Origin of the sequence: Hymenobacter sp. PAMC 26628 (genome assembly GCF_001562275.1) — a bacterium.
Lineage (GTDB): Bacteria > Bacteroidota > Bacteroidia > Cytophagales > Hymenobacteraceae > Hymenobacter.
Genome location: NZ_CP014304.1, coordinates 625702 through 683372, shown reverse-complemented (window position 1 = coordinate 683372; position 57671 = coordinate 625702). Strand labels below are relative to the sequence as shown.

Sequence of the window (57671 nt, the reverse complement as noted above, 5' to 3'; positions counted from 1 at the left end):
ATGCCCCAATAGTTTTGAACTATTCAAGCAAAAAGTTAATCCTACCACTACTTCATCACCGTTTTATGAAACAATACTGCTACTCCTGCCTATTCCTGTTGTTGGCCATCATAGCTGGAGTTAGCCCCGCCCAGGCCCAAACCAAGCAGCCCCAAGCCAAACCGCATCACGCCCGGCTGCTGGCCGCCAACGTGTCGCGGGTGAACCCGGCGGCGCTAGCTGCCGCTGCGCCTCCCCCGCCCGTGGCGGCCCCGGTGGTACTGGCCGGCCGCGTCGAAACCCTGGCCGGGGCCCTACCTGGGGCCGTGGTGCGCTTGTCGCGCCTCGACCAAGTGTGCGTGACCGATGCACAAGGCAACTTTAGCTTCACGGTGCCCGCGGGTATGGGGCCCGAGGCGGCGGTGGCGTCATACGCCGGCTTTGCCGACGTGGCGGCTGCCCTCCAGCCCGGCACCACGCTAGCCGTGGTGCAGCTGCTCACGCCGGTCAACATTTCGCTCCCTAAGCAGCAGCAGCTCAAGGCCTACCTGAAAACTGCCCGCCAAGAGGTACGCTACGACCTGCGCCAAATCAAGTAGGGCCCCGGGGCCCTAACCGCCCTGCTTGCTGCCGCCGCTCTTGGTGTCGTCGTTGTTGATGCTTTTGCGCTGGCGGCCCTGCTGCGCCTGCCCGAAGCGGTAGCTAAAGCTCAGGCGGAAAGACCGTTGGTAGGCGCGGTACTCGTTGCGCTCCGTGAAGAAGGCCGTGGTAGTGGTGCTGCGGTATGCCCAGTAGTCGTTGAACGGGTTGGCCACGTTCAGAGTCAGGTCGGCCTTTTTCTCAAACAGGTCCTTCTTCACCCCGAACGAATAGTACAGGCTGGCGGGGCCCCGGCCCTGGATTTCGACTGTAGCCAGCGACCCGTTCACGAACGACTGCACCGTCAAGCCCTTGTCGAACTTATAGGCCGTGTTCATGTTGAAGCCGGCCGTGAAGCCGCGGCGCTCGGTATTCAGGGCCGGGCTGCGGCGCACGGTGTATTGCACGTCGGGGCCCCCGCTCAGTTCCCACTTCGGCAGGGGCTTGGCCGAGCCATAGAGGTTGAACTGGTAGAACGTGTTGGCGGCCACGTTGGCGAAGGTTTGCACCGTCACGCTGGCATCGGGCGCCACGCCGGCGGGCAGCGGCGCGGTGGGGTTTAGGGTGGAGAAGCGCACCGACTCGATGGCGTTGCCCGTGTGCCGCACCGAGGCCGAGGCGTTGAGCGTCACCGTTTTCACGGTGGTATTATAGCTCAACTCGTACGAGTCGGTCAGCTCGGGGTCGAGGGCGGGGTTGCCGTAGGAAATATTTTTGGCGTCGGAGCGGTCCACGAACGGGTTGAGGTAATCGATGAACGGCCGGGTGATGCGGCGGCTGTAGGCCAAGCGCAGGCTGTTTGCCTCGCTGAAGGCGTAGCGGGCGTTGCCGTTGGGCAGCAGCGTATTATAGCTACGTTCGAAGCCCGAGCTGCTGGTCCGGAAGTCGGCCGCCAGGGCCGTGCGCTCTACCCGGCTGCCAAGGCTGGCCGTAAGCTTGGGCCCCAGCCCAAACGAGTAGATGCCGTAGGCCGACTGCACATTCTGGGCGTAGCTGAAGTCGGTGGCGCGGCGCGGCGACTGGAAGAAATCGGTTGCGCGGGCCGGAAACAGCGTGTCGACGGTGGCCACCGAACCCGTGCGCCGGAAAATGGCCTTCAGGCCCACTTCCAGCGTTTTCTTGTCGCCAAACGGCTGGGTGAAATCGGTTTGGGCCGTGAACTCGTGGCCCGGCGTGCGGCCCCGGTTCCGCTCGCGGTAGTCGGCGCGGCTGCCGTCCAGCACCACGTCTGAGTTGGTGAACTGGTCGAAATCGTAGCCAAACGTGCCGGGGTTGTAGGCGTACTGGGCCAGCACGCTCCATTCCTTGCGGGCCTGGGCGAAGGTGCGGGTGTAGGTGCCGGTGCCCTCGACATTCAACCCACTGAACACGTTTTTGGTGGCGCGGGTGAAGAGCTGGTTCTGGCCGGCGTCAGGCGCGGTGTAGCGGTTCACCAGGTCGTGGGTGGTGTAGCCAGCGTAGCCGTTCACCGAGCCGGCCAGCGAAAAGCTGTGGTGCTCGGCGGGGTCGTAGTCGAGGCCCACCGTGCCGTACACCCAGCCGCCGCGGTTGCGGTTGGCGCTGCTTTGGCGCAGCGTATCGGGGGCCCCGGCGCCCGCGTAGCCCAGCCGCTCGGTGCTCAACTGGCCGGGGCTGTACCAGGCCCCCAAGTTGGCCGTGGAGGAAAACCCGATTTTGCCCTTCTTGAAGTTCAGCGCCGAATTGAAGTTGGTGTTGCGGTTGCCGCTGCTTAGGCCCACGCGGCCGTTCAAGCCCTGCTCCACCCCTTTTTTCAGCACAATGTTGATGGTGCCGGCCGTGCCCTCACCGTCGTACTTGGCCGGCGGCGTGGTGATGATTTCGACGCTCTTGATTTGGTCGGCGGGAATGCTTTTCAGCGCTTCGGCCAGGTTGCGGGCCAGCGTGGGCGAGGGCTTATTGTTCACCAGCACTTTAAAATTGCCCGAGCCACGCATTTTCACGTTGCCTTCGCCGTCCACGGCCAGCAAAGGGGCCTTGCGCAGCACGTCGGCCGCGGTGCCGCCGGCGTTGCTCACGTCCTGGTCGGCGTTGTATACGAGGCGGTCAGGGCGCACCTCCACCACCGGCTTCGAGCCGATGATGACGGCCTCGCCCAACGCCTGGGCCGCGGCCCGCAGGCGCAAGGGCCCCACGTCGGTCGGGCCCGCGCCCACTACCACGGCGCGGGTGCGGGGGCCGTAGCCCACGTAGCTGGCCCGCAGCCGGAAGGCCCCCGCCGCCAGCCTGGTTAGGCTAAACTTGCCCTGGTCGTCGGCCGCCACGCCGGTAATGGGCCTGTCATTGGGCGCCGGCGGCAGCAGCACCACCGTGGCGTAGGCCACCGGCTGGCGGCTGGCTGAGTCGAGCACCGTGCCGGTGAGCACGCCGGTACCGGCTACGGGGCCCTGGGCTGCGGCCGGCAAGGCAGTGGCCACCGCCACGAGCAGGCTCAGTAGCCCGCCCGTTGCGCAACGAGTAGAAAGTCTCATACGCAGTGAGTAGAAGGAAAGAGAACCGCCAGCACAGATGCCGATGAAGTCCGGATGGTTGCTTGCCGCGCCACCAACGGTGGGCTGCACAGCGGCTACCGGGGCCCCGAACCAAACGTTACCGCGGTTCTCAAAAAGTGTGTGGCCGGCGGGGCCAGGCACGGGGGCCAGTGGGCAGGTTGCAACGTTTTTCACGGCCGAAGCGGGGTTGGTGAGGACGAAGGCAAAAGTCCTCTCCCGCCCCACGGCCGGCGCTCCAGGCCATGGTTTGGCCCGCCCCAACTTATGATTTGGGCCGGGCTACTTCGCTGGGGGCCTGGTCCAGCAGCTTCTTGAACACGCGGTTAAACGTTGATTTTGAGTTGAATCCACTCTCCAGCGCCACGCCTACCAACGAGTAGTGCCCGAAGCGCGGGTCAGCCAGCTTGCGCCGCGCCTCCTCCACCCGGTAGGTGTTCACAAAGTCGTTGAAGTTTTGCCCACAGCCCGCGTTGATGACTTTGGAAAGCAGCGCCGGGTGCGTGCGCAGGCGGTGGGCCAGCTCGGTAAGCGTCAGCTCGGGCTCCAGCCAGGGCTGCTCGTCGGCCATCAAGGCCAGCAGTTTGTCGCGCCAGGGCCCCAGCTCGGGCGGCAGCGGCGCGGCGGGCGGCAGGAGCCCCGCGGCGGCGGCCGGGCGGGCGGCCGCCACCGGGGCCCCCAGCGCTGTTGGTTCAAAACCAGCGCCGCTACCGGGCAGTGGCGTGGCTTCGGCCACTCCCAGCACCGCTGGGGCCCCGAAGCGCAACGGGCTGGTAGCAGCTGCGTAGTTCGCCTGGATGCCCACCACAATCAGCCCGTATATAAGGATGCCGCGCAAGGCAAAGAAATTCCAGGCCGCGTCGTAGCTAAATTCGAACGCCGTATTCAGGGCCGTATACAGCAGGCCCACCGTCAGGACCAGCAGTTGCAGCAGAAGCAACTGCCGCAGCCCAGCAAAGCGCAGGCGCTCGGGGTCCGAGAAGTTGTCGTCGAGGTAGCGACGGTAGCGGCGGTACTCCGCCCACATGCGCAGCCCGTATCCCAGCAGTAGCCCGTGGCTGAGCAGCGCCAGCGGCAGAGCCAGCCCGTCGAGGGCCGTGGCTGCTGCGCCCTTCGTACCGAAAAAATCGGGCAGCGGCCGGCCCTGCATCCCGCGCCACCACACCAGGTCGTAAGCCGCCGCCGCCGCAAACAGGCCCAGCTCCAGCAGCGCCGGCAGCAGGTGCACCGCCAGCGGCCGCCAGCGAAATTCCTGGTTGGTAAGGCTGCGGAAATACAGGTAGTAGCCCGCGCCCAGCGCCGTGCCCAGGTGCCAGGGCACGTAAAACATCACCGTCGAGTGCCCATCGTGGCTGTCGAACCAGCCCGCGTAGCCCAGCATCCACTGCGTCACGCTGATAGTGGGCAGCACGATGAGCAGCGCCAGCAGCGCATCGGCGGGGGCCCCGCGCCGCAGGGCCCGACCCAGCAGCCACAGGGCGGCCGCCGCTCCCGGCACTACGAAGGGCAATAGCAACGCGCTGCGGGGGCCAAACTGGAAGAACATAGCGGTAAAAATACACCGCCAGGGCCCCTGTTTCTGCTGGCAATGCGGCCTAGCTTGGGGTGGTCCCGGCTATTATGTAGCATCTGTTTGATTTAGCTAAAAAGTGTTCCCAACCGTCATGCCCATCTGCGGCCAGGCCCTGGCCGCCCATGCCCAACGGAGCCGGCCACAAGCCCCGGGACTTCCCCGACTTGCTCGACAATAGGAACCAGTAGAAGTTTGGTGACTATAAAGGCACCATCCCGCTGCCCCTACTAGCGGGCGTGTTCGGTATTCCCACGCCCAAAGACGACATCAACGGCTTGCAAGTCGGCCACACCCACTGGGTGGGAAAAGACTTGAGCCGCATCGTCAAGTATTGCCAGAAACCTGTTGAAACAACGGCCCGCTTTTTCCTGCACTACACCCACCGGCAGGCCCTGTTGGATACCGTGCAGCTCACCCACTTGCCTTGGGGCCCCGCCGCGGGGCCCTCTCTCACGGCTTAGCCAACCCCAACACCTTATATAATAATAGCCAGACCAGGGCAGCCCAACGGGCTGCCCTTTTTCATAACCATTCCCAGAGCACCCAATAGCACCCACAAGTCTCCAGCTTTAGTTAATACCATTTGCACATTTATTATTTTTTATTGAAATATGATTTTATCTAATGTTTAATAAATCGTTTTTCTTTATTAAGTACAATAATATTTTATTTTTTATCTCATAAAACGAGAAATAAGTCTATGATTTGATTTTTAGTCCTATATTTGTCTATCGCAAAACAGCTGGCCAGCGAGTTGCACCTAAATTATAAGACGTTGTTTATTATTAGAATATTTATACTCTACAGCTTATTATTTTATTTTAGCAATTTCCCTATTTGGTTCCACCCTCTACTAGCTTCTATATGAATTTGCGCTTCTTAGCCCTTGCGGTAGGCCTGGCGTCCGGGCTGTTTAGCCACAGCACTTCGGCACAGGTAGTGGCCCCTAGCACAGGTGGCAGCGTAAGCCCTGTTCGCGTGACTACTACTACCGTGGATCTAGTTTTCGGTGATTCCGGCACAGGCCAAGGCCGGGTAGTAACGATGGCGGCTTCTCCTGGGGGCATGCCCGTACCGCTGGCTCCAGCCGACAGCACTTTTTACACTGCTAATACGATATACGGACAAGGCACAGCACTGGGCAAAGGTTTTGTAGTATACAATGGCACGGGGCGTAGCGCCACGATCACGGGGTTGCAACCCAATACCTATTATTATATAACTAACGCCGAATACAATACCGATGGGACTAGCATTGCATACAACAACCGTAGTAGCAGCATGGCTATATCCACCCGAGCTGTGCCCGTATCTCCGGCTCCCCTTGCAGTTGAGTTGACAGCGTTTGCTGGTACCATCGACGCCAACAGTATGGCCTTGTTACAGTGGTCTACAGCTACTGAACGCAATACATCTTACTTCGCTGTCGAGCGCTCATCTGATGGCGTTTATTTCTCTGAAGCCAACCGGATGGCGGCGGCTGGTACCAGTTCCCAGTCGCTTGCATACCATTGGCCGGATTCGAAACGCTTAACGCAACCAACTTACTACCGCTTGCGCCAAGTTGACCTTGACGGTACAGTGCACTATAGCAGCTCAATTGTTCTAAGCCCCGTGCCCCTCCTGGCTCGCAGAGTAGAAATATACCCAAACCCTAGCGTAGGCAAACCTGTGCAACTATTGCTTCAGGGCTTTGCTGGAGAAACTCTTACGCTGCAAATCGCTGATGCACTAGGCCGTCCTATCTCGATTCAAACTCTTGCTCCAATGACAGCTCAATCAACTACCCCCTTGCCCTTGCCTACTAGCTTAGCTGCGGGCACTTATTTCATCACGCTGGCCAGCAGCGACGGCCCCGTACAGAAACGCCTTATTGTTTCTAATTAAAGTGTTTTATAAGTCAGTCACAACAAGATAAGTAACTTTATATCAAAATGATACATTATGAATTAAAAATTACTATCACTATGGCGACTATCGCCCATATTCCATTTCCTTGATTATTACACCGCTTGATTTAGTGTCCTATCCTGTGCCAGCCACGCTATTATATTAGGCTGGTTATTCATTATGATTATTAGACAAAGAAGGCCCCTTCATTAGGAGGGGCCTTCTTTTTTTGCCGTTACGACTGTTTATCGTGACTAAAAAATCTCTGAAAAAGCTACATAGCGTTGCGATGCACGCCTTTGGCTAAGATTTGCTTTGGCACATTCACAGTAATATATTGGATCCATTGGGGTATGAGCAATAGTATTTTTGCACAAAATGCAGATACACAATATTTTCTTGCATAAAACCATCCTTGCGTTGAGATTCACGTATATTTGCGTGTCCCTTTTCTCATGTTATTTATTGGCATCATGCAACAACCTTTAAACACTAATTCATTCGCGCCTTATATACTATTGCAGCGAATCTGCTCTAGCAAAGCAAGCGCAATCGCCTTGCTAATCATCTTATTTGCAGGGTTTGCTAACTCAGCAACTGCTACTGAGTTTACTAAAAACTTTGTTGTCATCAACAAAAGCAACACGGGTAATGCTTATTACCAAGCATTAGGCAATGGTGCAACTCCAATCCAAGGCCAAAACTTTGGCACTTTCGACCGCGGAAACGGAAGTTTAATACTAGGCGGCGAAGCCAACACAAAGACGACTAATGGCGATGGGGTAATAGCTCCGATACTTTACTATAAAGTATATCTGACCGGCTCCACCACCACTGGTGATTTCATACCGTTAAACTTAACTAACAGACGGGATAACCTTGACGGGCCCAATACTCAGCGCTGGGATAACTTAAACGGGCCAAACCTTATTTCTAACACCGATGGTCCAGGTGTAGGTGTAACAGCTAATTACACGCTAGAAATATATTTTCAGGGCACTGGCACTTATGGGAATCCTACTACTACATTCCCGTTTTATGATAATAACAACAGCCCAGGCGTTAACTATAGAGCTACTTTTTCAGTAACTGGAAACACTCCTGTGCAGTGGACAGGCATCGCTGGAGAGGATCCTAATGGAACAGATTGGTTTAATCCGGGTAACTGGTCCCCTAATCGTGTACCTGATGCTAATACGGACGCTACGATTCCTGCCGGGGCAAGATATATTCCCAAAATATTTAACGGTAATCGTGGCGCAGCCAAAGTTCGTTCTTTACGTATTAGCAGCAACGGGATACCAAACGCCCGGCTATTCACTCTTGGCGGGGTGAATGGTTCGCCTGGAGAATTGCAGATATTTGGAGATTTTTCTACCCCCTTTGGAGGGTTTGGCCAAGATCCAAATTCAACCTTCGTCTTGGCTGGTAAAGACCAAACCTTCGACGGTGCCACGTTCAACAACGTTCGTATTGAGGGTGGCGGGACTAAGTCTTTAACAACCCGAATGGACATCAAGGGTACTTTGACCTTTGTAGATGGAGTACTTAAAACGCTGGATAAAGATGCCAGTACAAACAGTGTTGATCTAGTTTACGACCCAAGTAACATTGGAAACGAACCCCAAATTATCGGCGAGACAGAAACAAGTTATGTACTGGGCTTTCTGCGTAGTCTCAGCCGGCAAATTGATGCGGACAAAGCCAACGTGTTTAATAACATTGGGCTTGAGTTAATCCCTAACGGTAGCTCTCCAGGAGTTGTATCTGTCACGCGGCTTACCGGCTTCTCGTACAAAGGGGTGAACATAAGTCAAAGTATCAAGCGCAGCTTCACGTTGTCAGCTACTGGTAGCACTAGCACCCCGAGCTTTGCACTTCGTTTCCACTACTTGGATTCTGAATTGAACGGAATTTCTGAGAATAACCTTTTGCTTTTCCGCACACAAAACGGCACCGTTCCTTTCCGCCCTCTAACGAAAACTTCTATTGACCTTGCTAACAATGTCTTAGTACGTTCTAACATTGAGGGCGTGACGTTTGACGGAGTAAATACTCTATTAGGCATATTTACCCTCGGCGACTATACCAACGCACTGCCGGTGACGTTGACGAGCTTTGCGGCCGTGGCCCAGGGCCCCGACGCGCTGCTGACCTGGACCACCGCCCAGGAGTTGAACAACGCGGGCTTCGAGGTGCAGGTGTCGACCGACGGCACAACCTTCCGCGCGCTGGGCTTCGTGGCCGCCGCTTCGCCGAATAGCTCGGAAGCCCGCGCCTACCAGTACCGCGACGCGACGGCGGGCAAGCAGGGCACCCGCTACTACCGCTTGCGCCAGTTGGATGTGGACGGCAAGGAAAGCTTGTTCGCCCCGCAGTCCCTCACGTTTGGCGGGGCCCTGGCCACGTCAGTGCAGGGCTACCCCAACCCGTTCGCCTCGGAAATCAACTTGGCGCTGCAAACGGTGGCCGCCGGCCAAGCCACGGTGAGCGTACTCGACGGCGTGGGCCGCCAGGTGCGCCGCTGGCAGCCCACGCTGGCCGCCGGGGCCTCCAACCTGGTGCTCTCGGACCTGGCCAGCCTGCCCCACGGCCTCTACGTGGTGCAGGTGCGCTACCCGGACGGCCAGACCCAGCGCCTCAAGCTGGTGAAAGAATAGCTTTTCACTCAGCCCATAAAAAAAGCCTTGCGCGCCGCGCAGGGCTTTTTTTGTGGGCGAAACGGCAGTATTGGAATTTACAATAGCTGATTCTAAAGGGCTACGAAGGATCCATGAATACTACAGAGTTCTTTCACTAGAAAGCTGTACACTGATGTGGTAGGGCCATTGCACCAAACGTACAGTTAGCTTGTCGGGGCAGTTTCCTCTAGCGGTAGCTGGGCCAGCAACTGGAGCAGGTATTTATCGTCGCGGGCGGCTTTTTTACGCTTTCGTTTCAGGCTCACGACCAGCGGGGAGCACCGGAGCAGCGTCAAGGCCAGCTTGCGCATAGTCGAGAAATTGCGTGGGGCATGGCCGCGTCGGCACTGGCTGGCATCTTCGGCAAAGGTCACGTCCAGGTGCCAATGCTGCTGATTTTCAATGCCCCAATGCCCGCGCACCTACCCCCCTAGCGTGGCCGCGCTCGCCCCGGCCAGCGAGGAGAGAAAATAGCGCGTGGCCTGCTGCGCCTTCCCCGCCACCCAGCGCGTGGTCTGCTGGCAAACCAGCGTCTGCAAGCCCGGCCAGTCCGCGCCCGCATCCACCAGGCCCCCGTGCTGACTGACCCAGACTTGGCGCAGTTCCCCGCGTCCATGTCCCTTGTCGCGCTGCTGGTGGGCGGCGGGCTGGGCGCGCAAGGGAGCAAAGTGGGCGGCCACCAGCCGGTGTAACTCCCCCTGGTTTTGCTTGAGGGCCAGCACGTAATCAGCCCCTTTCTCCACCAGCTTCGCCGCCACCGACCGCTGGCAGCCCATGGCATCGAGCGTGACCACACGGCCTTTTACCTCCACCAGGTCGAGCACCTGCGGGATGGCCACCCATTCATTACGCTTGGTTTCCACTGCCGTCTGCGCCAGGCACAGGCGCTGCTCGGCCGCCCAGACGCTCACGAGCTGGACCGGGGCCTGGCGCTGGCCGGCGGGCGTGGTGCCGCGCAGCTGCTTGCCGTCGATAAGCAGGTGCCGACCGGCCAGCAACGCCACGATAGCCTGTCCCCACTGGCTCAGGCAACGCTCCAATTCGGTAGGCGCGAGGTGGCGAAAGACGCGGTTGAGCGTGTCATGGGACGGGCTGCCGGCCGGCAAGGCCATGAACTCGCGTAGCGTAGCCTCTTTGTCACAGGCATAATCGTAAATATCCTCAAATGTCTCGCAATCAGCTAATAAACCACAGAGCACGAGTAGCAAAATGTCGCTTAATTCATGTAAACAGCGGCCTTGCACCCGGTAATCCGTTATTTCCTCAAAAAATTCAGCATAGTCCATTCCCCAAAATTCGCTAACTACGCGTTTGGTGCAATGGCCCTACTGATGTGGAGGCGATTCCATATTGTACAAAATACCTGTAAGTATGATTATTTGTATTAATATTATTTTTAGCAGCATTTTTTGTATATTTGATAACTAGTTTTATACCTAATCAAGCGCCATTATGAAGCAACCATTATTCAAGATCCAACCTGCGCTACAAATAGCGTTACGGCACATATTCATTAATGGCAAACTTGGAATATTAATTGGGTTAATCATACTTGGTACAGGACTAGGAAGCCCGGCAGTTGCTACTGATTTTTATAAGAATATAGTTACGCTGACCAGTTACGGCAACACCGTTAGCTATTACACAAATAGTGGTGGCAGCACGGGATTTAGCCCTTATCAGGGCCAGAATTTCGGTTCTTTTGACCGAGACGGCCGTTTACAGATTGGTGGCGAAGCTAACCTAACTGATGACGGCGGTGGCAATGTGCAGCCCCCTCAACTATTTTATCGGGTTTACCGCGACAATTCTAGTCCAGGAGTTTTTGTGCCGCTAAGATTAAATTTTAAAGGACTAGATAGCGACCAACCAAGTGGCCAAAAATGGAGCAATCCTTCGGCTAATGTTAATCTAATAAGCGCGGCTAACGCTGGAAATGGCCATTACATATTAGAGGTATATTTTACTTTCAATATTATTCCTAACACGGGTAATCCGAATGCTATAAACAGAGCTGATGGCAGCGAGTCAAATCCTTATACTGCCTCTTTCGACGTAACGGGCATTTCTCCTACTCAATGGACGGGACAAAACAGTTCAGATTGGACCGATGCCGGCAACTGGTCGCCCACAGTACTCCCCGATTTTAGCACGAACGTTATTATTCCATTTATCTCAAGTGGTAATAAGCCCATCATTACCAATGGCAACGTAGCTAAGGTCCACACTTTACTTATTGCTGGTGATACTGGGGCCCCCACCAATTACCGCGGCTTAAGCATGACCGGCGGAGAACTACAATTAGTTGGTGATTTTCAAGACCCACGAGGGAGCTTCGACCAAACGGGTGGCGTTATCGCATTAGTTGGCAGTGTGGCTCAAACTTTTGATGGGGGCATTTTTTTTAATCTTCGCATTGACGGAGGAAGCACGAAAACGCTCAGTAGCCAGGCGAGTATCATTAATGATTTAATTTTTGCCCAAAGTGGCGGCATCTTACAAACAAGAACCGATAGCCCTCAGGATTATAGTATTAACCTAGGAACTACCGGACAGATAATTAATGAATCAGAGGTCGGCTATGTATTAGGCGTAGTGCGCGCTAATGATCGGATGATTGATCAGGACCAAAACACCTTCGGTAATATCGGGCTTGATTTAACAGTAAATAATTCGGCGCCTATCAAGGTTTCGGTAACTCGCGTTACTAGTTTTACTTACAGGGGAATTAATACAAGCAAAAGCATCCGTCGCAACTTCTCATTTCAGGCCGATAACCCAGACAACCTCAATTTTAACCTTACTTTTCATTATTTAAATGCTGAATTAAATAGCATCCAAAAATTTAATTTACTGCCTTTTCGTTCGCAAAACGGCGGCAATCCATTTCAACCTTTAGATAAAACCAGTGCCGATCCTAATACCAATACGCTAACGAGTAACGGTATTACTGGTACCATCGCGGCTACGTTTACCCTCGGCGACTATACCAACGCACTGCCGGTGACGTTGACGAGCTTTGCGGCCGTGGCCCAGGGCCCCGACGCGCTGCTGACCTGGACCACCGCCCAGGAGTTGAACAACGCGGGCTTCGAGGTGCAGGTGTCGACCGACGGCACAACCTTCCGCGCGCTGGGCTTCGTGGCCGCCGCTTCGCCGAATAGCTCGGAAGCCCGCGCCTACCAGTACCGCGACGCGACGGCGGGCAAGCAGGGCACCCGCTACTACCGCTTGCGCCAGTTGGATGTGGACGGCAAGGAAAGCTTGTTCGCCCCGCAGTCCCTCACGTTTGGCGGGGCCCTGGCCACGTCAGTGCAGGGCTACCCCAACCCGTTCGCCTCGGAAATCAACTTGGCGCTGCAAACGGTGGCCGCCGGCCAAGCCACGGTGAGCGTACTCGACGGCGTGGGCCGCCAGGTGCGCCGCTGGCAGCCCACGCTGGCCGCCGGGGCCTCCAACCTGGTGCTCTCGGACCTGGCCAGCCTGCCCCACGGCCTCTACGTGGTGCAGGTGCGCTACCCGGACGGCCAGACCCAGCGCCTCAAGCTGGTGAAAGAATAGCTTTTCACTCAGCCCATAAAAAAGCCCTGCGCGTTGCGCAGGGTTTTTTTATGGGCGAAACGGCGGCGTCCTGGTTCGCACCCCTAATTTCGTAAGGCAAACCAACGGCTTTGGCGGTGGCGTGCTTAATTTTCGAATCCCATCCGGCCTTTTTGCTTTTTCATGTTCTTTTGTTTCGCGTTTCGCCGTATCCTGCTGCTGGGGTTGGTGGCGTTGTTGCTGGGGGCCCTGCCCAGTGCCGCGCAGCCCCGCGCTTACGGTTCGAAATTTGTGCGCGACAGCTTGGCCACTTATGTAGAGCGCGGCCTGCGGCTGTGGGACATTCCGGGCCTAGCCGTGGTGGTGGTGAAGGGCGGGCAGGTGGTGGCCGCCGAGGGCTTTGGCGTGCGGGTTGTGAGCGAGCCGGAACCGGTTGACGCCAATACCTTGTTCATGATTGCTTCCAACACAAAGCTGTTCACGGGAACGGCCTTGGCGCAGTTGGAGGAAGAAAAGCGGCTGAATTTGAACGACCCGGTGCGCCGGTATTTGCCCGCGTATCGATTGTACGACTCGACCAGTACCAAACTGGTGAGCATCCGCGACTTGCTGGGGCACCACTTGGGCACCCGGACGTTCCAGGGCGATTTCACGTTTTGGAACTCCGACCTGAGCCGGGCCGAAATCGTGGATAAGATGCGTAACCTGCGGCCCGTCAACCCGTTCCGCCAAACCTATGGCTACTGCAATTCGGGCTTCCTGGCGGCGGGCGAAATCATTCCCCAGGTGCTGGACGGCAAGCGGTGGGAAGATTGGGTGCAGCAGCGCTTACTCACGCCGCTGGGCATGGCCCGTACCTACCCGCTCACGGCTGGGTATGGGCAGCGGACCAACATTGCCCGGCCGTATTCCGATGCGTTTGGGCCCCTTATTCCGCTACCGCTCGACCACATCGATAATTTAGCCCCGGCTGCCGGCCTCGTGTCGTGCGCCAACGACTTGGCACACTGGCTTAATTTCCAGCTCGACAGCGGGCGCTACGCCGGGCGGCAGGTGCTGCCCTGGGCCACGCTGCGCCGCACCCGGGCCGTTAACACGCTGGTGTCGGACGTTAAATCGCCAATTCTGCCCAGCCATTTTTCTATGTATGGGCTGGGCGTATTCATCGGCGACTACGCCGGGCGGCAGGTGTTCTGGCACACGGGCGGGGCCAATGGGTTCGTGACCAACGTGTGCTTCGTGCCCGAGGAAGGCTTGGGCATTGCCGTGCTCACCAACCAAGACAACCAGAGCTTTTTTGAGGCTTTGCGCTACCAATTGCTCGATGCCTACCTGGCCGTGCCCTACGTGGACCGCAGCCGCCAGCTGTACACGCTGGCCCGGCCCGGCCGCGAGGAAGCCCAGCGCAACATTGCTGAACTGGCCACCCGCGTGCAGCGCAAAAATCGCCCCACCCGCGACTTGCGCACCTACGCCGGCGTGTACCGCAACCCAGTGTACGGCACCGTAACGGTGGAAGCCCAGGGGCGGCAGCTGCAAGTGCACTTTTCCAACCACCCCGGTTTGGTGGCGACGCTTGATTACATGGACGGCGAGCAGTTCCGCACCACGTACTCCAACCCCGCCTACGGCATTTTTCCGGCATTATTCCGGGCCGAAGGAGCGCGCGTGCGCACCATGGAATTACGCGTCAACCCTTTTCTGGAACAGGATTCTTACGTGTTCAGCAAGCAGCAAGCCGGGGCCCTAAAAGTACCTTGAACGACAATAAAACGGCCGGCCTCCCTCGCGGAAAGCCGGCCGTTTTGCATGGGCCCCGGGGCCCTAAAACCAGTTAGTTCAACGAGGCTACGTCGATGACGAAGCGGTACTTCACGTCGCCTTTCAGCATGCGCTCGTAGGCTTCGTTGATGTGCTGGATGTCAATCATCTCGATGTCGGACATGATGTTGTGCTCGGCGCAGAAGTCCAGCATTTCCTGGGTTTCGGCGATGCCGCCGATGAGCGAGCCGGCCACGCGGCGGCGCTTGGCAATGAGGTTGAAGGCGTGCAACTGCGGCGCTTCGGTGGGCACGCCCAGCAGAATCATCGTGCCGTCGAGGCGGAGCAAGTTTACGTAAGCGCCCAGGTCAATCTGGGCCGATATCGTGTTGATGACGAAGTCGAAGTAGTTGCTCACCGACTTGAACTGCTCCTTGTCCTTGGTCACAATGAACTTGTGGGCCCCCAGGGCTTTGGCATCGGCCTCTTTGTTGGCCGAGGTGCTGAGCACGGTTACTTCGGCGCCGAGGGCAGCGGCAAATTTCACGGCCATGTGGCCGAGGCCGCCCAGGCCCATTACGGCTACGCGGTGGCCGGCGCCCACTTTCCACTGGCGCAGGGGCGAGTAGGTGGTGATGCCGGCGCACAGCAGCGGGGCCACGCGGGCCAAGTCGAGCTTCTCGCTCACTTTGAGGATGTACTTTTCGTCGACCACGATTTGCTGCGAGTAGCCGCCGTAGGTGGGGGCCCCGGTGGCAATTTCGCGGCTGTTATAGGTGCCGATCATGCCGGTGGTTTCGCAGTACTGCTCCAGGCCTTCTTTGCACGACGAGCACTCGCGGCACGAGTCGACCATGCAGCCCACGCCGGCCAAGTCGCCCACTTTAAAGTTCTTCACGTGGTCGCCCACGGCGGCCACGCGGCCCACGATTTCGTGGCCGGGCACCATTGGGAAGATGGAGCCGCCCCACTCGTCGCGGATTTGGTGCAAATCGGAGTGGCACACGCCGCAAAACAGGATGTCAATCTGCACGTCGTGGGGCCCCGGGGTGCGGCGCTCCAGCGTGAAGGGCTCGAGGGGAATGCTGGCGGCGGGGGCCGCGTAAGCTTTGGTGATACTCATCAAAGTTGGTTTTGGAGAAAGAGTCAGATTAATTGCGCACAACCGATTTTAGTTATGCACACGGCTCCCTTAACCAGCCGGGGCCCCCAAAGGTTGCGGGCGCGCCAAGGCTTCGGCTACCAACTTGTGCATCCGCGCCAGCGACTCATGCCCAAACCGGCGTTGCAGTATCCGGCCAAATAGCTTGAACCCCAGCCAGTAGAATGGGTTGCGGATGTGCCCCGACTGCGACACGGCGCTAATTCGAAAATCTACTGCGCCGGTGCGCAGGTTTTTGCGTACCGAGAAATTTATTTGCCCTTTCTCGAAATGGCCTTCGAGGGTGCGGTAGCCGTAGCCCCACACCCGCTCCGGACCGCCGGGACTGTCTTGACGGGCCGCGTCCACCACGTCGGTCACCCGTACGCCAAAGTAAAAATTAAAAATGAGGAAGTGCGCTCGCAGCACCATAACGCGCTTTTCGAGCGGCTGGCTGGGGTCGAAGTAGCCCGTGATGAGGTCGGGCGGCGGGAAGGCGTAGCGCCGCATCACGTCCTGCGCCGCCGCAAACGAGCCCGTTTCCGTGGGGGCCCCGGGGGCCTCAGCCGGCAAATCGGTCGTGTAGTCGTCGAGCCGCCAGCCGGTGGCCGAGGTGTACTCGGCTTGGTTCTCGTAGTCGTAGTTGACGCGGGTATTGACGTAGGCGGCGAGGCGGGCGCGGTATTGCTCCCAAGCGGCTGGGGCAGTGGGGCTAAGCATGGGAAACGGTGTATTCAGCGGTGCCGTCGTTGGCGTGGCGGGTGGTTTCGACCGTGACGGGCCCCAGCGCCTGGCCGCCGCTGGCCTGGGCCACGCGCTGGCAAAAATCGACCCACGTGGCCTGCTGCATCAATTTGCCGCCGCCAATGGTATCGTAAGCGAAGGCCACCAAGCCGTCGCGCGAGCGGGCTACGGAGTGGATTTCGAACCGCAGCGCGTCGGGCCGGCCGTCGAGGGCGTGGGTTTCGAAGCGAATACGCCCGGCCTCGGGATGGCCTTCGAGGGTCACAAACTCGAAGAACGTGGCGCCCACTTCGGTCACGCGCACGCTGCCGTTCCAGGGCCCCAATATTTTGATGTGAAATTCGTCGCCCGTTTTTAGGGCCCCGGCTTCGCCGCGCGTCTGTTCAAAATCGGCCAGCAGGCTGGGCGAGAACCGGGGCAAATCGGCCTGCACCGCAGCCATTAGCGGCACGGGCCCCAGAAGCGGCCGCACCACGTCGATGTAGTAGCGCCGGTCCAGTTGGGGCCCCGAGCCTTGGGCGGCGGGCTGCTCGGATTTGGGCATTTTGAATTAAAAATTAGGAATTAAAAATTAAAAATGTGTTTGCGATAATGGGCAGGCCATTTACGCACTGCGTATACGCCCAACACCCCTGCCAGGTACCGCACTGCCTGCCAATTTTTGGTGATGGTCTAAAACAGGGTGGTCCGGCGACTTTTTCCGTCGCCGAACCACCCTTACTACGGCCCGGAGATACTGTTCAATCGTCAGAGTGGCCCGACGAAGCCCTTCGGGCAATTCGCCGGACCACCCCGTTTTAGACCACCGCCCAATTTCTAATTCATCATTTTTAATTCCTAATTTCCTCAGTGGCCTATTTCCGCCCCCCGGGGCCCCCGCCCGACCCCGCGCTGGTGCGTAGCCTCACCGCCCAGCAGCACGAGATGCGCCAGCGCGTGCGCGCCGAGCCCCTGGCCCACGAGCCCCGCTTGATTGCGGGCTGCGACTCGTCGTTTCCCACGCCCGAAACCATCCTCTCGGTGTTCGTGGTGCTGAAATTCCCGTCGCTGGAGCTGGTCGAAAAAGTGTACAGCTACGGACCCGTGACCATGCCCTACGTACCCGGCTTCCTCTCCTTCCGCGAGGCCGGCAACGTGGTGCAAGCCTTCGCCAAGCTCACGCACCGGCCCGATGTGATTATGGTGGACGGCCACGGCATTGCGCACCCGCGCCGCGTGGGCATTGCCGCGCACCTGGGCGTGCTGCTCGATGTGCCCACTTTCGGCGTAGCCAAGCAGAAACTGACCGGCACCTTCGCCGAGCCAGGGCCCGAAAAAGGCAGCATCACGCCCCTCACCGACACCAAAACCGGCGAGCTAATCGGCGAAGTCATCCGCAGTAAAGACAAGGTGCTGCCGCTGTTCGTGAGCCCCGGCCACCGCTGCGACCAGGCCACCGCCACCCGCCTCACCCTGGCCTGCCTGCGCGGCTACAAGCTGCCCGAGCCCACCCGCCTGGCCGATTATTGGGCCGAGGAATTCAAGAAAGAAGTGCGCTGAGCAACTTGTCCGGGGCCCTAAAGCGGCAGCGCAGCCCGCAGGCTCTCCAGCGATTCGCCCGCTTCAGGCGGCAGCTTCAGCAGCCGCGCCACGGCGCTGAACACGGCGCGCCGCTCTTGCCCTAGCACGCCGGTGGCCAGGGCCCCCTGCTGCGATTTGGAAAGCTTTTGGCCCGCCGCGTCCACCAGCAAATCATGGTGATAAAACTGGATGCACTGGGCGTTGAAAGCGGCCGTTTCAGAAAGCTGGGCAGCGAGCCACAGCTGGGCGGCGGTGCTTGGCTGCAAGTCCAGCCCGCGCACCACGAGCGTGGTGCCGAGCCGCAAATCATCGACTACTGACGCTACTTGGTAGGCAGCCACACCGTCTTTCTTGCGAATCACAAAATCCGGCATCGCCTCATCTAAAAGCACTTGCGTGGGGCCCTGGCGGGCATCGGGCCAGTGCACGGCCGTGGCGGGCGGCGGCTGCACCCGCCAGGCCGCGCCGGGCATATCCAGCCGCACGAGAGCTTCTGGGGCCCCAGTGCGGCTGCGGTAACTGGCTTGCACCAGCCCGGGCTGCTGGGCTAGGCGGCGCAACACGGCGTTATATTCGGGCAGGTGCAGCAGCTGCGAATAGTGGCGCAGGAAATTGTCGGGCCCGTGGGGGCCCTGGTCGTAGTCGATGCCCAGCCAATCGATAACCCGGAAAATATTGTCCAGGTACGACCGGCGCAGGCGGGCCCGGTCGAGGTCATCGATGCGCAAGTGCAGTACGCCACCGGCCCGGCGCGTGAGCAGCCAAGTCAGCACGAAATTAACCGCGTTGCCCAGGTGCAGGCAGCCGCTGGGCGTGGGAGCCAGGCGCGCCACCACCGGCGTGGGGGCCCTTACTGCACCACAATCCACGGCTCGCCGGCGCGGTGCGCCACCAATTCGCCGAAGCTTTCCAGGGCTAGGCCGTACTGCTGGAAGATGGCCTGAGCGGCGGCTTCCCCTTCGGGCGTGACGCATACGAGCAGGCCGCCTGAGGTTTGCGGGTCGCAGAGCCACTGCTGTTGCTCGTCGGTGAGGGGCCCGATTTTGTGGCCGTAGCTAGCGTAGTTGCGGGCGGTGCCGCCGGGTACGGCGCCCTGGCGGCGGTAGGTTTCGGCGGCGGCCAGGCGCGGTACTTTGGCAAAATCGAGTACGGCCTGCACGCCGCTGCCTTCGCACACTTCGGCCAGGTGGCCGAGCAGGCCGAAGCCCGTGACGTCGGTGAGGGCCTGCACCTGGGGCAGCGGGCTGAGGTCGGCGCCTATTTTGTTGAGCTGGCGCATTTGGGCGGGGGCCACGTCGGCGTCTTCGGGGCGCAGGATGCCTTGCTTCTGGGCCGTCGTCAGCATGCCCACGCCCAGCGGCTTGGTGAGGTAGAGGCGGCAGCCCACCTGGGCGGTGTCGTTGCGCTTGAGGTTTTTCTCGGCCACCAGGCCCGTCACGGCCAGCCCAAAAATGGGCTCCGGCGCGTCGATGCTGTGGCCCCCGGCCAGCGGAATACCGGCCTCGGCGCAAATGGCCCGGGCCCCTTCCGTCACGCGCGCGGCCACTTCGGGCGCCAGCTTGCCGATGGGCCAGCCCAGCACGGCAATGGCCAAAATCGGCCGCCCACCCATGGCGTACACGTCGGAAATGGCGTTGGCCGAGGCAATGCGCCCGAAATCGTAGGCGTCGTCAACAATGGGCATGAAAAAATCAGTGGTACTGATGACGCACTGGCCGTCCTGGCCCGGCAGGCGGAATACGGCGGCGTCGTCGCGGCTGCCGTTGCCCACCAGCAGGTCGGGGTAATTGGGCTGGGGCAGGCTGCTGTGCAGGATTTGGTCGAGCACGGCCGGCGCAATTTTGCAGCCGCAGCCCGCCCCGTGGCTGTACTGGGTGAGGCGGATGGGCTCGGTTTCGGGGTGGGTGGAGACGGACATGATCAGCAAGGCTTGGTTATCAACCAGTGTTAACAACGCAATGTGAATAACTATTAATTACAGGGCCCAAGCGGCTTGCTGCAACACCACGTGGTAGCCGTCGGGATCGGCAAAAGTGCGGCCGTGCGCATCCCAATACGGGTTGTGGGCCGGCACAGCGGCGTAGCCGGCCGCTTCGAGCCGGGCCACGGCCACCTGCCACGCCGCGGCGTCGGGGAAATAAAACACCAGCAAGTGCTCGGCCGTGGGCGCGGGCGCCACCAGTTGCCCGTCCTCGCGGGTGAACTCCAGGTGGTACGGGGCCCCGGGGTGGCCCAGCATCACGCCGTCGAAGCCGTGGTGCGCGGTGAAGTCGGCCAGGCGTTCGAGGCCCAGGCCTTCGCAGTAAAAATGCACCAGCGCGGCCAGGTCGTTGGTGGGCCGGGCCACACGTAGCTTGGGAGCCAGCATACTTACAAGACCGTTTGGGGGAGCGTAGCGGCGGCAGCCAGCACCAGTGCTGCGTTGGCTACGCCGTCGGTGTCCACCGCCGGCACGGGCACGGTGAGGCGACCGGTAGGGGCGCTGGCCATGGTGTGGGCGTAAGTTTTGTCGTAGTAAGTCAGCACGAGGTCCACCATTGTGTTCATGTCGTTGTCGGCGATGGCGGCCAGGGCCTCCTTGGTCACGAGGCCGCCGAGGCGCTTGCGTAGGCGCAGGATGGCGCTGGCCAGGGCCCCGGCGTCGTGGCGGCCGTACTCCAGGGCCAGCTTGGGCACGCGGGCGGCGCGGGGCACGTCGAGGGCCAGCAGCGGCGCCGCCTGCATCTGGTCGAAGAGCGGCGTGGGGATGTGCAGGCTGCCAATGGAGCGGCTTTCGTCCTCCACCCACACCGGCTGATCGGCGGGCAGGGCCCCCAGGGCGGCGGCCAGGTTATTTTCAAACTGCTCCTGCGTGGGCTGGGCCGGCTGCCCCAGGCTGCCGAACGACGAGCCTTTGTGGTGGGCCAGGCCCTCCAGGTCGAGCACCGGCTGGCCCTGGGCGGCCAGCGCGTGCAGCACCTCGGTTTTGCCACTGCCGGTGTAGCCGCCCACGATGTACAAGGGCCGCAGCCGAGCAAACTCGGCCCCCGCCCAGCGGCGGTAGTCCTTGTAGCCGTGGTCGAGCAGGTTCACCTGGAAACCGGCCAACTCCAGCAGCCACTGCACAGCGCCGCTGCGCATGCCGCCACGCCAGCAGTGCAGGCGCACGGCCTGGCTGGGGGCCAGCTGCTTGGCCTGCTCCACCAAGGTGCGCAACTTGGGCCCAAAAAAATCGAGGCCCAGCAGCACGGCCTTGTCGGGGTTCACTTGCTTATACGTAGTGCCGATGCGGGCGCGCTCGTCGTTGGAGAACAGCGGCAGGCTCAGGGCCCCCGGGATGTGGCCTTGGGCGTACTCGGCCGGGGCCCGCACGTCGAGGATGGGCACGGTGGCCGGGGCCGTCAAAAAATCGGCAATGGGGCTGCGGGCCATACGGGTTCGGGCAAAGGGCCCCGCCAACGAGCGGGGCCAGTGGGGCGAAATTACTCCCGCCCCCGCACAAAGTTGGCCGCTCAAAGTTTGGAGGTGTGCGCTCTTATCTGGCAATGCGTAAGTTTGCACGCAATTCGCGGCCCGGTTTGGGAGCCGCCGCTGCCCTTCTGCCCTGCCAATGCTGACTGCTGTACTGCTTTTTCTCCCCCTGGCCGCCGCGCTGCTGCTCCACTTCACCAAAGGGGCCACCGCCCGGGCCCTGGCCCTGGGAGCTGCCTTGGTCGAATTTGCCCTGGCCGCCTTTGTAGCCGTCGATTTCACCCGCCACGGCTCTTCCGCCTACAACCTCGATTACGCCTGGGTGCAGTCAACTGGCATTAATTTTCATATCGGGCTCGACGGCCTCAGCCTGCTGCTGGTGCTGCTCACCACCTTCCTGGTGCCCCTCATTTTGCTAGCCGCATTTCGGCACAACTACGAAAACCCCTCGGCTTTCTACGCCCTGGTGCTGTTCATGCAAACCGGGCTGCTCGGCGTGTTTATGTCGCTGGATGCCTTTCTGTTCTACTTCTTTTGGGAAGTGGCGCTCATCCCGATTTATTTCCTGGCCGGGGCCTGGGGAGGCGAGCGGCGCATCGCCGTTACGCTCAAGTTTTTCCTCTACACCGTCGTCGGCTCGCTGCTGATGCTGGCCGGCTTCGTGTACTTGTACCTGCAAACCGGCCCCGCCGCCGGCAGCCTCGCCGCTCATTCCTCCGAGCTGTCGGCGTTCTACAAGCTGAAGCTGAGCGCCGGCGAGCAGTCGTGGTTGTTCTGGCTGATTTTCGCGGCCTTCGCCGTGAAAATGCCCATCTTCCCCTTCCACACCTGGCAGCCCGATACTTACACCGAGGCCCCCGCCCCGGCCACCATGCTGCTCTCGGGCATCATGTTGAAAATGGGCATCTACGGCACGCTGCGCTGGCTGCTGCCGGTGGTACCGCTCGGCGTCAGCCAGTGGCAGAAGCCAGTCATCATCTTAGCCGTCATCGGGGTTATCTACGGGGCCCTCATCGCCATTCGGCAGCGCGACATGAAACGCCTCATTGCCTATTCGTCGCTCTCGCACGTGGGCCTGATGGCGGCCGGCGTGTTCTCGCTCACCCAAATCGGCCTGCAAGGCGCCGTGGTGCAAATGCTGGCCCACGGCGTGAACGTGGTGGGCATGTTCTTCGTGGCCGACGCCATTGAGCGCCGCACCGGCACCCGCCTGCTGCCCGACCTCGGGGGCCTCACCCGCCGCACGCCATTGCTATCGGTCTGCTTTCTAGTGATGCTGCTCAGCACCGTGGCCCTGCCCCTCACGGGCGGCTTCGTGGGCGAGTTCCTGCTGCTGGCCGGCATCTACCAGTACTCGGCCTGGGTGGGCGCGGTGGCCGGCCTCACCATCATCTTCTCGGCGGTGTACCTGCTGCGCTTGTTTCAGCGCACCATGCTGGGACCCGACTCGTCGTTTTCCGCCACCATCACCGACCTCACCGGCGGCGAGCTGGCCGTGTTCGTGCCGCTGATTGTGCTGGTATTCTGGCTAGGCTTGTTGCCCGGCACGTTCCTGCACTTGTCCGAGCCGGCCGTCAGCAGCATTTTGTCCGCCGTTGGGCGGTAAATCTCCTTGTCATTCCGAACGCAGTGAGGAATCTGGGTTCGGCACTGCCAGCGGTTTGCCCAGATTCCTCACTGCGTTCGGAATGACGTTTCCTACCCTATGACCTCCATCATCCTCCTTTCCATCTTCGGCATCGTCCAGCTGTTTCTGGGCTTTTTGCGCTCAAACAAGGTGCTACTGCCCGGCGTGCTGCTGGTGCTACTGGCCGTGTTCGGAGCCAACCTGGCCGACTGGAACCACGCGCCGCAGTCGTTCTTCAACCAGATGCTGACCGTGGACCACTACACGGTGGCTTTCACGGGCATCGTGGTGCTCACCGCCCTGCTGCTGCTGCCCTTCTCGCGCAGCTACGTGGTGGCCCACGAGCCCAACCTGGCCGAGTACTACGCGCTGCTGCTGTTCTCGCTCGTGGGGGCCATCATGATGATTGGCTACGACCACCTGCTGATGCTGTTCGTGGGCATTGAAATCCTGAGCATCAGCATGTACGTGCTGGCCGGCGCCAGCAAGCGCGACTCCCGCTCGAACGAAGCCGCCCTCAAGTATTTCCTAATGGGGGCCTTCGCCACCGGCATTTTGCTTTTCGGCATTGCGCTGCTCTACGGCGCCACCGGCACCTTCGCCCTCTCGCAAATTGCTACCGCCGTGGCCGCCCCCGCCAACGCCAGCCTGCTGCCCATGCTCTACATCGGCATCCTGCTGATGATCATTGGCATCGGCTTCAAGGTATCGGCCGCGCCCTTTCACTTCTGGACGCCCGACGTGTACGAAGGCACGCCCACATTCTTCACCGCCTTCATGAGCACGGTGGTGAAAACGGCCGGCTTCGCGGCCTTTCTGAAGCTGCTGGCCGTGGCCCTGCCGGCCGCACAGGGCTTTTGGGCCCCCACCATCCAAGCCATGTGCGCCCTCACGCTGCTGCTTGGCAACGTGGGCGCCGCCGCCCAAACCACCACCAAGCGCATGCTGGCCTACTCCAGCGTGAGCCACGCCGGCTACCTGCTCATCGGCCTGGTAGCGGGCAACGGCAGCCTCACGGGCCCCGCCGCCAACGGTATTTTCTTCTATTCCCTCGCCTACTCCATCGCCACCGTGGCTGCCTTCGGCGTGCTGAAGCTAGTGGCCGACCACCGCCAGCGCGACGACTACGCCGGCCTGAACGGCCTGGGCAAAACCAACCCGCTGCTGGCCTTTGTGATGACCGTGGCCATGCTTTCGCTGGCCGGCATTCCGCTCACGGGCGGCTTTTTCGGCAAATTTTTCCTGCTTACCGCCGCCGTCGGTCAGGGCCACATTGGCCTCGTCGTCTTCGCCGTAATCATGAGCATGGTGGGCATCTATTACTACCTGCGCCCCATCATTGCCATGTACCTGCGCCCCGCCGAGGGCCCCACGGCCGACGCCGTACCGGTCGACGGCTTACAATCCTTCACGCTGGGCTTGCTTGCGCTGTTGACCATCGCGCTAGGAATCCTGCCGGGTTTGCTGAGCGGCATTTTGTAAGGCATTGCCCTGACTATAAAAGAAAAGGCTACCCAACCCGGGTGGCCTTTTTTTTAAGACAACACTAGCGCTTCCGCAAATCCTATTGCCCTACCAGCTAGTGCAGGTGAGTCGTAAGGTTGCCGTACTTAATCCAGTCTTCCATGCGCTTGTGGTAGCCCACCACGTGGCCGCGCAGGTACTTTTCAATCATTAGGCCGGCAGCCGGGGCGGCGCTGCTGCCGCCGAAGCCGCTGTTCTCGATGAACACGGCAATGGCAATTTTGGGGTCGTTGGCCGGGGCAAAGGCGGCGAACGTGGCGTGGTCGAAACCGTGGGGGTTTTGCACGGTGCCGGTTTTGCCCGCTACTGAAATACCAAACTCGCGCAGCGACGCCAGGCTGCCGGTGCCGCCGCGGCCATCCACCACTTCCTGCATCCCGGGGATGATGTACTTGAAGTACGCCGTGTCCACGGCCGTGTAATGCCGCTCGCGGTACTTAGCCAGGGGCCCCGCGCTGCCGATGCCCTTCACAAAGTGCGGCGTGTAGTAGTAGCCGTGGTTGGCAATGGTAGCCAGCACGTTGGCCATTTGCAGGCCCGTAATGCCGATTTCGCCCTGGCCGATGGACAGCGAGTACACGGTTTTGAAGTTCCAGTGGTGGTAGCCGCGCAGCTTGTCGTAGAAGTCGGGCGACGGGATGAGGCCCCGCTTTTCCTGGCTCATGTCCACGCCCAGCTTCTCGCCCAGCCCGAAGGTCTTCACCATTTTCTGCCACTGGGCCAGGCCCAGGCGGGCGTCCTCGAACTTGTTGCTGGACTGGCCCCGCACCACCGCCGCCCGCATCACTTGGTAGAAGTACGGGTTGCAGCTGTTTTTGATGGCGATGCTCACGTTGGCCGGGTACTCGTGCTGGTGGGTGCAGTGCACCAGCCGCTGGTCGCAGGCGAAGCCCGTGCCGGGCGTGACGACACCCAACTGCAAGGCCACCAGCTCGTTCACGAGCTTAAAAACTGAGCCTGGCGGGTAGGTGGCCATCAGGGGCCGGTCGAACAGCGGCCGGTCGGGGTTGCGCAGCAGGTCCATGTAGCGGTTGCCCATGCCCTTGCCGGTGAGGGTTTCGGGCGTGTAGTGCGGCGCCGACACGAAGCACAGAATCTCGCCCGTCTTGGGGTCGATGGCCACGATGGAGCCGCGCCGCCCGGCCAGCAGCTCCTCGCCGTAGGCCTGGAGCTCGGCGTCGATGCTCAAGTGCAAGTCCTGCCCGGCCACCGAGAGCGTATCGAACTCGCCGTCTCGGAACGCCCCCTTTTCCACGCCGCGCACGTTCACCATTTTGAACTGCACGCCGCGGCGGCCCATCAGCGTGGGTTCATAATACGACTCCAGGCCCGCAATGCCCACGTTTTCGCCCGCGCCGTAGCGCCCGTACTTGGGCAGTTCCAGCAGCTTGGGCGTGATGGGCCCCACGTAGCCCAGGGCGTGGGCCAGGTTGGGCGTACGGTAGGCCCGCGCCATGCGCGCCTGGGTGCGGAAGCCTGGGAAGTCAATCAGGTTGTCCTGAATGGCGGCTCGTTCGGCCAGGCTCAGGTTTTGCACCAGCGGCGAGGGCTTGGTACGCGAATATTTCCGGGCGGCTTTCAAGCCCTCGCGCAGGGTTTCGAGCGGAATTTGCAGCAGTTGGCAGAAGCGGGCCGAGTCAAGGCCTTTGACTTCGCGGGGCACCACTAGCAGGTCGTACACGGGCGTGTTGGTGACGAGCAGCTGGTTTTTGCGGTCGTAAATCAGGCCCCGGTAGGGCACCTGCACCAAGCGCTGCAAGGTATTTCGGTCGGCTGCCAGCTTATAGGTACCGTCAAGCACCTGCATGAAAAAGAGCCGCGTGGCAAACACCAGCCCCACGAGTAGAAATATGCCTTGCACCACGTATCGCCGGCCTTCCAGGTATTGCATAATATAAAGTTACACCCTAACCGGGGCCCCTACCCAGCTTAATTTAGGGCCCCGGCCTATTGCCGGCTGCGCCGCACCGGAAAAAACAGCAGTTGCACAATCAGCAGTGCCACGCACGTGAAGGCACAGCTGGCCCCTACTTTCTCCAGCGTGAAGCCGAAGTGCCGGAAACTACCCAGCTCCAGCAGGAAAAACGCCAGGTGGTGCACCAGCACCAGCACGCCCAGGTAGGTAAGGAACCACGCGGGGCCCATAAAGTGCACGTTCACAGCGTCGGCGGCGTCGTAGCCGTCGCGCGGGCGCAGCAAGCGCAGCACTGCCGGCCGCACAAAAGCCAGCAGCACCGCGGCCGCCGCGTGCAGGCCCCCAGTGTCGTAGAAAATGTCCATCGTCAGGCCCATGCCAAAGGCCAGCAGCAGCTGCACCACCACCGGCGTGCCCAGCGGCAGAAACAGCACGAAGCCCAGGTAGAAGAAGCACCAGCCCGCATCGAAGAGCACTAAGCGGCTGATAATGAACACGTGCACCAGCGTGTATACTACGTAGCGCAACGCCTGCCGAAGCAAAAGGCCCACTGTTTTCATCGCCGCCCCCCCTTTCCGACCGGCGGCAGGGCGCGGGCCTCCACGGTGTCGCGCTCGGGGCGCGTGCGGTTCGTCACCACGTACACGTAGGTCAGGTTGGTGAAATCTGGGCCCAGGCGCAGGTGCACCGTCCAAAAGTTTTTGTCCGGCTCCTTCACAAACGAGGCCACGGTACCGATGAACACGCCCTCCGGGAAAATAGCGTTGTAGCCGCTCGTCACCACGGTGTCGCCCACCACCAGCTTATTCTGGCGCGGAATGTCGTCGAGCAGCGCCTGGGTGGGGTCGTCGCCGGGCCAGTGCACGCTGCCGAAGGTGTTGTCGCGCTTGATTTTGGCCGACACGCTGGTTTTGGAATGCAGCAGGCTGGTGGCCGTGGCGTAGTGGGCGGTGGCAGCCTTGATGCGCCCCACCACGCCGGTAGCGGCCAGCACGCCCAGGCCGGGCCGCACGCCGTCGGCCAGCCCCACGTTCAGCGTAAAGTAATTGTCCACGCTGCGCAACGAGTTGTTAATGACCCGGGCTGGGATGAGCGGGTAGTTGGGGTCGCGGGCGGCCAGGCGCCGTTGGGCCAGCAGCAGGGTATCGGGCCGTTGGGCGGGGCGCACGTAGCGTACACGGTGCAGGGTGTCGCCGGGCGCCGGGGGCACGGCCAGTGAGTCAGCCTCGCGCCGGCTCACGTCGGGTGGGTAGAGCTGCTGGCGCAAGCGGGCGTTTTCGGCCAGTAACTGCTGATTTAGGGCCCCCAGGTGGAAATAGTCGAGCACCTCGGTGCGGCGAGCCAGCACCACGCCCGCGTAAGCGTTGGCCGAGTTGAAGAACGCCGCCCGCTGGTAAGAGCTGGTGGTTACGAATAAGTACAAGCTAATTACTTCGAGCACCCCAAACGCCAAAAGCCCCTGAAACCGCGCCAGAAACAAAAACAAGTTTTTCATCTACCAACTAGCAGCTATCATTTAACAGGCCATATGCTTCCTGGAAACCAAGCGGTTGCCGGGCACCGCGCGTTAAATGGTAATTGATAAATGTTAAATGCCTTACGTCAGCAGCACGCCCTTAAACGCTTGAATGTCCTTGATGGCCCGGCCAGTACCGCGCACCACGGCGCGCAGCGGGTCTTCGGCGATGTGGATGGGCAGCTTGGTTTTGGCGGCCAAGCGCTTGTCGAGGCCGCGCAGCAGGGCCCCGCCGCCGGTGAGGTGGATGCCGTGCTCGTAGATGTCGGCCGATAGCTCGGGTGGCGAAATCTCCAGGGCCTTCAGCACGGCCTCCTCGATTTTGGCCACCGATTTATCCAGCGCAATGGCAATTTCTGAGAACGTCACCTTGATGACTTTCGGGATGCCCGTCATCAGGTCGCGGCCGCGCACCTCGTGGTCCGGTGGCGGGTTGTCCAGCTCGGTAAGCGCGGCGCCGACCTCAATTTTGATGCGCTCGGCCGACCGCTCGCCGATGAGCAGGTTGTGCTGGCGGCGCATGTAATCCAGAATGTCCTGGTTGAACACGTCGCCGGCCGTCTTGATGCTCTGGTCGCAGACAATGCCCGAGAGGGCAATCAGGGCAATTTCCGACGTGCCGCCCCCGATGTCGATGATCATCGAGCCCACGGGCTGGTGCACGTCGATGCCGATGCCGATGGCCGCGGCCATGGGCTCCTGAATCATCCACACTTCCTTGGCGCCGGCGTGCTCAGCGGAGTCACGCACGGCGCGTTTTTCCACCTCCGTGATGCCCGACGGGATGCAGATGACCATGCGGTGCGAGGGCTGGAACAGCCGCTTGCGCGTGTCAATCATCTTGATGAGGCCCTTGATCATCTCCTCCGCCGCGTGGAAATCGGCAATCACGCCGTCCTTCAGTGGGCGAATGGTCTTGATGTTGTCGTGGGTTTTTTCGTGCATTTGCTGGGCCTGGCGGCCAACAGCAATGATCTTATTCGTAGTGCGGTCTTTGGCGATGATGCTCGGCTCGTCCACCACGATTTTGTCGTTGTGGATGATGAGCGTGTTGGCCGTGCCCAGGTCGATGGCGATGTCGCTGGTCAGGAAGTTAAAGAAACCCATTGAGTTAAATCAGAATAGCGGCGCAACGACCGGGGCCGCGCGGCAATAAGTGGGCAAAGGTACGGAAGGAATGAGGGGATCCGAGGCCTGGATTCCGTCCTGATTTTCCTTTGCAAAATACCGGGCACATCCCCGTACCGGGCAGGGCCCTAAACGACCTAACCGGCCGGTTAGTATGCTACCGCCGCCCCTTGCTGGCGGCCGCTATCGTAGCGCCCGCTACCGTGAGCCCGCCCACGGCCGCCAGCATCGTGCCCACAACGCCCAGCCCAGGCGCCAGCAAGCGCAGCAAAATACCAACGGCCAGCAGGGCGTACCCTACAAGGGTGGCGTATTTCATAAAGAGGAAAATTAGAACGTTGTTATCGAATAAAACCGCACAAAAAAGAACGTCATGCAGAGCGCAGCGAAGCATCTTTTCCGCGCCAGTAATCAGGATTAGTTACGCGGAAAAAATGCTTCGCTGCGCTCTGCATGACGTTCAATTAATAGAACGTTCAATTGTACTTCTCAGATAGCCTCAATACGAGAAAATTTGCGCGGCCCGGGGGCCCCAGAATTAATGCTTGAAGTGGCGCACGCCGGTGAGCACCATGGCCATGCCGCGCTCGTCGCAGGCGCGGATGCTGTCGGCATCCTTAATGGAGCCGCCGGGCTGCACCACGGCCCGGATGCCGGCCGCGCCGGCAATTTCCACGCAGTCGGGGAAAGGGAAAAAGGCGTCGGAGGCCATTACGGCGCCTTGCAGGTCGAAGCCGAAGGCGTGGGCTTTTTCGATGGCCTGGCGCAAGGCGTCCACGCGCGAGGTTTGGCCCACGCCCGAGGCCAGCAGCTGGCCGGCGCGGGCCAGCACGATGGTGTTGCTCTTGGTGTGCTTGCAGATTTTGCCGGCAAACTCCAGGGCCGCCGTTTCCTCGGCCGTGGGGGCCGACTGGGTGACGACGCGGAAGTCGGCTACGGTTTCGCTCTGGAGGTCAGCGTCTTGCTCGATGAGGCCATTGAGCAAGGTTTTGATTTGCTTGTCGGGAAACGCGACCGGCTTTTGGCGCAGCAGGATGCGGTTTTTCTTGCTTTGCAGCAGCGGCAGGGCGTCGGGCGCGAAGCTGGGCGCAATCAGCACCTCGAAAAACAGCTGGCTCAGCTCGGCAGCGGTGGCCGCATCCACTTCTTTGTTCACGACGATAACCCCGCCGAACGCTGACACCGGGTCGCAGGCCAGGGCCTGCACGTAGGCGTCGTGCAAAGTATCGGCCAGGGCCACGCCGCAGGCGTTGGTGTGCTTGAGGATGGCGCAGGCCGGGGCCCCATCGGCAAACTCGCGCATGAGCTGCACGGCGGCGTCCACGTCCACCAGGTTGTTGTAGCTCAGCTGTTTGCCGTGCAATTGGTCGAACAGGGCCCCCAGGTCGCCGTAGAACGTGCCGGCCTGGTGGGGGTTCTCGCCGTAGCGCAGCGCCGTGGCGGGGCCCTGGGGACTGGCCGGAGCGGCGGTGGCGTTCGCGGCTAAGTCGGTGCCCTGGCTCACGTACTTGAAGATTTCGGTGTCGTAGTGGCTGGTGGTGGCGAAGGCGGCGGCAGCGTAGTGGCGGCGGTCCTCCAGGTCGGTGGCGCCGTTTTTGGCGGCCAGCAGCTCGGCCACGGCGGCGTACTGCTCGCGGCTGCTGATTACCAGCACGTCGCGGTAATTTTTGGCGGCGGCGCGCAGCAGAGCAATGCCACCGATGTCAATCTTTTCGATGACGTCGGCCTGGGGGGCCCCACTGGCCACGGTTTCTTCAAACGGATACAAATCGACCACCACCAAATCGATGGGCGGGATGCCGTGCTGCTCGGCCTGAGCCAGGTCGCCGGGCTCGTGGCGGCGGTGCAGAATACCGCCGAACACCTTGGGATGCAGCGTTTTCACGCGCCCGCCGAACACTTCGGGGAAGCCCGTGAGGTCCTCCACGGCCGTGACGGCGGCGCCTTCGCTTTCGAGGAATTGCTGGGTGCCGCCGGTCGAGTACAGCGTGACGCCGTGCTGGCGGAGCACCTGCACCAGGGGCCCCAATCGGTCTTTGTGGTAGACGGACAACAGGGCGGCGCGAATGGGACGGGACGACATAAACGGCGGAAAAAGCTAGGGCGGAATTGCCGCCGCAAAGGTACACCGCCCCCCCGCCGGGGCACAAAGCCGGTCGTAATTGAATTTAACGCCGATGCCGCATAAGCGCGGCAGGAACAAGGAGGCCCTTTTCGGAGTATAGCTTTATTCACTTGCTTTTCACCCGCGCGCCGATGGTTGCTGATGTTATACGTGCCGATTCCCCTGCCATTGTCAACCCCACTTTGCCCCTGCTAGCCACACCTGCCGCAGCCGTGCAAGCCGCCGGGGCCCTCGCCCCCCGCCTGTTTGCCCAGGCCGCCGCCACCGATGCCGAAGCAGTATTTCCCGTTCAAGAATTTGACTGGCTGCGGGCCACCGGGCTGCTCACCGCGGCGCTGGCCCCCGGCTTGGGCGGCGCCGGCCTAGGGGCCCCCGCCGCAACCGAGGAGCTGCTGACCGTGTTACGCCACGTTGGCCGGGGTAACTTGGCCGTGGGCCGGCTCTTCGAAGGCCATACCAACGCCCTACTGCTCATGCAGTTGTTTGGCACGCCGGCGCAGGCCACGCGCTGGGCCGCCGACGCGGCGGCTGGGCTGCTGTTTGGCGTGTGGAACACCGAAGACCCCGCCCACGGCGTGCGGCTGGAGGCGCTGCCCAACGGCCGCTACCGCCTGCACGGCGCCAAAACCTTTGCCTCGGGAGCCGGCTACGTGGCGCGCCCGCTCCTCACGGGGGCCCTGCCCGACGGCCAGGGCTGGCAGATGCTGGTGCTGCCCGCCGATGCCCAGCCGCCCGTGCTCGACCGCTCGTTTTGGCGGCCGCTGGGGATGCGCTCCACCGCCAGCCACCGCGCCGACCTCACCGGACTGGAGATTGGGCCCGACGACCTGCTGGGCCCGCCCAACGCCTACTACCGCCAGCCGTGGTTTGGGGGCGGGGCCAGCCGGTTTGCGGCCGTGCAGCTGGGCGGGGCCGAAGCGGTGTACGACGAAACCCGCCGCTTTTTGCAGGGCCTGGGCCGCACCGACGACCCCTACCAGCGCCAGCGCCTGGGCCAAATGGCCCTGCTCATCGAAAGCGGCCGGCAGTGGCTGCGCGGGGCCGCCGCCCACGCCGTCCTCCCCAATGCCGCCGGGGCCCCAGCCAGCCCCGCCGCTGGGGCCTACGCCAACCTCGTGCGCACCGCCATCGAGCAAATTGGCCTGGCCGTGCTGCCGCTGGCCGAGCGCTGCGTGGGGGCCCGCGGCCTGCTCCAGCCCGAGCCTTTCGAGCGCCTGCACCGCGACCTGACCCACTACCTGCGCCAGCCGGCTCCCGACTTTGTACTGGCCGACGTGGGCCGCTTCGTGCTGGAGGGCAACGACTTATATTAACGATTATGCTGCCTTTTGCTGAATACCCCGTGCGCCCGGCCGCGTTTGCCGCCACGCTGGGGCCCACGCTCATCATCGTGCCGCACCCCGACGACGAGGCTCTGGGCTGCGGGGGCCTGCTGGCACTGCTGCGGCGGGCTGGCCAGCCCGTGCACGCCGCTTTGGTGAGCGATGGTACCATGTCGCACCCAAACTCGGCCGTGTTTTCGGCACCCGCCCGGCGGGCCGTGCGCGAGGGTGAGCTGCGCCACGCCCTCGCGCTACTCGACGTGCACACCGAACCGCTGCTGCTGCGCCTGCCCGACGCGGCCGTGCCCACGGGCCCCGCGCAGCCCGGCTTTGCCGAAGCGGCAGACCAGTTGCGGGCGTTTGTGCTTGATAGCCAGATAGCCACCGTGCTGCTGCCTTGGCGGCGCGACCCGCACCCCGACCACCGCGCCAGCTACTTGCTGGCCCAAGCAGCCCTGACCGGGCTGCCCGCCGCGCCGCGCCAGCTCGAATACGTGGTGTGGGCCTGGCAGCGCGCCGCCCCTGCCGACCTCCCTCAGCCCGCCGACCACGTGGCGGGGATCCGCTTAGCCATTGGCGAGGTGCTGCCCCAGAAGCTGGCTGCCATTGCCGCCCACCGCTCGCAGGTGGCGCCCGGTGTGTTCACCGACGACGCCCAGGGCTTCCTGCTGGCCGATGACATGCTGACCAAGTTCGACCAGCCTTTCGAAGTATATTTTGAGCACCACACATGAACGAGAACCAACCCAACAGCCTGGACGGCAACTATTTCGATGACGTGTACCGGGCTAATTCCGACCCTTGGGGTTTTGAAACCAGCCCCTACGAGCACGCCAAGTACGCGGCCTCGCTGGGGGCCCTGCCCCGGGCGCACTACCCGCGGGCGTTCGAAATCGGGTGCTCGCTGGGCGTGTTCACGGCCCAGCTGGCGCCGCGGTGCAACCACCTGCTGGGGGTAGACGTGAGCGCCGAAGCCTTGGCGCAAGCCCGCCGCCGCTGCGCCGATTTGCCCCAGGTGGCTTTCCAGCAAATGCAGCTACCCGACGAGTTTCCGACGGGCCCCTTCGACCTCATTACCCTCTGCGAAGTAGGTTATTACTGGAACCCTGCCGACCTGGCGCGCGCCGCCGACCGCATCGCCGGGGCCCTCCCCGCCGGGGGCCAGTTGCTGCTCGTGCACTGGACGCCCCCCGTGCACGACTACCCCCTGACGGGGGACGAAGTACACGAATTTTTCCTCCAGAAAACCGGCCCAGGGGGCCCCTGGGTGCACCTCAGCGGCCAGCGCCACCCGCAGTACCGGCTCGACGTGCTGGAAAAAAGGTAGCCTGTTGGCCTGCGGCCGGGGCCCGCAGCCAAGCCAACGCGTCGGCCAGCGGCACCTGCGGTACAGCTACGCCGGCGGTAGCACGGGCCTCGGCCACCCAGTCCCAAAGCCGGCCGAAGGTGCAGCTGGCCAGCACTTGCCGGGCCAATTGCTTCTCGGGCAGGCCCAGCGCGGCTGCTACGCCCTGCCCCGGCACCCCAAACGGGGCGGCGCGGCTCCACCAGGCGCGCAATTGCCGGCGCGCGCGCCATAGCGCCGCCAAGTGCTGCGGGCACGGCACCAGTGGCTCGCTGCGTGCCACGCTTTGGGCCGCCCACTCGCGCAATTGCCAAGAGAGGCCCACCTCCACGCGGCCGTACTGGCGGGCCGAAGTGTACACTACCACGCGCGGGCTGTGCCGCAGGCGCAGGTCGTGGCGGCGCAGCTGCTGGCAAAGGGCTTCGTCCTCTAGGTAGCGCACCACGGGCAGCCCCCCCACGCGGCGGTAGGCGCGGGCGGTAAGGGCTAGGCTGGCCCCGAAGTGTTGGTGGTGGCGCGGCCACGGGTCGGCAGCCTGCGGGTCGAGTTGGGCTTCGAGGCGGGCACACCACAGTTGGTAAGCCGCGTCGCGGAGCTGGGTGCGGCGCACCCCGCTGGGCCCCCCCAGCGCCACGGGCTGGTCGGTGGGCACGGGCGTTGCGTCGGTGAGGATGCGGCCGCCCACCGCGTCGGCTCCGGCCGCGATTTCGGCCTGGGTGGCGGCCAGCCAGTCGGGGGCCACGCGGGTATCAGCGTCGGTGCTGGCAATAATACCGTTGAAATGGCCCAGGCTCAGCAAGCGCAGGCAGGCCTCGTCCATCAGCAGGCGCCGGGCGCGGCCCACGTGGGCATCGGGGGCGGCTAGGCGCAGGCGGGCCACGTGCACGGCCAGGGCTGGGTGCTGGCGTGCAAAGTGGCGCACGGCGCTGGCGGTGCCGTCGGTACAGTTGTTGGCCAGCACAATTACCTCAAAACTATCGGGCGGCAAGGGCTGGCCGGCCACGTCTGTTTGCGCCGCCAAAGCCGCCAGGGTAGCGGGCAGCGTAGCGGCCTCGTCCTTGGCTGGGATGATGACGCAGGCCCGCAACGCAGCACGGGGCGGGGGCAGCTGCTGATGCAGCCGGGCGGCATAATCAGGGGCGGAAACCGGGGGCGGGGCAGAGGTCGCTTCGCGGGCGGCTTGGAAACGCAACGGGGTAGCGGAAGGCATGGTACCCGGCTTCTACGCCCTAGCCGGGGCGGTGGTTGGCAAAACCAGTGTTTCTATTTGCATAAAAATGCCGGGGTTTTATCACTAGGTTATTCCATAATTCTTTAAATGAAATTCTAGTCGAATGGCTCTCGTTTAACTATTTAGCAACTAATAATATAAATGTTACAAATGTTGTGAGTTTATTAATTAACGGCGCGTTTTTGTTGCATCCTTAAAGCAAAAGCCCCGGCCCTGCACAGCAGAACCGGGGCCTCTGGTACCAGTGCCAGCCGTTGCCGGCCAGTACTAGAACGCTTCGCCGATGGCAAACAAAAACCCCGATTGCGAACCGGCGCCCACCGCATAATCGAGGCGCAGGTTTACCCGGTCGCGGCGAATAAAGTTGAAGCGTATGCCGGCGCCGCCTGCACCGCGTACCTGATTGAGTGAAAAATCGCTGGCGCCGTTGGCCACTTCGCCCACGCCGGCAAATGCCGCGCCATCGATGCGCCAGAACAAGTGCTGGCGCAACTCGGCCTGAAACATCATCATCTGGCGGTCACGGTAGCGTTGCTCGTAAATGCCACGCAGCAAGTTGGCGTTGTTGTACAGCGTGCCGCCCAAGTTGGCCCCAATGCCAGCCAACTCGCGAAAAGGCACGTCGCCGGTGTGAAACTGCCCCAGGAACTGCATGGCCAAAATGGTTTTATCAGAAAAGATGGGCTGGTAGTGGCGGGCATCAATTTGGTAGCGGATGAATTTATAATCCGACCCCAAGCCCTTGCCGTTGAACATTACGCTGGCGTCGAGCAAGTCGCCGTGGAAGGCAGCCAGCGCCACGTCGCGTGTGTCGAGCGTGATGACCGGACCCAGGCCCGACACCGTGGTGCCCATTCGCTCCCGGTCGCTTAGGCGCGGGTCGCGGTAGAAGTAATTGGTGCTGCCATTGTCCGCGGCCCCGTCGGCCTGGATCTGGCTCATGTCGGTGAGGCGATACTGGGCCCCAAAGAACAGCTTCGGTGCGATGGCCTTCTGCACGCGTTGGTTCACAATGAACAGCTTATAGGCCACATTCGACTGGTCGCCAATCGAGGAGTTGTTGCCCTTGCCGTAGTAATACAGCAGTTGGTTGTAGGCACTGATTTCACCGTTGAGGTAGTACTTCTCGCCCGGCGAATAAATGGTGTGTACAAACTGGATGAGTGACTGCTTTTTCGCCGTTTGCCAGTATTGAATGCGGGCGTTAGACGAGCGCACAGTGGTATCCTGCCCAAAACGGCCGCTCAAAAGACCGCCCAGCCCGTAGCCAAGGCCGGTCTCGGCTTGGTAAAACAGTACCGGAATGGGCAGAATGGTGATATTTTTCGTGGGCTTGCCAATGGCGGGGGCCCGGGGGGCCGGCTCCACGGCGAGGGGTACGTGCGCGGTATCAGCCGGGGCCATGGGCTGTGCCAAGGCAGTAAAGGAAAGGCCAGCCAGCAAGGCGGCAAGGGGTAAAAATCGCATCGACTGAATAAAAGATGAATTGTTTAGGCGCACTAACGGATTTATGGCCTCCGCGGTTGGTGCCGGCCCCGGGGCCCTACCCCACCCCACCTGCCAAGGCCATGCTAAGCACGCCCGCCAGCATGATGCCCTTGCACCACGTGCTGAGCTGGCGGAAGTGGCGGCGGCGGTCGGCCAGCACCAGCAGGCGCACCAGGGCCCCCAGTGGCAGTAGCACCAGGGCCCCCAGCCACGCCGCCAGCGGCCAGGGCCCGTGCACTGCCAGCCAGGCCGCCGCCCCACCCGTGAGCAGACACAGGCAAGCCAGGAAAAACCCCGCCACCCATTTGGTGCGGGCCACGCCCAGCACCAGCGGCAGCGTGCGGCAGTCGTGCTGGGCGTCGCCGCGCATGTCTTCCACATCCTTCACAATTTCGCGCACCACCGTGAGCAGAAACGCCGCCAGCGCGTAGCGCCACACCACCGCGTTGCCGGTGCGCAGTTGCAGCTCGGGCAGTAGCACCAGCGCCGCCGTGAGGGTCCCGATGCTGACGTTGCCCACCAGCGCCACCCGCTTGAAGCGGGCCGAGTAGCCCCACAGCAGCAGCGCTGCCCCCAGCGTGACGCCGCCCAACAGCGGCGACAGAAACGTAGCCAGCGCCACGCCCGCCCCGCTCAGCACCAAGTGGGCCAGCATAGCGGTGCGCCGCCGCACCACGCGCCCCACCACCAGCCGGTCGGGCCGGTTGATGGCGTCAATCTTCACGTCGTAGTAGTCGTTGATGATGTAGCCGGCCGCCGCCACCAGCAAAGCGCTCAGCACCAGCAGGCCAAAGCGCGGGGCCAGCAGGGCCCCCACCTGCCCCGGCAGCAGCAGCCCCGCCCGCACCAGCGCCAGGCTCAGCAGCATGATGAGCAGGTTGGGCCAGCGCACCAGGCCCGCTAGCAGCCGGCCGCGCGCCCCGCCCGCCGCCCCGTCGGGGCCCAGTGGCCCGGTGGGCAGCGGCGCAAAAAAAGAAGCAGCGGACATGGTCGGCGTTCGGGGCCCCGCAAAGGTGGGGCCCAGCGGCGGCACCGGCCCCGCTAGACGTAGCGAAGGCTTTCCGGCGGTGCCGGAAAGCCTCTCTGAGCTAGTAAGATGGCACGCAGAGCGCGGCCTCAGATTTTGCGCACATTCACGGCGTTCACGCCTTTGCGGCCTTCCTGGGTTTCAAACTCCACCCGGTCGTTTTGCTGAATCTGGCCTCCGTTCAGGCCGGTGATGTGAACGAAGAAATCTTCGCGGGTGGCCTCGTCGGTAATAAAGCCGTAGCCTTTCTCCTCGTTAAAAAATTTTACGGTCCCGGTGTTCATCGCAATAAAAAAAATGTGGAAGGGGCCTAAACAGGCGGCCGGATTGCCTCGCCCCACCAACGCAGCCGGGCACCCCCTCCATACGGCGGGGCCAGGCAGTGGGTTGAGGCCCCCACAGCCCCCCCTTGCAGACCCTACCGTTATTGGTTATCGCGCCACTCGTATACCCACTTGGCCTGGATTTGCTCCAGGTGGCCTTCGGTGGCCTGCTCGCGGGTACCAGCGAAGTTGGGCAGCGTCAACACCCAATCAATCAAATCAGTGAAACGGATACGGTAGATACGGGCCTCGGGAAATTCGTTGCCAAATTTCTCATATAGCGCCATGGCCACGTCCTCGTGGTCGGCCCACTGGATGGGGGGTTCGAAGTGGTTCACAGAATTTAAATGTGAAAATGTGAACGGTGCCAAGATGTGAAAAATTGAGCGTGGTCAAGCTACGGTTGTCCGTTGCCAGTTCCCACATTCCCACATTTTTTAATCTTCACACCAATGAAATTAATGCCCCAGAAAGTGCTGGTGCGGAATAGTGACAGTTAGCTCCATGCCGGCGTTCACCACGCACTGGCAGGCCAGGCGCGAGTTGATGCGCGGGTTCTCGGCGCGGTCAATGAAGTCTTCTTCCTTGTCGCTGATTTCGGGCAGGTCGTCGCCGCCGCGGTCCACGTACACGTGGCAGGTGCTGCACCCGCACACGCCGCCGCAGTTGTGCTGGAGTTGGATGGCGTTGTTCAGGGCTACGTCGAGCACCGACTCGCCGGCGGCCGCCACGTGGGTCTGGGCCGGTTGGCCGTCCTTGAACTGAAACGTAATAGTGGTGGCGGACACGAATTTGAGGTCTTTGGTAAGGGAAAAGCCGCCGATGGGCTGGCAAGCCGTTGGGAATCAACCGCCCGACCCAAGCCAGGGTTAGGCAGCCGGCCCAAAATTTTACTCGGTGCCGGGCCCCAACGGGCCCGCAAAGGTAAGGCTACCCGGCCCGGCGTCAAAGCTGCAGCTACTTGCCGGCCGGCCCAAGCCCCGGGAGCAGCTGCGCCTGAATACTGTCCGTCAGTTGGTTATAAATCCCCAGCCAGTACGGATGCGCCGCCAGCGCCGCCCGGTGGGCCCCCAGTGTGGGCACGTCGCGGCGGGCGGCGGGACCCGTTTGCACGGCAAAGGGCGAGCCGGCGGCCAAGGCCTTGTCCACGGTTTCGCGCACCAGCGGGGCCAGCAGGGCAGCTGGCAAGCCTGCTTCGGCCAGCAGCGCGTCGGCCACGCCCAGCAGGTGGTTGGTGAAGTTGTTAGCAAACACTGCCGCCACGTGCAGCCGCAACCGGTCGGCCGAGGCCAACGGGCGCACGTCGCTACTTAGGCTGCGGGCCAGGGCCAGCAGCAGGTTTTGGGCCCCGGCGTCGGCGGCCTCCACGCACAGCGGCACGGCGGCCCAGTCCACGGCCCGGCCCGGGCTGAACGTTTGGAGCGGGTACAGTACCCCGCCGCGCACCTCCGGTTGGCTTTCGAACACCGCCAGCGGCAGGGCCCCCGCCAAGTGGGCCACTACGGCCCCGGCCGGCCAAGCCACCGCCGCCAACACCGGAGCCACGGCCGCATCGGGCACGGCCAGCAGGTACACATCGGCGGGCGGCAATGGGGGCCCCAGGTCCGGCAGCACGGCCGCGCCCGGCAGCACCGCGGCCAGGGCTTCGGCTGTAGCACCGTGGCGGCTCCACACAAAGGCTACGGCGTGGCCGGCGGCCACCAGGGCCGGGCCCAGCTGCCCGGCTACACGCCCGGCCCCGAACAAGCCCACGCGCAGTGGGCCCGTCCGGGGCCGCGTTGGTTTATTCGGTACCAGCAAAGTCATGTACTTGTAAAAAAGCGGTCATGCTGAGCGCAATCGAAGCATCTCTTCAGCCGAGTAACTAATTATTTCTGCGGGAGAAATGCTTCGACTGCGCTCAACATGAGCGCTTTAACAATGCGCTTGCCGCGCCTTAAGCTACCGGTGCCATGCGGGTGCGGACGGCAGGAAGGGCATCGGTTTCCGGGGCCTCGGGGGCCGCGTTGCGCTTGGTGTTGCGCTGGCGCAGGCTCAGGGCGAAACCCAGCGCCATAAGCAGCGTGCCGCTCCAGAGCAGGTTTATGAAGGGCTTCTCCATCGCTTTCAGGATGATGTAGTCCTTCTGCGCGGTGCTCACGCCGAAAGTAAACTTGCCTTTCTGCGGGTCGATGGTGTTGAGGCTGAGGCGAATGCCAAGGTCGTCCACCTCATCGGGCACGCGGCCCACCAGGCGGTTGCGCACCACAAACAGCGGGTGAGCGTGGTACTGCCGCTGCTCGCCGTACACAATCATGTCGGCCTGCAAGGCCAAGTCGCCCTTTTGCAGGCCCAGGCCCACCGTTTCGTGGGCCGGTTCGATGGCGCGGAACACGGCGAAATAGTCGTTCAGGAAAATCGTGTCGCCCACGCTCAGCGTGTGCTCCTTGGGCTCGCTCCACTGCTTGTCCTTGCGCGTGTCGGGGGCCCCGCCGATGTGCGTGTAGATGTCGTGGCCCCAGAAGTGCTTGATGTCGGGTGAGGCTAGGATGCCACCCATCTCCTCGTTGATCTGAGCCCGGGGGTACAACGTGAACTTCTCGCCCGTGGCCTTTTTGGCGTAATCAACGCGGTAGAAAGTGTTCTCGGGGACGATGGTTACCGTGTCGCCAGTCTTGTAATACAACTTGTTGCCTACTTTAATGTCAGCGCGGGCCAGGGTTTTATAGTCGTCGTCGGTGCGGAACAGCATCTGCTTATTCACGTAGCCGGGTACGCCGGGCACCTCAAAGTATTGGCCCTCATACGTGAGCTGGTAGCCGTGCATGGGCGCGGCCTCGTTGCGGTACAGCAGCACGTTGTCGCGGTTGATGTCTTCCGAAAAATCGCGCGAGTAAAGCAGGCCCGATACGTTGCGGGAAATAATGCTTGAATAGCCCGACGAGGCCAGAATACCCAGCAGCATCAGCGCCACGCCCAGGTGGGCCAGGGCCCCACCCGAGAGCGTGATGCCGCGCCGCGCCAGCGTGAAGAGTGTGCCCAGGTTGGCCAGCACCCCAAACAGCCCAGCCAAAAACAGCACCACGTAGGCCGGCGAAATAGTAGGGCCATTGTAGCGAATCAGCAGCACCGCCAGGGCCGTACCCAGCAGCGCCAGCAGCACCGACGGCGTGAGGGAATTAAGCAGGGTTTCCTTGTCGTTGCGCTGCCACCACATCACCTGGCCCACGCCCGAGAGCAGGCCCACGCCCACGCCCATCCACAGTTGCAGCTTCGAGTAGTGGGCAATTTGATCGACGGGCAAGGCCAGGTTGGTTTTGATGCCGATGAAGCCCATGAAGGCATTATACACCGGAATGCTGGTGGTGAACAGTACCTGGAAGGCCCCCAGGCACAGCACCGTAGCGCCCACAAACACCCACAGCTCGGGGCTGTACATCGAGAGTTCTTTGGGCGACACCGGAATTTCCTTCCAGCGCCAGACCAGTAGGCCCACGGCCAGCACAGTGAAGAAACCCAGGTAAATCAGCAGCTGGCCCGACAGGCCCAAATCGGTAAACGAGTGCACCGAGGCGTTGCCCAGCACGCCACTCCGGGTGAGGAACGTAGCGTAGAGCACTAGAATGAACGTGGTGATAACCAGCGCGTAGGCCGTACGCAGGCCCGTGCGGCGGCGCTGCCACAGCACCAGCCCGTGCAGGGCCGCCACCAGCACCAGCCACGGAATGTACACGGCGTTTTCTACCGGGTCCCAGTTCCAGTAGCCGCCAAAGTTCAGCGTTTCGTAAGCCCAGTAGGCCCCCATCATCACGCCCACGCCCAGCACGCCACCGCCCACCAGGCTCCACGGAATGGCGGGTTTCACCCAGGCCGTCAGCTCTTTCTTCCAGAGCGCGGCGATGGCGAAAGCAAACGGCACCAACGTGAGGGCGAAGCCCAGGAACAGCGTGGGCGGGTGAATCACCATCCAGTAGTTCTGGAGCAGGGCGTTGAGGCCGGTGCCGTCCTTGGGCACAAAGTTGGGGTTGGTCTTCCACACCGGCAGGTCGGTGAGGAAGTCGCGCAGCAGCATGAACGGCGAGGAGCCAACTTTGAGGCCCCCGGCCACCACGCCCACAATCATGCTCACCAAAAAGGCCTGCACGGCGCTGAATACGGCCAGCACCGGCGCTTCCCACTTCTTGTTGAAAAGCATGATGCAGCCGCCCAGCACCACTTGCCAGAAAATCCAGAGCAGGAAGCTGCCCTCCTGCCCGGCCCAGAAGCACGATATCATGTACTTGAGGGGCAGGTGGTTGGAACTGTGGCTCCAGGCGTAGTAGTACTCGTAGCGGTGGTGGTAGATGATGTCGAACAAGCAGCCCACCACGGCCAGCACCGCCGCGCCGTGCACAAAAAACGCGCCCCGGCCCAGCCGCTGCCAGCTGGCGTCCACGTCGCCCAGGGCCCGGCCCCGCGCCGCCTGGAAGTAGGCGTAAGCCGCCACCACGGCCGCCACAAACGCCACGATGACGCTCAGGTGGCCAATATCTCCAACGAGTAAGTTCATATAAATCAGAATATCGGGCAAATTTACGGCGCTACCGGCGGCGGCGGCACCGCCAATAGCAAATGGTCGGTGAAAAACCGGCCACGCGCCGGGTGGCAAGTGATGGCAACCTCTACTTTTTTGATGCCAGCGGCTTGCCACAACTCCGTACCTACCCAACCCGCTTTCGGGTCGTTTGGTTGGTTAATGAGCTGTTTATTTAACAAAATTCGGCCGCTTGCCGGGTCCGTTATCAACACCGACAGCGCAGCCTTGCGCGGATAGTTTTGCAGCGGCAGCACTAGGTGGGGCCCCGCGGCTAGGGGCCCCAACATAGGATTCAACTGGCTGTACGACACCCAGAACTGCTTCAGCACCGTGGGCGTCGAAGTCCCGTCGAGCGCAGCATCGGCCACCACCTGGTACAGTACAGGCCCGGCCCGGGCAGCGTGTCGGCCACGGCGTAGGCGGCGGGGTGGCCGCCGTAGCTGTTGCGGGCCACCGGCACCCGGCGGCGCTCGGTGCTGCGGAAGGCGTGCTGCTCGCGGCGCAGCACCCGGCAGCCGGGGGCCCCAGCCAGTGAGTCGGGCAGGGCCCACGCTACTTGCACCACGCGGCTGGTGGCCGGCAGGGCCCCGGCGGGCGCGGGCAGCGGCGGTACCGCGGGCATGCCCACCGCCCGGCCGCTCACTTGCAGCGTGAACGTGCAGAAATCCTGCAAGTACCCGTCCACATCGAGCAAGTACGGCTGGCCGGCTTGTAGCTCCACGGCCACAAACACGTCGTCCTGGGTGCCCAGCGAGGTGCAGCTGAGCACCCGGTAAGTGGCGGGCTGGCACGGCTGCCCAGTCAGCACCACCAGCTGCACACCGCGCACGTCCCGGCACCGCTGCCCGCCCACGTTCACGAAGTAGCGGCCCGCCGCGGGCGGCGTAAACTCAAACCATTGGTCGTTGTGGTACTGAATGCACTGGCCGGTCAGGCGCTCGTCTACGCAGCTGCGCTGCACAGTGCAACCCACGGTACTGGACGTTATGGTTTCGTTCAGCTTTAATATGCGGCGGTTTTCGATGTTATCGTTGGCCACCTGCGCTAGGGCCCCGGGGCCCCAGCCGGCCAGTACCAGGCCCCAAAAAACGAGCCGCCCCATCCCCCGCGGCCAAGGGCTGCGGCGGGCGGGGCGGCCACGGATTTTGGAACGGGCGCGCAAGGGCTACTTGGTCGCTACTTCGGTGCCCTTCAACTCTTTCTTCACGTACTTACTGGGGCACTTCAGCAGGATGTTATCGGCCACGAAGGTGCCGTTGTGCATGGCCCCGGTGATGACGACCTGTTCTGACGTCTCAAAATCCTGCGGCTTGGGGTTGTTGTACACCACGCGCTGCGACACGTGCGTCGAATCCATCAGTGTGAAGGCGAAGTAGTTGGGGTCCACCATCGGGTCGTATTGCAGACCCACGGGGTGGTTCTGGCCGTCGCGGGGCAGGCGGCCCACCACGTGCACTTTGGTGGCGTTGCCTTCGGCCGCGCGCTGGCGGGCTTCCCCGAAGAGCACGTACACGCTGGCATCGGCCGTGGTGCTGAGGATGATGCCCGCCGCAATGGCGATGATGGCAATGATGAAAATATGGGTCTTCTTCATAAACCGCAGGTACTAACGAATTTGACGCGTAAAACCGGCTGCCCAGCAGCCCCAGAAACGAACGAAACGCCGCACTAGCAACATGCAAAGTGGGCTAAAAGAATCCGCCCTTAGCCATTAAATCCGCCGGCGGCGGCCCGCTTTTCCAGGCGGCTCACCTTGCGGTCGAGGGCGATGAGGTAGACGAGCAGGCCGGCGATGATGACGACCACGGCGGCCACCACCACGTAAATCTTGCCGCTGGCCCGCAGGTCGTCGGCCATGGCTGGCACGTCGGGGGCCCCGGGGGCCTGGGCCCAGGCGTGGGCGGCGGTGCCCAGCACCAGGTGGAATACGCCGCAAACGGCAACAAAGTAGCGCAAAAACTTATTGGTCATCGTGTTGGTGTTGGAGCAGCGTGAGGCGGCTGCTAACCTGGGTAAGCCAAAAGGAGAACAAAATCCAGCCGATAACGGCGGCGTAGAACACCGGCCGCATGGTGCTGTCGAGGTCGTACTTATTAAAGCCGGGGTTGCCGGTTTGGCCCGGGTGCAGGCTGTTGCCCGAAATGCGGGGCAAAATGAACAGCAGCGGAATGGCGGCCGCGAACGCGAAAATGTTGTAGATGGCCGACACGCGCGCCCGCTGCTGGTCGTCGCGGAACGAGCCGCGCAGCACCAGATAGGCCCCGTAGATGAGCAGGGCCACGGCGGCGGCGTTCAGGCGCGGGTCGGGCGTCCACCAGGCGCCCCAGGTGTAGCGGGCCCACAGGCTGCCGGTGGCCAAGCCCAGCACGCCCAGCAAAATGCCGGTTTTGGCCGCCTCGTGGGCCAGGATGTCCAGCCGAGCCGAGGGCCGCCGCAGGTACTGCATCGAGTATACGATGGACACGAACATCACCATGATCATCCCGAACCACATGGGCACGTGGAAAAACAGGTTGCGCACGCTCTCGTTCACGATGGGCAGGCGCGGTACCGGAATGAGCAGCCCGGCGATGGCCGAACCCACGATAAGCACCACCGCCAGCCACTTCCACACCGAGGGGCCCCGCGACTCAATCAGCCGCTGCCCGCCCCACACGCCGCCCGCCATCACGACGACGCTGACCAGGGAGATGATAATTCCTAACGTTGCTTTGCTCATAAAAATCAGTTGTCAGTTGTTGGTTGTCAGTTATTAGTCGGTTAACAACTGACAACCAACAACTCCCATCAGCCACGCCACAAAAACGGAAATAATAAGTACGACACCGCCGCCACAATCACGTTCAGGGCCAGCAGCGTGATAATGGACTGCTGGCTCACGCCGCGGTCGAGGCCGTCGAGCGCGTTCTTGCTGACTTTAATCAACAGCAAAAGCATCGGAATCATTACCGGAAAACCCAGCACCGCCATTAAAGTGGCGCCGTTGCCGCCCGCCTTGGCCGCAATGCCCGACACCAGCGTGAGCGTGGTGGCAAACCCCAGGGCCCCCAGCACTAGGTTAGCCACAAACAAGGCCAGGTCCTGAATCGGGTTGCCCAAAAAGATGGTGTAAAGGAACAAAGCCAGCAGCCCCACGCCCAGCAGCAGCAGCGCGTTGTAAAGCATTTTGGCCAGAATGATGGCCTGGGGCCCTACCAGCGTGTAGTAGTACAGGCGCTGGCCGGGGCTCTCCTGCATGAAGCCCTTGGCCACGGCGTTGATGGCGGCAAACAGCAGAATCACCCAGAATAGAGCATTCCAGGCCGGGGCTGGGGGCTGGCCGCCGCGCAGGCTGAAGCTCAGAAAGCACACGAACACCGTGCTGCCCACGTACAGCAGCAGCCCGCCCAGCGCCGCCCGCTGCCGCCACTCCAGGCGGAAGTCTTTGGCGAGCAGGGTAGAAATTTCGCGGAGCAGCGGCACGGGCAGCGGGTTGGTTTCGGGCCGTAAAGATACGCCCCGCGCCCGGCGTGGGGGTACGGAAATTTGCCCCTAAAGCAATTGCCCCGCTCGGGGGCCCCGGGCGGGGCAAGGCCGCTAACGCCAAGGGGCCCCACCGATTCTTCGGTGGGGCCCCTTGCTTAATTGCTTGGTTGTGGTGAGGCCCTAAAAATCGTAGCCCAGCGTGAAGTAAAACTTGGGCGGGTTGGTGGTGTAGTTTTCGCGGCCCCAGGCCACGTCGCCCTTGCCGTAGAAACCGAAGAGCGTGGTGCGCACCCCCACCCCGTAACCCACCAACAGCGGGTTGCTGAAGTTGGTGACGGTGCCCGAGAATGGGTTGCCGTTGCCACCGAAGGGTACGGTGTTGTTCGAGTTGTCGACGCTGAGCGGGTTGCCACCCGAGTAAGCCGTGCCCGCGTCCACAAAGCCCGTGAACTGGAGGTTGCGCAGGAAGGCCGAGTAGATGGGGCGCCGCGATAGATACTGCACAATGGGTACCCGCAGCTCACTGTTGAACAACAAGTAGCGCGAGCCCGTGCGGGTGCTGTAATCGAAGCCCCGCAGGTTGGTCACGAACTGCTGGTTGAAGATTTGGCTGGGGTCGGGCACCGGCACGTTGGGCTGGAACAGCACCCGGTCGTCCTTATAATTGGGAAAAAACCAGTTGTCCATACCGCCCAGGCGAAAAAACTGGGGGTTGGGCCCAAAGAATTGCCCATAGCTGGCCCGGTTCGCCCAGATGATGGAGCGGTGCACCTTCTGGTAGTGGCGCAGGTCCACGGTGAGCTTGCCGAAGTTGAGGGCCGCGTTGTTGATGCCCTGCAGCTGCTGCAAGGCCACCTTCATGCGGGTGCCGCGCAACATGTTTACCCCAGTGGCAATGGAGTTGTCAAACACCAGTTCGGCCTTATAGCCCACATAGTTCTGGTTGTTGTCCAGGGCGTTGGAAAAGCTATTGGAAAGGGTGCGGTTGAGGTTCTCGTAGCGCGGGCCGGCCCGCAGGCTCAGGTTGTGGGTGAGCGGGTAGGCAAACGTCACGGCCGCCTCGTGTCGGCCGTAGCGAAAGCGGCTACCGTCTTGCAGGTCAAAGAAATACGCCTGTTTCTGGTAAGCAATCGTCCAGTCGACGCGGTGCGTGAGGTTAGTATAAGAGGCGTTGATGTTACTGGTACGCAGGTCAAATAGCCCGAACAAGCCGGCGTCGATGCGCTGGTTTTCCAGCAAGTCGTTCAGGTGGGCCCGGAATTGCAAGCCGATGCCCAGCAGTGGGTCCCACTTGAGCGAGGTGGTGATGTTGTCGGCCATAAACCGCGTGTCGTAGCGGTAGGGCCCCGTCACCTGGGGCACCTCGGGCAGCACCTTATTCACGGGACGGCGGGCGGCCGCGCGCGCCACGGGCCGCACCGGCTCGTCTTCCTCAAACACGTAGTCGTTGGTGTTCACCGTTGCGTTGGCCTTGCGGCGGGTGCGGCGCGTGCCGGGGGCCCCAGCGGTATCGGTGGCCGCGCTGGCCCGCGCCGCGGCTTTGGCCGCGGCCGCCACAGGGGCCGCCGAGCGGTCTTCCAAGGTTTGCTGGCGGGCGGTTTTGGCAGCGGGCAGGGCCCCGGGCAGCTCAAACTTGGGATAGGTGTAGAGCACGTCGCGGGCCTGCGCGGGGGCCACCATGGCCAGGGCCGTAGTGGTGGGGCTGTAGTCGAAGTCGCTGATGTTGGGCAGGAAGCTCGTCAGGCGGTCGCGCTGCTTGGTCGAGAGCGTGTAGCGGTAGAGGCTGCGCACGCCGCTCTCCTCGCCCAGGTACAGGAGTTGGTCGTCGGACAGGGCCCGGGGGCGGGTTTCGTTGGAGATGGTGCTGGCCAGCACCTCCACGGGCAGGGTGCGCCCGTCGAGGTGGTAGAGAAACAAGTCGTAGTTGTTCACCACGTTGGCGAACGTGGCCGGCCGCGACGGGCCCAGCGAATCGAGGTAGCGGTTCGAGCTAAAAGCGATGCTCTTGCCGTCGGGCATGAATACTGGCTGCGCGTCGTCGAACAAGTCATTGGTGAGCTGCTCGGCTTGGCGGCTGCCGGCCCGCAGCACGTACAAATCGTTCTGCCCGCCCCGCACGGCACTAAACGCCAAGGATTTGCCATCGGCCGAGTAGTTCATACTCAGCACCTGGTCGTAGGTATTGAACAGCGAAGCCGGCCGCCGGAACGTCACGATGGAGCGCAAGCGGTCAAGCGTGTTGTTGCCGGTCGCGTCGCGCAGGTGCAGCGTCATGGTGCCCTGGGCCATTTCGGCCACGGCCACTTGGGTGTTGCCGCGCCAGGCCAGCACCGGCAGGCGGTTTTCTACTTGCTGGTCGGGGGTTTTGTAGCCGCCGCGGCCCACGGTGTTGCGGTGGCTGCCGTCGCGGCGGGCCACCACCACGCGGTAGCGGCCCAGCTCGTTCACGGCGTAGGCCAGCTGCTGGCCGTTGGGACTGAACACAGGCTGCGAATAAATGGTGGCCCGGCGGTTGCGCCCGCCCACCTGGAACTTGGCGTCGGGCAGGGCCAGCGCGGCGGTGGCCGGCTGCGCGTTCAGGGCCCGGTAGTAAGCCAGCCAATCGCGCATGAATATTTTATACGGCACGTTCAGCGACGAGCTGATGCCCACTTCCGCGTCGCGCGTGATGCGCGTCAGGTTCAGGATGTTCTGGATGCTGGTGTAGCCGTAGCGCTCGGCGATGTAGTTCCACACGCTGTGGCCCGACAGGCGCGCGTCGCGGATGAAGAACGGCGCCGAGCGGTTGCCGCTGGGGTACAGCCGCGTCATGTCGCGCATGTAGCCGTCCATGTCCACGCTCCAACCCTCGGCGGCGTAGGCCGCGGCCCCGCTGATGAACCAGTCGGGCAGTTGCAGCAAGTAGCTGCTTTGCAGCACTTCGCGCAGCGAGCCGCCGTACATCATGTCGTTCAGCAGCACCTGCGTGAGCTGGAAGCTGATTTCGCGCTTGTAGTCGGTTTGCAGGCCGGTGAAGGCGATTTGCACCTTGCTCATGCGGGCCAGGGGCGCATCGCCGCCGGCCACGGTTTCGGGGTTCGGGTCGAGGCCCACGTTGCTCTGCCGGAGGTCGCCCACCGAGTTGTAGAGCATGATGGTGGTTTTGGCGTACGGGTAGTACCCGATGAGGGCCGTGACGCGCTGCAGCTCCTTCTCGGCATAGTCCACGGCACGGCGGGCGGCGGGCTCGTTGCCGTCGTAGTACATCACCGTGAAGTTCTGGGTGGTGTACTGCTGCCAGTGGAAGTCGTGGTACTGGATGCGCACCCGCCCGAACTGCTCCTGCGCCGTTTGGGCCCGCGCCGGGGCCCCCGCGGCCACCAAAAACACCAGTGCGCACACGCCCCGCACCGCTTTCCCAACCAAAGTAATGTTTGTCATAGTCAGCGAACGAACAAAGGCGAAAAATAGTCCGCCGTAAAAGCTAAATTTCCGCGGCCGCCACTGGGGCCGGCCACAGGGCCCCATAGCGGGCCAAGCTCACTTCGGGCCAAAGGTCGGCCTGGCCCATGAGCCAGTCGGCCATCAGCGCCGCCAAGCGCGGGGCCAGCACCACGCCCTTCGAGCCGTAGCCTCCGCAGAAGCTGAGGCCCGGCACCGCGGGGTGGGGCCCCAGCAGCGGCTTGCGGTCGCGCACGGCGGGCCGCACCCCCGCCCGCTGCCCCACCACCGCAAACGGTGCGCTGGTGAGGGCCCCCAGGCGGGTTTCCAACTCGGCGCGGCCGTCGGCCGTGGGGCCCTCGGCAAACGGCGGCCAGCGGTAGGTAGCCCCCACGCGGAAGCGCCCCGCCCCGAGCGGCACCACGTAGGCGCCCCGGTTGAGCACCTGTTCGGCCCCCAGGCCGGCGCATTCCACGTCCAGCACCTCGCCCTGGTTGGGGGTGATGGGTAACCAGTTAAAGTACGAGTTGTTAACGGCCTCGGCGCCTTCGCAGCACACCACGTGGCGCGCCCGCACGGCATCGTTGTAAGTAAAAGCCGGCGCGGCGCCGGCCGGGGCGCTAACGAGCCGGGCCCAGTCAAAAGTTTCGCGCCGCAGCCAGCCGGCGGCTTCGCCCGCGGCGGCCAGGGCCGCCAGTAGCTCAGCCACGGCCAGGTAGCCGCCGTGGCGCAGCCAGGCCCCGCCGTGGGGGGCCAGCACGCCAGGCAGGCCGGGGTCGTGGGTGAGAATTTCGACCACGTAGTCGCCCCACGGCTGCTTGGCGCTGCGGGCCACCAGGGCCGCTTGCTCTTCTTCCGAGCCGAATACTTTGAAGATGGGCGCGGCCGTGTAGAAGGCCTGCCCCAGCCGGGCCTCCAGGGCCCTATAGTAGGCGGTGGCGTAGGGAATCAGCTCGTCGGCGCGCCAGGCCAGGGCAAAGCGCCGGCCGGCCACGGGGTTGACGAGGCCAGCGGCCACGCGCGAGGCCGAATCGGGCCGGCCGGCGTCGTACACCAGCACGCGGTGGCCGCGGCGTTGCAGCTCGTCGGCCAGCGTGGCGCCCGCCAGGCCGTGGCCCACCACCAAAAAGTCGCAGTCCGTCATAGCAGCAAGGTACAGCCAGCGGGGCCAAACGCGGAAGCGCTGCCGTACTTTGCCGGGCCGTTGCGGACGGACGCCGGGCGGCGGCCGGGCGGCCTTTTTTTCTTCTTCGCGTTTGCCATGCTCCTCAAAACTTTCACCTTCAACGGCTTTTCCGAAAACACCTACGTCCTCACCGACGAGGCCACCCGCGCCTGTGTCGTCGTGGACCCCGGCTGCTACACCGTTTCCGAGCAGGCCGAGCTGAAGCAGTACATCGACGACAACCACTTGGCCGTGGCCGCTGTGCTGCTCACCCACGCCCACATCGACCACGTGCTGGGCTGCGCCTTCGTGCTACGCACGTGGCCCGGCACGCCCCTGCTCGTGCACGACCTCGACCGGCCCACGCTGGCGGCTGTGGCCAGCTACGCGGGGCCCTACGGCTTCGGGGCCTACCAGGCCGCCGAGCCTACCGGGGCCCTGGCGGCCGGCGAGCCTGTACGTTTCGGCGAAACGGAGCTGGAAGTGCGCTTTACGCCGGGCCACGCGCCGGGCCACGTGGTGTTCTACCACGCGCCCAGCGGCCAGGTAGTGGGCGGCGACGTGCTGTTTCAGCGCAGCATCGGCCGCACCGACCTGCCCGGCGGCGACCTCAAAACCCTGCTGCGCAGCATTGATGCCGAGCTGCTCACGCTGCCCGACGAAACGGTGGTGTACCCCGGCCACGGCCCCAGCACCACCATCGGGGCCGAGCGGCAGGGCAACCCGTACCTGGTGTAAAAAATATTGGCGGCCCAAGGCCGTCCCCCGCTGAGCATTATATACAACGCGTCGTTTCCCTTTGAAAAAGCACATACCCAACGCCCTCACTTGCCTGAACTTACTGTGCGGCTGCCTGGCGCTGACGTTTGTCTTCACCCCCGGCTTGCACAACCTGGTGGTAGGGGCCTACTTCGTGGGCCTGGCCGCGGTGGCAGATTTTCTCGACGGGCTGGTGGCGCGGGCCTTGCGCGTGTCCTCCCCCATCGGCAAAGACTTGGATTCGCTGGCCGACATGGTATCGTTCGGGGTGGTGCCGGGGGCTATTTTGTATATGCTGCTGAACACGGCGCTAGCCAGCGCCGCCCCGCTGGTGGGCGGACTCCAATACCTGCCGCTGGCCGCGTTTATCCTCACGATTTTTTCGGCACTACGACTGGCCAAGTTCAACAACGACACCCGGCAGACCAATTCCTTTATTGGCCTGCCCACCCCGGCCTGCACGCTCGTGGTGGCTTCGCTGCCACTTATTCTGGCGGCTTATTCCGGGGCCCCCACGGCCATTGATAAATTGATTTTGAACCCCTGGGCGTTGCTGGCCCTCACGGTGGTGTTATCGGGCCTGCTGGTGGCCGAACTGCCGCTGTTCGCGCTGAAATTCAAAAGCTTTGGCCTGGTGGGCAACCGGCAGCGCTACCTATTTTTGCTACTGGCGGGGGCCCTGACGCTGTGGCTGCACGCGGCCGCCGTGCCGCTGGTGGTGCTGCTCTACGTGGGGCTGTCGGTGGTAGGGCCCCGGCGGGCCTGAGGGCCGGCCGCCGCTTCACAATAAAAACAGCCACTTTCAGTTAGGGCCCCGGCCCGAACCCCGCATTGGCCCTCAGTGTTGGGGCCGCACCCCGGAACCGCCCGGCCCATTAGCCGTTATTCTATGCCGCGTTTTTTTCTCTTACTACTGCTTGTGGGATTGGGATGGAAGGGGACCCCGGCGGCGCGGGCGCAGGGCCCCGCCACGGCCCACGTGGTGCTGCGCTGGGGCGGCTACGCGGAGGTGCCCACTCGCACCGGCCGGGCCCCGCAGCGGGTGCCCACCTTTGCGGGGGCTTACGCGGCATTTGACGAGCAGATTGGGGTTTTTAGCCAGCGGCTGGCCGGCGACGTGCGCCAGGGCGAGCTGCTGAACCCGGTGTACGAGGCGTTTTCGGCGGCCGACGCCAAGCTGCTCGACGCCGGCAAGCTGCCGGCCGCGCCCGAGGTGCAGCTCAGCACGGGTACCGAGGCCAAGCTGCCCGTCACGCGCCTCAGCCTGCGCCCCGCCCGCCGCAACTCCCAAACCGGCCAGCCCGAGCGGCTGGTGGCCTTTGATTACAGCTACTCCTTGGCCGAGCCCAGCGCAACGCGCGGCGGCAGCGGCAGCACGGCCCGGGCCCACGCGGCCCACTCGGTGCTGGCCGCCGGCGACTGGTACAAGCTGGGCGTGCCAGCCAACGGCGTCTACAAAATCGACCAAGCCACGCTGAAAACGCTGGGCTTCAACCCCGCCACCACCGACCCCAAGGCCCTGCGCCTCTACGGCAACGCGGCAGGCTTGCTGCCCCAGGCCAACCTGACGTACCGCCCCGACGACCTGGTGGAAAACGCGGTACGCTTCGTGGGCAATGCCGACAATGCCTTCGACGCCGACGAGTACCTGCTGTTTTACGCGCCGGGGCCCCACACGTGGTACGCCGAAAACGGCCGGTTCCGGCACCGCAACAACTTCTACTGCGACACGGCCTATTACTTCCTGACCACCCAGGCCGCAGCCCGCGCCCCGCAGCGCGTGGCCACGGCGGGGGCCCCCGGCGCGGCGGCCACGCGCACCGTCAGCACGTTCGACGAGCGGGCCTTCTACGAGCACGACCTGGTGAACCTGCTGCACTCGGGCCGGCAGTGGCTGGGCGAAAGCTTCTCGCCGCAGTCGGTGCTGACGCGCACGATTGACTTGCCGACCAGCTTGCCCGACCTCGTGCCCGGTTCCACGGCCCAGGTGACGCTGGCCCTGGCGGCCACCGACCTCAGCGGCAGCCAGTTCCAGGCCACGCTGAACGGCGCCAACGTCGGCACCGTGGCGGTGAACCCCGTGAACGGCCAGTCGTTCTACGCGGTGGCCAACGTGGCCACGCCCACGCTGCCGGTGGTTTTACCTGCTGCGCCGGCCGCTGCCCTCAGCGTGGGCCTCGCGTTTAATAGCCTGTCGGGCACGGGCGTGGGCTACCTCGACTACCTGGAAATCAACGCCCAGCGCCGCCTCACCCTGAGCGGGCCGGTGCTGGAATTCCGGTCGCTGGCCAGCGTGGGGCCCGGAGCCGTGACGCGCTTTGCCCTGGCCGGCACCACCGCTGCCACCGCGGTGTGGGACGTGACCAACCCACGCCACGCCGTGGCCCAAGCCCTGGACGCTGCCGGGACGTTTGCGGCCGCCACCGATACGCTGCGCGAGTACGTGGCCTTCCAGCCCGACGGCGCGTTTGCCAACAAAGTGCGGGCCTTCGGCAAAGTGCCCAACCAGGATTTGCACGCCCTCGACGGCAGCTACGATTTGGTGATTGTGACCTACCCGGCCTTCCGCGCGCAGGCCAACCGGCTGGCCGACCACCGCCGCACCTACGACGGCCTAAAGGTGGCCGTGGCTACGACCAAGGAAGTGTACAACGAGTTCGGATCGGGCGGGCAGGACGCCACAGCCATCCGCGACTTCATGAAGCAGGTGTACGATAGGGCCCCCGCGGGCAAGCTCCAGCACCTGCTGCTGTTCGGCGATGCGTCGTTTGACTACAAATCGAGCCCCTACAACGACAAGAACCAGGAGCCCGCGTGGTGGGCCAGCCGGGCCCCGTTCCGCTCCGACGCCGACTTCGACCGCGCCAACCAGAACTACGTGCCCACCTACGAGTCGCGCGAGTCGCTGACGCAGTTTTACGGCAGCACGGTAACTTACTCATCCGAAGACTATTACGCCTTGCTTGACGACAACGAGGGCGAGTGGTCGGAGAACCCCACCGGCACCGAGGTGCAGGACGTGGGGGTGGGCCGCCTGCCGGTGCGGGCCCCCAAGGGCAGCCCCGCCAACGCCGACAACGCCCGCCTAATGGTGGACAAGCTGATTGCCTACGACGCTCCGGCCAGCTTCGGCAAGTGGCGCAACCGCCTGTCGCTGTGGGCCGACGATGGCAACGGCGACCTGTTTGTAGGCGGCGGCTCGGAGCCGCTGGCGGCCGGCATCCAGGCCAATTACCCCGCCTACAACGTGCACAAGGTGTACCTCGACCTGTACCCGCAGGTATCGGGGGCGGCCGGCCTGCGCTCGCCCGAAATGAACAAGGCCGTGGACGAGTCGTTCGAAGGCGGCTCGCTGCTGATTAACTACCTCGGCCACGGGGGCCCCACGGGCTTGTCGAACGACCAGATTTTCACCAACGCCACAGCCCTGGCGCTGCAAAACAGCGCCAAGCTGGCCTTTATGGTGACCGGCACCTGCGACCTGAGCACCTACGACAACCCCGATTTCACGTCGGCCGGCGAGCAGGTGCTCACCGACAACGCCAACGGCGGCGGTGCCATCGGGCTGTTCACCACCACCCGCGTAGTGGAAGCGGGCCAGAACTACGGCCTGAACTCTGCCTTCTACAACAACGTGTTCCAGCCCCTGCCCGGCGGCAAAATGCCCGCCATGGGCACCGTGACCATGCTGGCCAAAAACGCCTACCCGGGCCCCGGCCAGGCCGGTGTGCTCAACAACCGCAACTACACCCTGCTCGGCGACCCCAGTATGACGCTGGCCTACCCGCGGCAGACGGTGCAGATTGACAGCCTCAACAAGCAATATGTGGGCGGCGGCGCCGCGCCGCCCACCCTCCAGGCCTTGTCCCCGGTGCGCCTACACGGCCGCGTGCTGAACGCCGGGGCCCTAAACGCTGGCTTCAGCGGCACGGCCCAGGTGACGGTGTACGACAAGCCCGCCACGGTGCTGACGCTGGGCAACAAAGTGGCCAACAACCCCGCCGATGGACCGAAGCCCATCCAAGTGCAGGAGAGCGTGATTTACAGCGGCCAGGCCACCGTCGTGAACGGCCAGTTTAGCCTGCGCTTCGTGGTACCGAAGGACATCAGCTACAACGTGGGGCCCGGCAAGGTGAGCCTCTACGCGTTCAGCAATACCGCCGACGGCGGCAAGGGCACCGACGCCGCCGGCCGCTTGGCTCCGCCGGTGGGCGGCGCGGCCACCGGTACGGCCCGCGACACGGTGCCGCCGGCCGTGGCCTTGTTCATGGACAGCGAAACCTTCGCCTTCGGGGGCCTCACGGGGCAGAACACCACGCTGCTGGCCAACCTGAGCGACAACTCGGGCATCAACACCACCGGCGCGGGCATTGGGCACGAGATTACGGCCGTGCTTGACGGCAACGCCGCCGGCCTCACGGTGCTCAACGACGCCTACGTGGGCAAGGTCGACGACTTCCGGTCGGGGCAGGTAAAGTACCTGTACAAGGACCTGGCGGTGGGGCCCCACACCCTGAAACTGAAGGCCTGGGATACCTACAATAACTCGACGGAGCGCGAGATTGAGTTCGTGGTGGCCCGCACCGAGCAGCTGGCGTTGTCGCATGTGCTCAACTACCCCAATCCATTTGCCAGCGCTACTACGTTTCACTTTGACCAGAACCGCGAGGGCGACGACCTCGACGTGCAGGTGCAAATCTTTACCGTGTCGGGCAAGCTCGTGCGCACCCTCACGGCCACCGTCATCAACAGCGAGCCACACCAGAAAAGCATCAGCTGGGACGGGCGCGATGAGTTCAACGACCAGCTGGCGCGCGGCGTGTACGTGTACCGGGTGAACGTGCGGGCCCAACGCGACCGCGCCACGGCTTCCAAATTTGAAAAATTGGTCATCCTCAATTAATCCAATTTAATACGTTTCCTTTGTGGCCGATTTCGCGGCTCATTCTTATTCACTTTATGCAACTCACTACTCCCGTTACCTCCCGGCGCCTGGCGCTGCTTGCGGCCCTGCTGGGCGGCACCACCGCTGCCCACGCCCAAAATTTCTCTAAAACCATCACCACGGCCGTGCCCATCCTCACCCTCAGCCCCGACTCGCGCTCAGCGGCGCTCGGTGAGGCCGGGGTGGCCCTCTCGCCCGACGCCAACGCGGCGTTCTACAACGCCGGCAAGCTGGGCTTTGTGCCGTACAAATACTCGGTGTCGCCGTCGTACACGCCGTGGCTGCGCAGCATCACCGACGACATGGGCCTTTCGTATCTCTCGGGCTACGCCAAGGTGGGCCAGCGCTCGGCTGTTGCGGCTTCGCTGATGTACTTCGACCTGGGCCAGATTCAGTACCGCGACGCCAACAACATCGAGGGCGCCACCTTCAACCCCAAGGAGTACGCCCTCACCGTATCGTACGGCCAGAAGCTGAGCGAGAACTTTGGCCTGGGCGTGTCGGCCCGCTACATTCGCTCCAACCTCACCGGCGGCAGCATCCCCGACGCCCGGCCCGGCAACGCCGCTTCCGTGGACGTGGGGGCCTATTACAACAAGGACGCGAGCATCGGGACTGGCCTTTACAACATCGGTTTCGGAGCCACCATCAGCAACATCGGTAATAAGATGACTTATACCGACCCGATAAACGCCAGCTTCCTGCCCACCACCTTAAAGCTGGGCACCGCCCTGACCCGCCAAATCGACCAGTACAACAAGATTACACTGGCCATCGACGTGAGCAAGCTGCTGGTACCATCGCCTTACTACGAGGACCTGCTGCCCGGCACCGGCGCAGCCCAAACCGCCCAGCGGGACCGCATCAAGGCCGAAAACCTTGCCAGAGCCCAAAAATCTATCATCAGCGCGGCCCTGGGCTCGTTCTCCGACGCGCCGGGTGGTTTTAAGGAAGAATTGCAGGAAATCAACCTATCGGGAGGCCTGGAGTACAGCTACAACGACCTGCTATACGCCCGCGCTGGCTACTTCTACGAAAACCCCGACAAGGGGGCCCGCCAGTACGCCAGCTTCGGCCTGGGCGTACGCTACCAGGTGTTCGGCATCGACGGGGCTTACCTCGTGCCCAACTCGCAGGCCAACCCGCTGGCCCAAACCATCCGCGTGTCGCTGCACTTCAACTTCAACAAGCTTTCTGAGGCCTTCGACGGTGACTCGGGCGGCACCAGCGGCACCCCGCCCAACAACTAGCCCCATTTTTTCCCGCGAATCCGCGTAGAAACGTGTAGAAAGGGAAGCGCTAAAAAGCCCGCCCAACTGGCCGCGG

49 protein-coding genes are annotated in these 57671 nt (G+C 62.6%); 16 read left to right on the top strand and 33 right to left on the bottom strand.

What is annotated here, in order from left to right; genetic code table 11:
- The first annotated feature begins 65 nt into the window (after window positions 1–65).
- A complete protein-coding gene (locus AXW84_RS03310; protein WP_068228638.1) occupies window positions 66–578 on the top strand; it encodes a carboxypeptidase-like regulatory domain-containing protein in 513 nt (170 codons plus the stop codon).
- 12 nt (window positions 579–590) lie between these two features.
- Here the strand turns inward: AXW84_RS03310 and AXW84_RS03305 are convergent, their stop codons facing one another.
- Together AXW84_RS03305 and AXW84_RS03300 are read right to left on the bottom strand one after the other, a co-directional pair.
- Complete coding sequence (locus AXW84_RS03305; protein ID WP_082773674.1) at window positions 591–3107, bottom strand: outer membrane beta-barrel family protein; 2517 nt, start codon at window positions 3105–3107, stop codon at window positions 591–593.
- A 283-nt stretch (window positions 3108–3390) separates the two neighbouring features.
- On the bottom strand, window positions 3391–4671 hold the full coding sequence (locus AXW84_RS03300) for a helix-turn-helix transcriptional regulator (RefSeq protein ID WP_068228631.1): 1281 nt from the start codon (window positions 4669–4671) through the stop codon (window positions 3391–3393).
- 263 nt (window positions 4672–4934) lie between these two features.
- Between AXW84_RS03300 and AXW84_RS03295 the strand changes: the two genes are divergently transcribed.
- From AXW84_RS03295 to AXW84_RS24425, 3 genes are all read left to right on the top strand, one after another.
- Entirely contained in the window at window positions 4935–5159 is a 225-nt protein-coding gene (locus tag AXW84_RS03295) for a hypothetical protein (RefSeq protein WP_068228630.1), read from the top strand.
- A gap of 604 nt (window positions 5160–5763) precedes the next feature.
- Window positions 5764–6585: a T9SS type A sorting domain-containing protein gene (locus AXW84_RS23845; protein ID WP_157886784.1), complete on the top strand. Its 822-nt coding sequence runs from the start codon at window positions 5764–5766 to the stop codon at window positions 6583–6585.
- 2105 nt (window positions 6586–8690) lie between these two features.
- On the top strand, window positions 8691–9248 hold the full coding sequence (locus AXW84_RS24425; protein ID WP_068228625.1) for a T9SS type A sorting domain-containing protein: 558 nt from the start codon (window positions 8691–8693) through the stop codon (window positions 9246–9248).
- 185 nt (window positions 9249–9433) lie between these two features.
- Here the strand turns inward: AXW84_RS24425 and AXW84_RS24420 are convergent, their stop codons facing one another.
- Together AXW84_RS24420 and AXW84_RS03285 are read right to left on the bottom strand one after the other, a co-directional pair.
- Complete coding sequence (locus AXW84_RS24420; RefSeq protein WP_157886783.1) at window positions 9434–9580, bottom strand: hypothetical protein; 147 nt, start codon at window positions 9578–9580, stop codon at window positions 9434–9436.
- 111 nt (window positions 9581–9691) lie between these two features.
- Entirely contained in the window at window positions 9692–10555 is an 864-nt protein-coding gene (locus AXW84_RS03285; protein ID WP_068228628.1) for an ISAs1 family transposase, read from the bottom strand.
- A gap of 1717 nt (window positions 10556–12272) precedes the next feature.
- Between AXW84_RS03285 and AXW84_RS24415 the strand changes: the two genes are divergently transcribed.
- The gene (locus AXW84_RS24415; RefSeq protein WP_068228625.1) at window positions 12273–12830 is read left to right on the top strand and encodes a T9SS type A sorting domain-containing protein; all 558 of its coding nucleotides are present in this window, start codon (window positions 12273–12275) and stop codon (window positions 12828–12830) included.
- Window positions 12831–12992: 162 nt separating this feature from the next.
- Complete coding sequence (locus AXW84_RS03275) at window positions 12993–14570, top strand: serine hydrolase (protein WP_068228622.1); 1578 nt, start codon at window positions 12993–12995, stop codon at window positions 14568–14570.
- A gap of 73 nt (window positions 14571–14643) precedes the next feature.
- Here AXW84_RS03275 and AXW84_RS03270 read toward each other — a convergent pair whose 3' ends face one another.
- The 3 genes from AXW84_RS03270 to AXW84_RS03260 form a co-directional block, all read right to left on the bottom strand.
- A complete protein-coding gene (locus AXW84_RS03270) occupies window positions 14644–15693 on the bottom strand; it encodes an NAD(P)-dependent alcohol dehydrogenase (RefSeq protein ID WP_068228621.1) in 1050 nt (349 codons plus the stop codon).
- A gap of 69 nt (window positions 15694–15762) precedes the next feature.
- The gene (locus AXW84_RS03265) at window positions 15763–16431 is read right to left on the bottom strand and encodes a DUF1990 domain-containing protein (RefSeq protein WP_068228620.1); all 669 of its coding nucleotides are present in this window, start codon (window positions 16429–16431) and stop codon (window positions 15763–15765) included.
- Complete coding sequence (locus AXW84_RS03260; RefSeq protein ID WP_068228619.1) at window positions 16424–16999, bottom strand: DUF1990 family protein; 576 nt, start codon at window positions 16997–16999, stop codon at window positions 16424–16426. Before AXW84_RS03260 ends, AXW84_RS03265 begins: the two co-directional genes overlap by 8 nt.
- A gap of 305 nt (window positions 17000–17304) precedes the next feature.
- On the opposite strand from AXW84_RS03260, the gene nfi reads away from it, so the two are divergent.
- Complete coding sequence (gene nfi, locus AXW84_RS03255; RefSeq protein WP_068228617.1) at window positions 17305–17994, top strand: deoxyribonuclease V; 690 nt, start codon at window positions 17305–17307, stop codon at window positions 17992–17994.
- A gap of 17 nt (window positions 17995–18011) precedes the next feature.
- Here the strand turns inward: nfi and AXW84_RS03250 are convergent, their stop codons facing one another.
- The 4 genes from AXW84_RS03250 to mnmH are packed head-to-tail and all read right to left on the bottom strand — an operon-like array spanning window position 18012 to window position 21426.
- Entirely contained in the window at window positions 18012–18884 is an 873-nt protein-coding gene (locus AXW84_RS03250; RefSeq protein ID WP_071889815.1) for a glutamate--tRNA ligase family protein, read from the bottom strand.
- Entirely contained in the window at window positions 18866–19933 is a 1068-nt protein-coding gene (gene selD / locus AXW84_RS03245; protein WP_068238876.1) for a selenide, water dikinase SelD, read from the bottom strand. The genes AXW84_RS03250 and selD overlap by 19 nt, the downstream gene beginning before the upstream one ends.
- Window positions 19934–19990: 57 nt before the next feature.
- Complete coding sequence (locus AXW84_RS03240; RefSeq protein ID WP_068228611.1) at window positions 19991–20383, bottom strand: VOC family protein; 393 nt, start codon at window positions 20381–20383, stop codon at window positions 19991–19993.
- 2 nt (window positions 20384–20385) lie between these two features.
- The gene (gene mnmH, locus AXW84_RS03235) at window positions 20386–21426 is read right to left on the bottom strand and encodes a tRNA 2-selenouridine(34) synthase MnmH (RefSeq protein WP_068228609.1); all 1041 of its coding nucleotides are present in this window, start codon (window positions 21424–21426) and stop codon (window positions 20386–20388) included.
- A 178-nt stretch (window positions 21427–21604) separates the two neighbouring features.
- Here mnmH and AXW84_RS03230 point away from each other — a divergent pair, with 178 nt between their 5' ends.
- Complete coding sequence (locus AXW84_RS03230; protein ID WP_068228606.1) at window positions 21605–23071, top strand: complex I subunit 4 family protein; 1467 nt, start codon at window positions 21605–21607, stop codon at window positions 23069–23071.
- A gap of 99 nt (window positions 23072–23170) precedes the next feature.
- A complete protein-coding gene (locus AXW84_RS03225; protein ID WP_068228603.1) occupies window positions 23171–24574 on the top strand; it encodes an NADH-quinone oxidoreductase subunit N in 1404 nt (467 codons plus the stop codon).
- A gap of 97 nt (window positions 24575–24671) precedes the next feature.
- On the opposite strand, the gene AXW84_RS03220 is transcribed toward AXW84_RS03225, so the two are convergent.
- The 6 genes from AXW84_RS03220 to purH all read right to left on the bottom strand — a co-directional run bounded on the left by AXW84_RS03220 (window position 24672) and on the right by purH (window position 31258).
- Complete coding sequence (locus tag AXW84_RS03220; protein ID WP_068228600.1) at window positions 24672–26507, bottom strand: penicillin-binding transpeptidase domain-containing protein; 1836 nt, start codon at window positions 26505–26507, stop codon at window positions 24672–24674.
- 56 nt (window positions 26508–26563) lie between these two features.
- Window positions 26564–27082, bottom strand: a complete 519-nt coding sequence (locus AXW84_RS03215) for a hypothetical protein (protein WP_236943236.1) — start codon at window positions 27080–27082, stop codon at window positions 26564–26566.
- Between the two features lie 5 nt (window positions 27083–27087).
- Window positions 27088–28026 carry a rod shape-determining protein MreC gene (mreC, locus tag AXW84_RS03210; RefSeq protein ID WP_068228593.1) on the bottom strand — a complete coding sequence of 313 codons (939 nt, stop codon included), beginning with the start codon at window positions 28024–28026 and terminating at the stop codon, window positions 27088–27090.
- 102 nt (window positions 28027–28128) lie between these two features.
- Window positions 28129–29154 carry a rod shape-determining protein gene (locus tag AXW84_RS03205; RefSeq protein WP_068228591.1) on the bottom strand — a complete coding sequence of 342 codons (1026 nt, stop codon included), beginning with the start codon at window positions 29152–29154 and terminating at the stop codon, window positions 28129–28131.
- A gap of 178 nt (window positions 29155–29332) precedes the next feature.
- Window positions 29333–29494 carry a hypothetical protein gene (locus AXW84_RS24410; RefSeq protein ID WP_157886781.1) on the bottom strand — a complete coding sequence of 54 codons (162 nt, stop codon included), beginning with the start codon at window positions 29492–29494 and terminating at the stop codon, window positions 29333–29335.
- Between the two features lie 219 nt (window positions 29495–29713).
- Window positions 29714–31258: a bifunctional phosphoribosylaminoimidazolecarboxamide formyltransferase/IMP cyclohydrolase gene (gene purH, locus AXW84_RS03200; RefSeq protein WP_068228588.1), complete on the bottom strand. Its 1545-nt coding sequence runs from the start codon at window positions 31256–31258 to the stop codon at window positions 29714–29716.
- Between the two features lie 224 nt (window positions 31259–31482).
- On the opposite strand from purH, the gene AXW84_RS03195 reads away from it, so the two are divergent.
- From AXW84_RS03195 to AXW84_RS03185, 3 genes are read left to right on the top strand one after another with little or no spacing between them, the layout of a single operon-like run.
- Window positions 31483–32613: an acyl-CoA dehydrogenase family protein gene (locus AXW84_RS03195; RefSeq protein ID WP_236943235.1), complete on the top strand. Its 1131-nt coding sequence runs from the start codon at window positions 31483–31485 to the stop codon at window positions 32611–32613.
- Between the two features lie 5 nt (window positions 32614–32618).
- Complete coding sequence (locus AXW84_RS03190; RefSeq protein WP_068228581.1) at window positions 32619–33356, top strand: PIG-L deacetylase family protein; 738 nt, start codon at window positions 32619–32621, stop codon at window positions 33354–33356.
- Window positions 33353–33949, top strand: coding sequence for a class I SAM-dependent DNA methyltransferase (locus tag AXW84_RS03185; RefSeq protein WP_068228578.1), 597 nt, complete (start codon window positions 33353–33355; stop codon window positions 33947–33949). Before AXW84_RS03190 ends, AXW84_RS03185 begins: the two co-directional genes overlap by 4 nt.
- Here AXW84_RS03185 and AXW84_RS03180 read toward each other — a convergent pair.
- From AXW84_RS03180 to AXW84_RS03105, 16 genes are all read right to left on the bottom strand, one after another.
- Window positions 33897–35177 (bottom strand): glycosyltransferase, encoded by a 1281-nt coding sequence (locus AXW84_RS03180; RefSeq protein WP_082773670.1) that lies wholly within the window; start codon window positions 35175–35177, stop codon window positions 33897–33899. The two genes, AXW84_RS03185 and AXW84_RS03180, sit on opposite strands and share 53 nt — an antisense overlap.
- Before the next feature lie 288 nt (window positions 35178–35465).
- Window positions 35466–36614, bottom strand: coding sequence for a BamA/TamA family outer membrane protein (locus tag AXW84_RS03175; RefSeq protein ID WP_157886780.1), 1149 nt, complete (start codon window positions 36612–36614; stop codon window positions 35466–35468).
- Window positions 36615–36741: 127 nt separating this feature from the next.
- The gene (locus AXW84_RS03170) at window positions 36742–37554 is read right to left on the bottom strand and encodes a geranylgeranylglycerol-phosphate geranylgeranyltransferase (protein WP_068238875.1); all 813 of its coding nucleotides are present in this window, start codon (window positions 37552–37554) and stop codon (window positions 36742–36744) included.
- A gap of 248 nt (window positions 37555–37802) precedes the next feature.
- Window positions 37803–37997 carry a cold-shock protein gene (locus tag AXW84_RS03165; RefSeq protein WP_068228568.1) on the bottom strand — a complete coding sequence of 65 codons (195 nt, stop codon included), beginning with the start codon at window positions 37995–37997 and terminating at the stop codon, window positions 37803–37805.
- 140 nt (window positions 37998–38137) lie between these two features.
- Complete coding sequence (iscX, locus tag AXW84_RS03160) at window positions 38138–38374, bottom strand: Fe-S cluster assembly protein IscX (RefSeq protein ID WP_071889812.1); 237 nt, start codon at window positions 38372–38374, stop codon at window positions 38138–38140.
- A gap of 120 nt (window positions 38375–38494) precedes the next feature.
- Window positions 38495–38824, bottom strand: a complete 330-nt coding sequence (locus AXW84_RS03155) for a 2Fe-2S iron-sulfur cluster-binding protein (RefSeq protein ID WP_082773668.1) — start codon at window positions 38822–38824, stop codon at window positions 38495–38497.
- Window positions 38825–38993: 169 nt separating this feature from the next.
- Entirely contained in the window at window positions 38994–39842 is an 849-nt protein-coding gene (locus AXW84_RS03150) for a Rossmann-like and DUF2520 domain-containing protein (RefSeq protein WP_068228565.1), read from the bottom strand.
- A 130-nt stretch (window positions 39843–39972) separates the two neighbouring features.
- Entirely contained in the window at window positions 39973–42564 is a 2592-nt protein-coding gene (gene ccsA / locus AXW84_RS03145) for a cytochrome c biogenesis protein CcsA (protein WP_068228559.1), read from the bottom strand.
- A 23-nt stretch (window positions 42565–42587) separates the two neighbouring features.
- The gene (locus AXW84_RS03140) at window positions 42588–42845 is read right to left on the bottom strand and encodes a hypothetical protein (RefSeq protein ID WP_157886779.1); all 258 of its coding nucleotides are present in this window, start codon (window positions 42843–42845) and stop codon (window positions 42588–42590) included.
- A 68-nt stretch (window positions 42846–42913) separates the two neighbouring features.
- Window positions 42914–43693 (bottom strand): hypothetical protein, encoded by a 780-nt coding sequence (locus AXW84_RS03135; protein ID WP_068228552.1) that lies wholly within the window; start codon window positions 43691–43693, stop codon window positions 42914–42916.
- Window positions 43694–43756: 63 nt separating this feature from the next.
- Window positions 43757–44185 (bottom strand): cytochrome c maturation protein CcmE domain-containing protein, encoded by a 429-nt coding sequence (locus tag AXW84_RS03130; RefSeq protein ID WP_068228550.1) that lies wholly within the window; start codon window positions 44183–44185, stop codon window positions 43757–43759.
- 110 nt (window positions 44186–44295) lie between these two features.
- A complete protein-coding gene (locus AXW84_RS03125; protein WP_068228546.1) occupies window positions 44296–44562 on the bottom strand; it encodes a CcmD family protein in 267 nt (88 codons plus the stop codon).
- On the bottom strand, window positions 44552–45310 hold the full coding sequence (gene ccsA, locus AXW84_RS03120; RefSeq protein ID WP_317040396.1) for a cytochrome c biogenesis protein CcsA: 759 nt from the start codon (window positions 45308–45310) through the stop codon (window positions 44552–44554). The genes AXW84_RS03125 and ccsA (AXW84_RS03120) overlap by 11 nt, the downstream gene beginning before the upstream one ends.
- A 68-nt stretch (window positions 45311–45378) precedes the next feature.
- Window positions 45379–46047 carry a heme exporter protein CcmB gene (locus AXW84_RS03115; RefSeq protein WP_068238870.1) on the bottom strand — a complete coding sequence of 223 codons (669 nt, stop codon included), beginning with the start codon at window positions 46045–46047 and terminating at the stop codon, window positions 45379–45381.
- Between the two features lie 189 nt (window positions 46048–46236).
- Window positions 46237–49476: a PD40 domain-containing protein gene (locus tag AXW84_RS03110; RefSeq protein WP_068228543.1), complete on the bottom strand. Its 3240-nt coding sequence runs from the start codon at window positions 49474–49476 to the stop codon at window positions 46237–46239.
- 43 nt (window positions 49477–49519) lie between these two features.
- Window positions 49520–50620 carry an NAD(P)/FAD-dependent oxidoreductase gene (locus AXW84_RS03105; RefSeq protein WP_068228542.1) on the bottom strand — a complete coding sequence of 367 codons (1101 nt, stop codon included), beginning with the start codon at window positions 50618–50620 and terminating at the stop codon, window positions 49520–49522.
- A gap of 117 nt (window positions 50621–50737) precedes the next feature.
- On the opposite strand from AXW84_RS03105, the gene AXW84_RS03100 reads away from it, so the two are divergent.
- From AXW84_RS03100 to porV, 4 genes are all read left to right on the top strand, one after another.
- The gene (locus AXW84_RS03100; protein ID WP_068238868.1) at window positions 50738–51379 is read left to right on the top strand and encodes an MBL fold metallo-hydrolase; all 642 of its coding nucleotides are present in this window, start codon (window positions 50738–50740) and stop codon (window positions 51377–51379) included.
- A 61-nt stretch (window positions 51380–51440) separates the two neighbouring features.
- Window positions 51441–52166 (top strand): CDP-alcohol phosphatidyltransferase family protein, encoded by a 726-nt coding sequence (locus tag AXW84_RS03095; RefSeq protein WP_068228540.1) that lies wholly within the window; start codon window positions 51441–51443, stop codon window positions 52164–52166.
- Window positions 52167–52289: 123 nt separating this feature from the next.
- A complete protein-coding gene (gene porU, locus AXW84_RS03090; RefSeq protein WP_071889809.1) occupies window positions 52290–56303 on the top strand; it encodes a type IX secretion system sortase PorU in 4014 nt (1337 codons plus the stop codon).
- Between the two features lie 56 nt (window positions 56304–56359).
- On the top strand, window positions 56360–57595 hold the full coding sequence (gene porV, locus AXW84_RS03085) for a type IX secretion system outer membrane channel protein PorV (protein ID WP_068228536.1): 1236 nt from the start codon (window positions 56360–56362) through the stop codon (window positions 57593–57595).
- Window positions 57596–57671 lie beyond the last annotated feature (76 nt).

Bases quoted from the DNA above. Each gene is read 5' to 3' on its own strand.
- selD (WP_068238876.1), bottom strand. From the start codon at position 19,933: ATGTCCGTCTCCACCCACCCCGAAACCGAGCCCATCCGCCTCACCCAG.
- AXW84_RS03180 (WP_082773670.1), bottom strand. From the start codon at position 35,177: ATGCCTTCCGCTACCCCGTTGCGTTTCCAAGCCGCCCGCGAAGCGACC.
- AXW84_RS03185 (WP_068228578.1), top strand. From the start codon at position 33,353: ATGAACGAGAACCAACCCAACAGCCTGGACGGCAACTATTTCGATGAC.
- AXW84_RS03270 (WP_068228621.1), bottom strand. From the start codon at position 15,693: ATGAGTATCACCAAAGCTTACGCGGCCCCCGCCGCCAGCATTCCCCTC.
- ccsA (WP_317040396.1), bottom strand. From the start codon at position 45,310: ATGAGCAAAGCAACGTTAGGAATTATCATCTCCCTGGTCAGCGTCGTC.
- porV (WP_068228536.1), top strand. From the start codon at position 56,360: ATGCAACTCACTACTCCCGTTACCTCCCGGCGCCTGGCGCTGCTTGCG.
- AXW84_RS03220 (WP_068228600.1), bottom strand. From the start codon at position 26,507: ATGCAATACCTGGAAGGCCGGCGATACGTGGTGCAAGGCATATTTCTA.
- AXW84_RS03230 (WP_068228606.1), top strand. From the start codon at position 21,605: ATGCTGACTGCTGTACTGCTTTTTCTCCCCCTGGCCGCCGCGCTGCTG.
- AXW84_RS03135 (WP_068228552.1), bottom strand. From the start codon at position 43,693: ATGGGGCGGCTCGTTTTTTGGGGCCTGGTACTGGCCGGCTGGGGCCCC.
- porU (WP_071889809.1), top strand. From the start codon at position 52,290: ATGCCGCGTTTTTTTCTCTTACTACTGCTTGTGGGATTGGGATGGAAG.
- AXW84_RS03165 (WP_068228568.1), bottom strand. From the start codon at position 37,997: ATGAACACCGGGACCGTAAAATTTTTTAACGAGGAGAAAGGCTACGGC.
- AXW84_RS03260 (WP_068228619.1), bottom strand. From the start codon at position 16,999: ATGCCCAAATCCGAGCAGCCCGCCGCCCAAGGCTCGGGGCCCCAACTG.
- AXW84_RS03225 (WP_068228603.1), top strand. From the start codon at position 23,171: ATGACCTCCATCATCCTCCTTTCCATCTTCGGCATCGTCCAGCTGTTT.
- mnmH (WP_068228609.1), bottom strand. From the start codon at position 21,426: ATGGCCCGCAGCCCCATTGCCGATTTTTTGACGGCCCCGGCCACCGTG.
- mreC (WP_068228593.1), bottom strand. From the start codon at position 28,026: ATGAAAAACTTGTTTTTGTTTCTGGCGCGGTTTCAGGGGCTTTTGGCG.
- AXW84_RS03285 (WP_068228628.1), bottom strand. From the start codon at position 10,555: ATGGACTATGCTGAATTTTTTGAGGAAATAACGGATTACCGGGTGCAA.
- AXW84_RS03170 (WP_068238875.1), bottom strand. From the start codon at position 37,554: ATGCTGCTGAGCCTGGCGCTGGTGCGGGCGGGGCTGCTGCTGCCGGGG.
- AXW84_RS03100 (WP_068238868.1), top strand. From the start codon at position 50,738: ATGCTCCTCAAAACTTTCACCTTCAACGGCTTTTCCGAAAACACCTAC.
- AXW84_RS03300 (WP_068228631.1), bottom strand. From the start codon at position 4,671: ATGTTCTTCCAGTTTGGCCCCCGCAGCGCGTTGCTATTGCCCTTCGTA.
- AXW84_RS03205 (WP_068228591.1), bottom strand. From the start codon at position 29,154: ATGGGTTTCTTTAACTTCCTGACCAGCGACATCGCCATCGACCTGGGC.
- AXW84_RS03130 (WP_068228550.1), bottom strand. From the start codon at position 44,185: ATGAAGAAGACCCATATTTTCATCATTGCCATCATCGCCATTGCGGCG.
- AXW84_RS03125 (WP_068228546.1), bottom strand. From the start codon at position 44,562: ATGACCAATAAGTTTTTGCGCTACTTTGTTGCCGTTTGCGGCGTATTC.
- AXW84_RS03105 (WP_068228542.1), bottom strand. From the start codon at position 50,620: ATGACGGACTGCGACTTTTTGGTGGTGGGCCACGGCCTGGCGGGCGCC.
- AXW84_RS03240 (WP_068228611.1), bottom strand. From the start codon at position 20,383: ATGCTGGCTCCCAAGCTACGTGTGGCCCGGCCCACCAACGACCTGGCC.
- AXW84_RS03310 (WP_068228638.1), top strand. From the start codon at position 66: ATGAAACAATACTGCTACTCCTGCCTATTCCTGTTGTTGGCCATCATA.
- AXW84_RS03190 (WP_068228581.1), top strand. From the start codon at position 32,619: ATGCTGCCTTTTGCTGAATACCCCGTGCGCCCGGCCGCGTTTGCCGCC.
- purH (WP_068228588.1), bottom strand. From the start codon at position 31,258: ATGTCGTCCCGTCCCATTCGCGCCGCCCTGTTGTCCGTCTACCACAAA.
- AXW84_RS24420 (WP_157886783.1), bottom strand. From the start codon at position 9,580: ATGCGCAAGCTGGCCTTGACGCTGCTCCGGTGCTCCCCGCTGGTCGTG.
- ccsA (WP_068228559.1), bottom strand. From the start codon at position 42,564: ATGAACTTACTCGTTGGAGATATTGGCCACCTGAGCGTCATCGTGGCG.
- AXW84_RS24410 (WP_157886781.1), bottom strand. From the start codon at position 29,494: ATGAAATACGCCACCCTTGTAGGGTACGCCCTGCTGGCCGTTGGTATT.
- AXW84_RS23845 (WP_157886784.1), top strand. From the start codon at position 5,764: ATGCCCGTACCGCTGGCTCCAGCCGACAGCACTTTTTACACTGCTAAT.
- AXW84_RS03275 (WP_068228622.1), top strand. From the start codon at position 12,993: ATGTTCTTTTGTTTCGCGTTTCGCCGTATCCTGCTGCTGGGGTTGGTG.
- AXW84_RS03265 (WP_068228620.1), bottom strand. From the start codon at position 16,431: ATGCTTAGCCCCACTGCCCCAGCCGCTTGGGAGCAATACCGCGCCCGC.
- AXW84_RS03150 (WP_068228565.1), bottom strand. From the start codon at position 39,842: ATGACTTTGCTGGTACCGAATAAACCAACGCGGCCCCGGACGGGCCCA.
- AXW84_RS03305 (WP_082773674.1), bottom strand. From the start codon at position 3,107: ATGAGACTTTCTACTCGTTGCGCAACGGGCGGGCTACTGAGCCTGCTC.
- AXW84_RS03110 (WP_068228543.1), bottom strand. From the start codon at position 49,476: ATGACAAACATTACTTTGGTTGGGAAAGCGGTGCGGGGCGTGTGCGCA.